We start from the raw sequence: 53752 nt of genomic DNA on the forward strand, positions 1-53752 counted from the left end.
GGCCGTGAAGGTCGTGACATGTTCGGTGCCTGCTCCGGCCGGAGCCCGGACACTCAGGACGGGTGGGGGACGGACCTGCGCCGCGCCGGCCGCGGCCGCAGTCGCCGTCTGGGCCAGGGAACTGCCGGCAGAAGGCGAGACCAGCAGGAGGGCGCACAGCAGCAGGCGGCCGGGTCGGTGGCGGGTCATGCCGCAGGTACGCGGGCTGGGGGCCGGGCGTTGCGGAGCCGGTAAGGGCTGGGGGGGCTCGGCCTGGGCGGGGGGCGAAGGTGGGGGCAGCTTCTGCGCCCGTGGGGGGCGGTGTGGCAGAGTAGACGGATGACCGATTCCCTGTCCTTGCCGCAAGAACAACGGCGGCCCGACGCGCGGCTCGTGGGACTGCACGCCGAACGCGGCGATCCGCAGGCCCGCCTGAGCGCCGCCCTGGCCGATCTGGAAGAAGCCGACTGGGGCCTGCTGCTGGCCGGCGAGGCCGCGCTGGCCCGGCAACTCGCCGCGCTGCTCGGCCCCGGGACCCTGCGGGTGGACGGCCGCCTGGACGTAGGGCGCGCTGCGATGGCGGCGGCCGGACTGGCCGTGGCCGACCTGCACGGCGACCTCGCGGGTGCGCGCGCCGTGTGGCTGCTCGAACCCGACGAGCGCATTCTGGAGCGGGCGCGCCGGGCGTGCGTGCGCGTCATCGTGGACGGCACGCTGGCTCCCGGCGGCGGCTGGCCCCGGCGCGGCGCCGACTACGTGGTGTACCGCGACGGCGTGACCCTGTGCGGTCATCTGGACGCGCCCTTTGCGGCTCTGTTCGGCACCGGCGAGACGCCCCACAGCGCGGCCCCCGCGCCGAGCGATCTGGGTGTGGCGCTGGCGCTGCGTGACGTGGCGACCCTGCCGCTGCGGCTGGCCCGCGCGGCGCGCACGGTGGTCAGTCTCACCGAACGCCTGGGCGGCGCGGCGCGCCCCGCCGGTCCCACGGCCCTGCTGCTTGCCCCCGACGCCGCGCCCGATTCGCTGAGCGTCCCCGGCGGCGTGCTGGCGGCCACCCGCCATGTGCCCGACGGCCTGCTGCTGACTCCTGGCCTGGAAGATACCAGCGCTGTGCTCGCCAAGCTGCGTCCGGGCACGTCCGGGGCCGGCCGGGCGGGCGGCAGTGAGCGGGCTTCGGCTTCTCAGGCCGCGCGCTCTCCCGAGCAGACCCCGCCGTCCCCCCAGACCGAGCCAGCAGCCGAGACAGCCCCCGAGGAGCCGCGCTTCGGGCGTGAGGTCCGGCGTGACCGCGACGACCGCCGCCGTTTCGAGGGGCGCCGCGACGAGCGCCGCCGCTTCGACAACCGCCGCGACTTCAGCCGTTTCCCGGAGGGCCGGGGCGAGCGTCCCCGCTCCGACCAGCCGCGCGCCGATCAGCCTGGGGCCGAGCAGGCGCAGCCCGACACCGCCCGCGCCGACTCGGACCGTACGGGGTCCGGCCGCATGGACTCCGGCCGGGCCGAACGCGGCGCGGCCGGGCGCCCGCCGGCCGACGATCTTGAGCGCTTCACCTTTGAGGCGGCGCCCGGACAGGAGGCCGTGCCGGCTCCGGTCGCGCAGGCCGCCGAGGCGGCGCCCCAGGACGAGGGGGAGACCTGGGAACCTGAGATCGTCTACAGCTCGCTGGAGCAGCCGCCCGTGCCGCTGACCCACACGGTGAGCAGTGGTCCCGACGCCCCCGACGTGACCCCTGCCGAGGCCCATGGCAGCGAGCATTACGAAGAAGTGAACGCAGCTGCCCCGGCACAGTTCCGGCAGGCAGACGAGTCCAGCGCGCCGGCGGCCCAGCCAGCGCCGGCCGAGGCGCCGCTGGTGCTGGCGCCCGACCTCCCGGCTGCGGGCAAGGTGGACCCGGCCGCCGACCTGACCGACGAGCAGGCGGCCATCTACGCCCGGCTGCGCGAGTGGCGCAATGCCGAGGCCAAGCGCCAGGAGATCAGCCGGTTCATCATCGCCAGCAACGCCACGCTGGCCGAAATCGCCCGGCGCGTTCCCTACACGCCCGAGGACCTGCGCGCCGTGAAGGGCATGGGCCCCGAGCGCAGCCGCAAGTACGGCGACAAGATTCTGGACGTCGTGCGCGGCTGAGCCGCAAGCGGCGTGCGTCCAGAGGGCCGGCCTCCGTCACAGGGGGCCGGCCCTTCGCTGCTTTATGACGGTTCCCTACTGGTCCGGGCCGTAGCGCCCTTCGCCGGGCAGGTCGGTCTCGTCCTGCACGGCCTGGGCCACCCGGCGCGCGAGCGTGAAGTCCACGGCGCCGTACCAGCCCTGCTCGAGCGCGCCGCCGCGCTCGCGGTACACGCACAGGGTGGGGCCGGCGGCGCAGGCCCCCAGACAGCCGCTTTCGGTGAGGCGCACCGTGCCGCCCGTTTTGTAGTAGGCCAGGGCGCCTTTTTCCAGCGCATTCCACAGCGCCGTGTGCAGTAGCCGAGCGCCCCGGGCTTGGCAGTTCGGGCCCTGGCAGAGCAGCAGGTGGCCGCGCGTGGGGAAGTAACGGGGGGGCATGACGCCGAGTAGAGCACCTGACCCCCGAATACGGCGAGTGGGAGGGAACGGGCAGGCCGGGCCTTGTCCTAGTCCTCCGGCACCACCAGCAGGCGGCCGGCACCCGGCAGGACTTGGACGCGCACGCCGTAGGCCGCCTCGACGTGTTCGGGGGTCAGGACGTCCCTGGGCACCCCGGTGACGAGCACCTGCCCGGCGTGCAGCAGGGCCAGGCGGTCGGCGCGGGCGGCGAGGTTCAGGTCGTGCAGCACGGCGACCACGCCCAGGCCACGCGCCGCCTCGCGCTGCACGGCCCGCACGACCTCGAGGGCATAGGCGAGGTCGAGGTGGTTGGTGGGTTCGTCGAGCAGCAGAAACTGGGGTTCGGCGGCCAGCGCGCGGGCCAGCGCCACCCGCTGCGCCTCGCCGCCTGAGAGCTCGGAAACCCGGCGTGCCGCGAACCTCCGCGTATCGGTGCGTTCCAGTGCAGCTTCCACCGCCGCCTCGTCGGCCCCGGTCCAGGGCGAGGTGGGAATCAGACCCCACTTCCAGTCGCCCGCGCCGCGCCCTAGGGCCACCACATCCCGCACCCGCGCGCCGCCGGGCAGCGCCTCGCCCTGGGCCAGATACGCCAGCCGGCGCGACCGCTCGGCGCGGCTCCAGGCCCCCAGAGGCCTCCCGGCGAGGCGCACCTCGCCCGCCTCGGGACGGCTCAGGCCCAGCAGCGCGCGCAGCAGGGTGCTCTTGCCCGCGCCGTTGGGGCCGATGACGGCCGCGAACTCGCCCGCCCGGAAGGTCAGGTCGGCGCCGCGCACCGCCGGGAACTGCCCGGCCCGGACGTGCAGGCCGCGCGCCTCCAGGGTAGGGGCCCCTGGGGCAGGCGCCTCAGTCATGCCGCCCCCGGCGCAGCAGCCACAGGAAAAACGGCCCGCCCAGCAGGGTGGTCACGATACCCACCTGCGAGAGCGGCGTGGTGCGTGCCAGCAGGTCGGCCAGCACGAGCAGCGCCCCGCCCAGCAGCGCCGAGAAGGGCAGCAGCGCGCGGTGCCCCGGCCCGAAGACCAGGCGCGCGACATGCGGCACGATGAGACCCACGAAGCCGATGATCCCCACGTACGCGACCGCGCCCGCCGTGGCGAGGCTGGCCGCCACCACGACGAGCAGCCGCAGCCGCTCGACCGGCACGCCCAGGCTGCGGGCCGTAAGGTCGCCCAGTTGCAGCGTGTCCAGGGCGCGGGCCAGCAGCATCAGCGCGCCTGCCCCCAGGCCCACGTAGGGCAGCACGGTCAGCACGTCGCGCCAGCTGCTGAAACCCAGATCGCCCAGGGTGTAGGCCAGCACCTGCCGGGCGCGGTCCTCGCCGCGCAGGATCAGGGCGGTCGTGCCCGCGCTCGCCACGCTGCCCACCACCACGCCCGAGAGGATCAGGCGGGTGGGCGCGAACCGGCGGCCCTCACGCGCCAGCGCCAGCGTCAGGCTGACCGCGCCCAGCGCCGTGACGAGCGCCGCGACCGGGATGAGGCCGCGCGCCCAGCCCCCGACGATGGCGACCGTGGCCCCCAGCGCCGAGCCGCTCGCCGCGCCGAGCAGGTACGGATCGGCCAGCGGGTTGCGGAACACGCCCTGAAAGGCGGCGCCGCACACGCTCAGGCCCGCGCCCACGAGCACGGCCATGACGACCCGCGGCAGCCGCAACTGCCACACGATCACGTCGTCGCCGATCAGGGGTTGTCCACTCAGGCCGCGCCACAGGGCCGCGAGCACCTCGCCCGGCGAGATGACCACGCTGCCAATGCCGGTGCCCAGCACGACGGCGACCAGCAACAGCGCCAGCAGCCCCGCGACCTGCGCGGCGCGGGTCCAGGGACGGCGGGCGGGGGCGGGCGGTTCGGGGAGGGCGGCGCTCATGCCCCCAGGTCCGGCACGGAGAAAGTCAAGGCCGGATCAGTGCCGCGGGAGCGAGAGCCGGTCGAGTTCTTCGCCCAGCGCCGCCGTGACGGCCTTGATCCCCCCGCGTGCCGGCAGAGGCTCGCCGAACCGCACCACCCAGCGCCGACCCTCGCGGCACAGACCCACCGGCAGGATCGGCGCGCGCGCCTTGGCGGCGATGAGGGCCACGCCGCCGTGCAGTTCCTGGCCGCCGCGCGTGCCCTCCGGGAAGATGCCCACGGTGCCGCCCTGCGCCAGGATGCGCAGGCTGTTGCGGATGGCGCCCACGTCGTTCGTCTCGCGGTCCACGGGAAAGCTGCCGCCCGCCGAGATGATCGGGCCGATGACCGGGCCGAACAGTTCCTTTTTCGCCATGAACTGCAGAAATCGCCCCGGCGGCAGCGCGCGCGCCACCAGGAAGGGGTCCAAGCCGCTGACATGTTTGGCCGCCACCACCAGGGGAGTGCCCGGCGCGGGGACGTGTTCGCGGCCGTGGACCTCGACCCGCATGCCGCGCAGGTACACCGGCAGGTGCGTGACGGCCAGGACCAGGTGGTACACCACCGGCACCACACCCGGCACGTCGCCGGGGTCGGCGGGGGGTGGGCGGGTGGGGGGCGCTGCGGAGCGGGACTCGGCCGGGGCAGGCGTGGTGCCGGCGCCGGCGTCCGCCGGAGAAGGGGCCGCGTCGTTCATACCCCGGAGCATACGCCCGCCCCGCCGGGGCCGTCGCCGCAAAAGGTCGAGACCGGCGCTCAGTCCTCCCCGCTGTCCTCGTCCGGGTCACTGGAGTCGCCGGCAGCACTGGGGTCGTCTGCGGCGCGTGCCGGGTCCCACCCGCCGCTGAGAGCGGCGCGCACCGCCCCGATCCGTGACTGACAGGCGGCGTAGGCCTCACGCGCTTCTTCCAGCAGCGGCAGCACGCGGTCGAGGTCGGCCTCGCCACCCTCGAGCTCGGCGGCGATGCGCGAGAGCCGGGCGTAGGCCTCGCGGTAGCTCAGGGACGGGTCGTTCGGAGACACGCACGCATGGTAGCCCCGCCGGGCAAAGGCAAAGGGGGCGCGGTTCACGGCGGGGCCGGCGACCCCTTTGACGGCGCGGCGTTTACCCTGGAGTATGTCTGCCGACCTTCCCGAACCTGCTCCGTCAGAGGCCCAGGCCTCCGAGTTCCAGCCTGCCGAGTACCAGCATTTCGACCTGACCGCCCTGCCCAACGCTGCGCGGTACAAACTGCTCGCCGCGTCGGTGGTCCCGCGTCCGATCGCCTGGGTCTCGACGGTCGGGGCAGGGGGAGCCGTGAACCTCGCGCCCTATTCCTTTTTCGGTCTGATGGGCTCGGACCCGCCCGTGGTGGCCTTCGCGCCGGGCAACCGCGTAGGCGGCTCGCCCAAGGACACGGCCCTGAACATCGGCTCCGGCGGCGAATTCACGGTCAATCTGGTGAGTTACGCGCTGGCCGGCGCCATGAACGCGACCGCCACCGACTTCCCGGCCGGCGAGGGCGAGCCGGCGGCGCTGGGCATCGCCCTGACGCCCGGCACGCAGGTCGGTGCGCCGCGCGTGACCCTGGCTCCCGCCGCCCTGGAATGCCGCGAGGTCCAGACCGTGACGATCGGCAACACCCGCATCGTGCTCGGCGAGGTGATCGGCCTCACCCTGCGCGCCGACGCGCTGCAGGACCCGGCGAAGTTCTACGTGGATACCGCCGCCCTGGACCTCGTGGGCCGCATGGGTGGCCCGAGCGCCTACACGCGCACCCGTGACCTGTTTCACCTCGCCCGCCAGAGCTACGCCGAGTGGCAGGCGGCCGGTGAGCCTCTGGCCCCCGCGCTGCTGGAAGAGCCGGACGCCCCTGAAATGGCCTAGGGCGTGGACGGGCCTCGGCGCAGGCCTGAGGGTGTGAGGCCCGGCCTACGGCGCCGGGACACTCAGGGCAGAGGCACGCCGCCAGCACGGTGCAGCGCATTGTCGGCCCATAGGTAACGGGCCCCCAGCGTGCGGTAGGGCGCCCAGGCCGGCGGCACGGCCGCCTGGGCCGAGGCCGGGTACAGCCGTGCGAGCCCCTGACGCAGCGCGAGGTCGCCGAAACTGAAGACGTTGGGCCGCGCGAGCCCGAACATCAGGAACATCTCGGCGGTCCAGCGGCCAATGCCCGGCAGCGCCGAGAGCTCCGCAATGATCTCCTCGTCACTCTGGCGGGACAGGTGCGCGAACTCGATCTGGCCGCCCAGCGCCGCGTCGGCCAGGGCGTGCACGGTCCGTACCTTGGCCCACGACAGGCCCAGCGCCCGCAGGTCCTCGCCCGCGGCGCGGCGTATGTCCACGGCCGTCACCTCGCCCAGAGCCGCGACCAGTCGGCCGTGGATGCTTGCCGCCGCCTTCACGCTCAGCTGCTGGCCGGTCACGCTGCGTACCAGCGTGCCGAAGGGGTCAGGCGTCACGCCCAGTACCGGCAGCTCACCTACACGCGCGGTCACCTCGGCCATCACGGGGTCAAGCGACAGGTGGGCCAGGGCCCCGGCATGGTCGGTCAGGGGAGCCGGAACAGTCTGAGGAGGCACCTGCGCATCATCGCGCTCCGGGGCAATGGCCGCGCGTCCCTCTCGACTGGATGAAGCCGCTTCTTACCTGCCGCTCACCCCGGCCGCCCAGCATGACAGTATGAGAGTTCTCACCCCCGTACTCGCCGTTGCCCTGCTGCTGCCTGTGGCCTCGGCCCAGAGCCGCATCGGGGACGTCATCCTGACCCCCATTCCGGCACCCGCCCCGGCCCGCACCCTGCCGCAGAGCGAGCGCAGCGACGTGCCAGCCGGCTGGCAGGAGATCCTGGGCCGCGTGAGCGCGCCGCGCACCGTGAACCTGCCCGCCGGCAGCCGCGTGAATGTGATCGTGGACGACCCCACGCGCACCGGCGCGGCGCGGCAGGTCCTGCGCATCAGCTTTTCGGCGCCCCGCCTCAGCGCGCCCTACCAGATCGTGTTCAACCCCTCCCGCCTCGTACCGGGCCGCACCTACGGCGTGCGCTCCACGGTCACCGACCGCCAGGGCCGCGTGCTGTACGCCAGCACGGCTTACGCCCGGCTGCCGCAGGGAACCCGCACGGCGCTGAACCTCAGCGTCAGCCCGGTGCGCTGAGCCCCAGGTCTACGGCGGGCGGCCTACAGGTTCCACCCGCCCGCTACCTCGATCTCCTGTCCGGTCACGTAGTCGCTGGCCCGCACGAAATACAGCGCGGCGTCCACAAGTTCGGCCACCGTCCCGACCCGGCCGGCCGGAATGGCGCGCAGGGGCTGCGTCACGCTCGTCTCGACGATGCCCGGCGACACCACGTTCACACTGACGCCCTGCCCCGCGAGGGTGACCGCCAGGGCGCGTGAAAAGTTCAGCACGCCGGCCTTGGCGATCAGGTAGGGGGTGATGCCCGGCCGGGCCTGGAGGCCATGCGCCCCGGCGTACCCCAGGTTTACGATGCGGCCATAGCCCGCCGCCGCCATGAGGGGCGCGGCCTCCTGACAGGTGGCGACGGTCGCCAGCAGGTTGCTGCCCAGCATGTCGGCCCAGTCGGCGTCGGTGGTCTCCAGGAGGGGCTTGTGGACATAGTTGCCCACGTTGTTGACCAGCGCCGCCAGCCCCAGCCCCCCGAAAGCCGCGTGGGCCCCGCGAACCAGCCCGCGCGCCTGCTCCGGCACCCTCAGGTCGGCCTGAAAGACGTCGGCGGGCACGCCGGTCGCGCGGCACTGCCGGGCCGTCTCCTGCGCGTCGTCGGCACTGTCCCGGTAGTGCACGGTGACGGCCAAGCCCTCGGCCGCCAACGCGGTCGCCAGCCCCCGCCCGATGCCGCGCGCCGCGCCCGTGACGAGGGCGGTGCCCCGGGGCACGCTCACGGCGTCTCCCCGAGCTGCCGGGCGAGGTCGACCAGCGTGCGGGTATAGCTGTTGAGCGGGTACTCGGCCGCCGCTTCCAGCGGGACCCAGACCCACTCGGCGATCTCCTCGTTGGGCGTCACGTCGCTGCTGGCCGTCTGGGCAAAGAAGTCGGTCAGGAGCATGTGCGCGTCGGTGTGGAACTCGGTCGAGCGCACGGCTTCCTGCGTCTGGGCGTAGCGCAGCCCAGAAATCTCCAGGCCGGTCTCCTCGCGCAGTTCGCGGATGGCCGCCGCCTCCAGCGTCTCGCCCCACTCGACCTTGCCGCCCGGCACGCCCCAGGCCCCGCGCCACTTGGTCGTGCGGACGAGGAGGACCCGGCCATCCGGTCCCCAGACGAGCGCGCCTACACACACCACCGGCCTCTGCATAGGGCAGAGGGTAGCGCGGCCGGAGGTCCGGCAACGGGCTTCCATTCGTCTGGTCCCCGTGCGTTACACTCGCCGGATGACGGTCGGCAGCGGCGAGGAAGACAACATCGGGACGGAACCACACGCACAGGTCTGGACCCTGCCGGGAGGCCTGAGCGTCGCCTTCGAGCGCCGCGCCGGACCCGGCTTCGCCTTCGACCTGCGCGTGCCGGTGGGCAGCGCGCATGACCCGGTAGGCCAGGAGGGCGCGGCGGGCGTCCTGGAGGAATGGCTGTACAAGGGGGCGGGCGGGCGTGACGCGCGCGGCCTGCAGGACGCGTTCGACGACCTGGGGGTGCGCCGCAGCGGCGGGGTGGGACCCGAGGCGACCCGGTTCGGGGCCAGTGGCCTATCGGCCGACCTGCCGGCGGCCCTGGCCCTAGTGGCCGATGTAGTGGCCCGCCCTGAATTGCCCACCCACGAGCTGCCGGTGCTGCTCGACCTCGCGCGGCAGGACCTCGAAGGGCTGGAGGACAGCCCGCCTGACCTGCTGGCCACCGAGGCGCGCGCCCTGGCCTTCGCGCGCGCGCCGGGCGAGACCCGCGCCGGGTACGCGCACCCGGCCAGCGGCACGCCGGAGGGCCTGGAGGCTATGAACGCGGCGGGCCTGCGCGCCCACCTGGAGCGCTACGGGCAGGCCGGCAGCGTGCTGGGGCTGGTGGCCGATCTGGAGCCGCAGGCGGCGCAGGCCCTCGTGACGCGCACGTTTGAGGGCTGGCGCGTGGGTGAGGACTGCCCGGTTCCGGCGACCTTTCAGGGGGGCGGCCGCCTGCACCTGCCGCACCCCGGCGGCGAGCAGACGCACCTGAGCCTGAGCGCGCCGGGCGTGTCGCCCCGTAGTGCCGAGTGGCTGCCCTGGCAACTGGCCCTGAGCGCGCTGTCGGGCGGGGGCAGCAGCCGGCTGTTCGTGGCTGTGCGCGAGGAACGCGGCCTGGCCTACGCGGTCAGTGCCTCGCCGCTCGTGCTGGGCGGGGGCGGGTTCCTGAGCGCCTACGCCGGCAGCACGCCCGGCCGCGCGCCCGAGACCCTGGCGGTCATGCTGGGCGAGCTGGAGCGGCTGACCCAGGGCCTGAGCGCCGAGGAATTCCGGCGCGCGCACACCGGCCTGAGCACGGGCGTGGTGTTCGGAGCCCAGAGCCTGCGCGGCCGTGCCCACGCCCTGACCCGCGACCTCGCGCTGTTCGGGCGCGTGCGCAGCGTGCGCGGCCTGCGGGCCCAGATCGACGCCCTGACCCTCGGTGACGTGAACGACTTCCTGGCCGGCTACCACCCCGTGCGCGGGGCGACGGTGGTGACGCTGGGGCCGGGCGACACCTTCACGCTGCCGCCGTCCATGCAGGCCCAGCCCCCGCAGCCCCAGGCCGCGCAGGAGGTGGGCGCATGACCCGCCACGTCCTCCCCGGCGGCCTGACCCTGCTGCTGGAGCCCGACGCGCATGCCCAGAGCGTGGCGGCCGGCTACTTCGTGAACACCGGCGCGCGCGACGAACGCCCGGCCGAGATGGGCGCGAGCCACTTTCTGGAACACCTGATGTTCAAGGGCTCCGAGGTGCTTGACGCCGGCGCCCTGAACGAACGGCTCGACGATCTCGGCGGCCACTCCAACGCCTTCACGAGCGAGGAGGCGACCGTGTACCACGCCGCCGCGCTGCCCGAACGGGTGGGCGACCTGCTGACCACCCTGACCGAACTGATGCGCCCGGCCCTGCGCGAGGCGGACATCGAGCCCGAGCGCGGCGTGATCCTCGAAGAGATCGCCATGTACGCCGACCAGCCCCCCGTACGTGCCCAGGACGAGCTGCGTGCGGTGTACTGGGGCGCGCACCCACTGGGCCACCAGATTCTCGGAACACCGGAAACGGTGGGCGGGCTGTCGCGCGCCGCCCTGCTGGCGAACTGGCGGCAGCGGTACGGCGCCCCCCGCGTGACCCTGGCTGTGACCGGGGCCTTCGACGAGGCCGAAGTCCTGGCCTGGGCCACGCGCGAACTGGCCGGGTGGGCCCAGGAAGGCGGCGCCCTTCCGGAAGCCACGCCGCTGCCCACCCCGGCGGGCGGCGTGCGGGTCATCTCCGACCCCACGCTGGCGCGGGTACAAGTCGTCCTGGCTGCGCCGGGCCTGCCCACCACCCACCCGCTGCGCGAGGCCGCCGCCGTGCTGGCCGACCTCATCGGCGGCGAGAACGGCGCGCTGTACTGGGCGCTGCTGGACACCGGCCTGTGCGACGGAGCCGATCTCGGCCACCTGGACTACCGCGACGTGGGCGTGTTCGAGGGCGGCTTTTCCTGCGACCCCGAGCGCACCCAGGCGGTGCTGGACGCCTTCCGGGCAGTGCTGGCCTCGGCCGACAGCCTCATCACCGAGACGGGCGTGCGCCGCTCGGCGCGCAAGGCGGCGGTGTCCACCCTGCTGCGCGCCGAGACGCCGCAGGGCCGCCTGTTCGCCCTGGGCATGGAGTACCTGGCGACCGGCGAGATCCGCACGACCGCCGACCTCGCCGACCGCTTCACCGCCGTGACTCCCGGAGACGTGCGCGAGGTGCTGCGCCTGTGCCCCCTGGGCCGGCTGACGGTGGTGGCCCTGGGGCCGGTGGAAGAGCTGCGGTAGGAGGGGAGTGGGGGTGGAAAAACCTCAGCCGCTTGCTCCCCTGACCTGCCGAAGCCTCCCGACTCACGGCCCCCCTCGCGGCGTCCCCGCCCCGGTCCAGACGAGCCGTCGTGCGCGCAGCGCGCGGGCCACGTAGGCGGGCAGGGGATTGAGGCGTCACGAGGCAGGGCCGTGCGAGCCTGCCGACATCCGGAACGACTCTTGCCCAGTGCAACGCAAAGCTCCCAGCGAAAGGCGGGCGCTCAGCCCCGGAACCTACCGCCCCCGCCGCCGCATCACCCGCTGCTCCAGCAGGGTCACGAGGCTGTAGAGCGCCACCCCGAACAGCACGAGCAGCGCGATGGCCGCGAATTGCGTGGCCTTGTCGTAGTAGGTGCCCGCCTGCTGCACCTGAAAGCCCAGCCCGCGCTGGTTCGAGTCGGTGAATTCCCACACGACCGCGCCGATCAGCGCCAGGCTGGCCGCCAGCCGCAGGCCGCCGAGCATGACCGGCAGCGCGCCGGGCAGTTCCAGGTGCGTGAGCCGCTGCCAGAAGGTCGCCCGCAGGGTGCTGAACAGCTCGTGGTACGTGCGGTCCACCTCGCGCACACCGACGATCACGGCGATGAGAACCGGGTACAGCGCGCTCAGGGCCGAGACGATGACCGAGGGCAGCAGGCCGTAGCCCAGCCACGACACGAGCAGCGGCGCGAGGATGACGATGGGCGTGCTCTGCGACGCGACGATGAACGGGCTTAGAAAGCGCTCCAGCGCCCGCCAGCGGGCCAGCGGATACCCGATGAGCACGCCTGCCAGTGCGCCCAGCAGCGTGCCCAGCAGCGCCGTGCGCGCCGTGATCCACAGTGCCCCGAACAGCACGGCCTCGCCCGCGACCAGCTTGGCCCACACGGCGGCCGGGGTAGGCAGCAGCAGCGGCTGGTTCAGGCGGACGGCGGCGAGCTGCCACAGTCCGAAGCCCAGCACGATGGCGAGCAGCGGCAGTGCCCATGACACCCGTTCGGGCCGGCTGACCTCGGCGCGCAGCCGCGTGCTGTCGCCCACCCCCAGCACGCCGCGCAGGTGGGCTTCGAGGCCCTCGGTGTAGGCGCTCGCACGGCCCTCGCCCCGCGTGTCGAGAATCTCGACGATCCTGCCGCCGCGCAGCACCGCCACCCGGTCGGCCAGCCACACCGCCTCGCGGATCGAGTGCGTGACCAGGACGGTCGTGCGCCCGGTCTTCTCGTGCAGGTGGCGCAGTTCGGTGTTGAAGCGTTCGCGGACCAGGGCGTCGAGAGCGGCGAAAGGTTCGTCGAGCAGCAGCACGTCGCCGCTCTGGGCAATCGCGCGGGCCAGGGCGACGCGCGCCCGCATCCCCCCCGAGAGCTCGGCCGGAAAGTAGCCCGCGTAGGTGTCCATGCCCACCAGGTGCAGCGCCGCCGCCGCCGAGGTGCCGCCCCCACTGCCCAGGTCGGCGGGCAATTGGACGTTGCGCAGCGCCGTGCGCCAGGGCAGCAGGCGGTAGTCCTGAAAGACCAGCGCCGGATTCGACTCGATCGCCACCACGCCGCGCTCGGGGCGCAGCAGGCCCGCGATCACGCGCAGCAGCGTGCTCTTGCCGCCACCCGATGGCCCGATGAGGGCCAGGAACTCGCCCCGGCGCACGTCGAGCGTCACGTCGTCGAGGATCTGCTCGCCCCCCAGCCGCACGCAGACGTGCTCCAGCCGGATGGGCGAGTCGGCGGTGCCGGGCCCGGCCGTGCCCGTGGTCGGCGCGCTCATCCGGCCACCCCGGCGCGTGGCCGCCCCAGCGTATTCACCAGTACCACGCCCACGATGGCGATCAGGCCGCCGGCCACACTGACGAGGTGCGGCACCTCGCCCAGCCACAGCCACCCGATCAGGATGGCGAAGACCGGGCTGATGTACAGGAACGAGGTGGTCGTACTGGCGGGCACCCGCGAGAGCGCGAAGGTCCAGGTGAGGTACGCCAGCGCCGCCGGAAACAGCCCGATGTAGATGGCCGCGAGGTGCGCGCCCAGCGGCGCCGCGCGCAGCTCGGTCCCGAAGCCCGGCAGGAAGGCCAGCAGCGGCACGGTGCCCAGCAGCAGGCTCCAGACCGTGAAGTGCAGCGGGTTCATGCGCCGCAGCAGGGGTTTCTGAAACACGAAGTACACGCTGGTGAACAGCGCCGCCGCCAGGATCAGCAGGGCGCCGCGCGTGAAGTTCACGTTCTGGCCGCTGCCCAGCACGATGAGGGCCACGCCGCCCAGGCTGATCAGTGTGCCCAGCCACCCGACCCGGTTCAGGCGCTCGCCCCCGAACCGGGTCGCCAGCAGCGCCGTGATGACCGGCCCCGCCGCGATAATGAGGCTGGCGGTGCCGGCTGGCACACTCAGTTCGCCGTAGTTCAGGCACAGGTGGTACAGCGTGATTCCGAACAGGCTCAGGCCCGCGATGCGTGCTAGGTCGGCCGGGACCGGCAGCGGAATGCGTGTCACGAGCGCGAAGATTCCCAGGGCCACGCTCGCCACCAGAAAGCGGTACAGCGTGAGGTGGCCCGGCGAGAAGGCCTCCAACCCCGCGCGGATGCCCGCGAACGCCGACGCCCAGAACACGATGGTGACCAGAATGGCGCCCAGCGAGAGCGGATCGATGGCCTGAGGGCGGCGGGTCGGGGCGGCGTTCACCCCGGCAGGGTAGAGCATGGAGAAAGCGGAAAGTGGAGTGTGGGGCGCAGCAGGCCAGCGCCCCACCCGTCTGTTCTGGGGCCTATCCCGCCAGGAGCTTGAGCCGGGTGGGGCAACCCGCTGCTTCGCCGGCTGTCGTGGTCGCGCCGGCCGGCCCGGCAAGCTGCGCCCAGTCGCGGGTCACGGCTGCCTCGTCTCCCCGGCGCTCCAGCAGGTATTCCTGCACGCGGGCCATGCTCAGTTGGCCTCCGGGCACCCGCGCGGCCAGGGCTTCGGCTTCCTCTTCACTCCAGCCGGGCCAGAAGCGGCGCAGCATTCCGGTGATCTGGTCGCGGTCCGCGTTGCCGATAAGGAGATGCCGGTCGGCGCGGCCGGGGCGAATCAGGGCCGGGTCCAGCCCCACGAGGTCGTTGGTGGTCATGAAGGTCACGCGGCCCTCGCCCGCGGCCACGCCGTCCAGAGCATTGAGCAGGCCGTTGAAACTGAGCTTGACGGTCGGCGCGCGTGGCTCGCGGCCCAGGAACACCGCGTCTATGTCTTCGAGGAGCAGCAGCGAGCGGCGCGGCAGGCTGTTCAGCAGGCTGCCCAGGCGGTCGTCGCTCAGGTCAGGCGCGGCGAGGTTGAGCACGCACACGTTCAGCCCGGAGGCCCCCGCGAGCGCCGCGACCAGACTGCTCTTGCCGTTGCCGGGCGGGCCGTGCAGCAGGTAGCCCCGGCGGTACGGAATGCCCATACCCGCGTACCACTCGCGGTCGGCGAAGAAGCTGCGCAGGTCGCCGCACAGGTCCTCCAGCAGCGCCCCACCGTAGATCAGGGTTTCCAGCGGGCGAGCGGCGCGGCGCTCGGCCAGGGTCCAGCCGTCGTACTGAGGGATGTGAATCTCGACCCGGCCGTCGGCGCGCCCGGCCGTGAAGTCGTAGGCCTCGCGCAGCAGTTCCGGCACTGCGCCGCGCGCGCCGGCCAGCATCCGGAAGGTCAGGCTGTGCGCGTAGCCCAGGGTGTGCCCGCTCTGGCCCTCGCGCTTCTGGCGGCTGGGGCGCGCGAGCATCCAGTGGCCGCGGTAACGCAGCAGCACCTGCCCGCTCAGGGGCACGAGGCGCACGGTCACGTCGTCGCCGTCGCGGTCGGTGCCCAGGGTCAGGTTCTGGCCGCCCATCTGCTCGTTGAAGCGGGTCACGACGCCCAGGTGCCGCAGGTGCCGCCCCGTGGGCTGCGCCGCGAGCCACGCCGCCAGCCAGGGAAAGGCCGCGTCGTCGCCCTGCACCTCCAGGGTCAGGGTGTAGCGGCCCTTCAGGCGGCTCCAGAGCTCGGCGGGCAGGCTGCGGGCGTAGACCGCCAGCGCGCTCAGGGCCGCGATCATCAGGCCGCCCTGGGCCAGTTCGTTGTGGGCAAGGGTCTGGGTAACGGCGCCGCGCAGGTCGTGCCACAGGCTGCCCAGGGTGGTGGTCAGGTCGGGGAAGATGGTCATGGCAGGGTCCGGCCAGGGAAAGAGGCGCCCCAGCCGGACGCGGGGGCACCCCGTCAGGCGCCTCCGGAACTGGGGGCGCGGCACAAGGGAGGAGCGGACTTATGGCCTGTCGCGGCCGTATCCAGCGGTGCCCTCAGCCTAGAGGCTGCCCCTGTCCGCGCGCCTGAGCCGGCTGGCGGGGGCCACCGTGCGCCGGGTGGCCTAGTCCTGTGCGTGCCTAGCGACGCGCTGGCCGGGGCCGCTTCAGACCTGAACGCCGTGCAGCGGCAGCGTGGGTGCCAGCCAGAGGTGGCCGCTGCCCCGGTACACCTGCACGAAGCCCTCGCCGGTCTTGGCGCTGCCCAGCAGGCCACGCGAGCTGCGCTCCACGCTCATCTGGAGGCCGCCCGTGTAGGCCACGACGAGGTTGCCGTCCACCTTCAGCGTGTCGCCGCGCAGTTCCAGCACCTGAAATTCCTCGGGCGGTACCGGGCTCTGCAGGGCAAAGAGGCCCGAGCCGCTCAGCTTGGGCTGCACGCGGCCCTCGCCGCTACCGACCGCATTGGCAAAGCCGTGGTTCACGTGCCGCCCCACTGTCAGGTTGCCCACGCACGCGACGAAGGCCCCGTCGTCCACGATCAGGGTGTCGTCCTCCAGTTGCCCCAGCAGGAGGTGCTGGCGTGTCGGCTCGGTGTAGATGACGCCCTGGCCCCGGTAGGCCGTCTTGTACATGCCCTCGCCGGTCGCGGCGGCCGTCACGGCTCCGCGCAGGAATCCGCCTATGCCGCTGCCCCCGCCTGCATTCGCGGCCTGCATCTCCAGGTCGCCGCGCAGGTATTGCAGCGCCCCCGGTTCCAGCGTGGCCTCGCCCCCGGCGACATGCACTGCCAGTTGCCGCGAGCGCGGCGGGCGGCTCAGCGATTGGTGAAACCCGCTCAGGGGCTTTTCCAGCGGGGAAGCGGTGTATTCCAGCACTTCCATGCGGGTGTTGCCGAAACTCAGTTCGCGTTCTACCGAGGGTGTCCAGGTCCATTCCATGCCAGAGGGTACGCGCCGCGTCTGCACGGGGTTCCCGGACAGTGACCCCGGAGAGCGAGTGGGCAGCAATAAAAAATCCGCCCTTTCGGACGGTGATAAGAAAAATATAGCGCTGTATGCAGGGTCTGTCAAGCCCGATCAGACGACTGGGAAAAGTTCGGCCCAGACGGTACTTTCTGGAGGTCGGACGCCGGACTATACACACTGGGTAGAGGGTTGGGGGAGGGCGGACGAGGTACAGGAAAACTACCTCCCCTTTTGAGAACACAATAAAAATCCGCCCTCTTAGGCGGTGATGAGAAAAAGATATCGCAGTATGCAGGCCGTGTCAACTCTCCCCGGTGGGCCGGAAAAACCTGCGTCCAGTCGGCTTTTATCCCAGCAGAAACTTTGCCGGGAGATGCAGACCCTATGGACCGGGTAGGATATCGGACAGACCAAAACGAAAAATCCGCCCTCTCGGACGGTGATAAAAAAACTATAGCGCGGTATGCAGGCGGGGTCAAGTCCATCCTCCGAGCCGGAGAAGGGCGGTTCTGGACGCGAAATTCGGGTGTACGGCCCTGCTGGAACATGCACAAAAAAAAGCCCCCGTCGCCGGGAGCTTCTTTCGGGGTGCGGGAATCAGACCGCGAGGACCTGACGGCCGTCGTAGTAGCCGCAGCTCGGGCAGATGTGGTGCGAGAGCTTCTTGGCGTGGCAGTGGGGGCACTCGCTCAGGTTGGGGGCAACGAGGGCGTGGTGGCTGCGGCGCATGTCGCGCTTGCTCTTGCTGGTCTTCTTCTTGGGAACGGGGTGCTTAGCCATGTTCTTTCTCCTGGGGCCGCCGGGCGCTGTGTGATTTGGTGCAGCTCTGCGCCGGGGCAGATTCTCAACCCTGTTCCTGCATGGCAGGCTGGGGCGAGACAACAGTCGAGAGTCTAGCACAGGCGCGGCCGCTTTGACAAAGGCCCGGAGGGCGAATTCAGCGGGGGGCGGTCAGGTCGTCGGGATAGCAGTAGGCCCAGGTCTCGCCCGGTTCCAGGCTACGGACGATGGGGTGGGCGCTGGCCTGCGCGTGGGCGGTCGCGTGCCGATTGGGTGACGAGTCGCAGCAGCCGGTGTGCCCGCAGGTCATGCACACGCGCAGGTGAACCCAGGAGTCGCCCAGCGCCACGCACTCGGGACAGGTGTCGGTGCTCTGGGGGTGGACCTGCGGGTGGGCGAGCGTGACGCTGTGGGCGTGGCTGCACATGCCGCGCTGCTCGGCGCTGAGGACCACCGGCGGGGTGGTGGGCAGGGTCAGCAGACCCAGGCGGTGCAGGGCGCCGCGCGCCACGGCGTCCGTACTCGTCAGGACGTGGGTGGCCCCGGCGCCGCGCAGGGCGTCAATCTCGCCGGGTTCGTCGGTGTGGGCCACGATGGGTACGTCGGGGCTCAGGGTCCGGGCCACGCCGACCACCCGCGCCGTCATCTCTGGGGCGTCGTCGAGGACCACCAGCGCGCGCGCCGAGGCCAGCCCGGCGTCGCCCAGCAGTCCGGCGCGAGCATAGTCGCCGATCAGGACCGGGTAGCCGTGCGCCGTGACCTGTGCGGCCCCGTCGGGACTGAGGGTCAGCACGCCGAAGGGAACGTTCTGCGCCGCCAGTCCCTTGACCAGCCGCCGCGCGTGGTCCCCGAACCCCGCGACGAGTACGTGCCCGCTCAGGTGCGAGAGGGGAGCCTCGGGGTTGGGTTCGGCCAGGGCTGCCGGCGCGGCGGTCGGCTCGGGGCGGGCGCGGCCCAGGGCGCCCAGGCGCTCGCCCAGGGTCGCCATGACCGGGGTCAGGGCCATGAGCAGCACCGTCGCGGCGATGAAGGTCTGGGTGCCCGTCTCGCCCAGTCCGGCCGGGCTGAGGCCCAGGGCCCGCCCACTGCTCTCCAGCACGAAGGAGAACTCGCCGACCTGGGCCAGCAGCCAGCCGGTCGCGGCGGCGGTCGCCAGCGGGTAGCCCAGCAGCCGCACGCTGAGGGTGGCCGCCAACGCCTTGAGCACGGCGAAGGCCGCCACCGCGCCGAGGACCAGCGGCAGGTGGGTCCAGAGAAAGCCCAGGTCGAGCTGCAACCCCACCGACAGGAAAAACGCCGCGCTGAACAGGATCTGTAGGGGCAGAATCTCCCCGAAGGCCTGGCGCCCGAAGCGGCTCTCGCTTACGAGCAGCCCCGCCAGGAAGGCCCCCAGCGCGAGGCTGACCCCCGCGAGACTGGTGAGGTACGCCGTGGCGAAACACAGCGCGAGCGTGCTGAGCAGGAAAATCTCCTGCGAGCAGGTGCGCGCGACCACCTCCAGCAGCCTGGGCACCACCCGGCGCGCGAGCAGCAGCACCGCCGCCACGATGCCGCCCGCCTTGAGCAGCGCGACGAGCAGCCCCGCCGCGCCGCCGCCCTGCCCGGCGAGCATGGGCACGAGCAGCACCATGACCACCACTGCGAGGTCCTGAAAAATCAGGATGCCCAGGCTGGTCTGCCCCGTGGGCGAGCCCACGCCGCCGCGGGATTCCAGAATCTTGGTGACGATGGCGGTGCTCGACAGGCTGAGCAGAAAGCCCGTGAAGACGGCGTTGGGCAGGCTGACCCCGAAGGCCACCAACGCGCCTGTGGCCGCCGCGACCGTCAGGGCCACCTGAAGGCCGCCGCCCACGAAGATGAGCCGGAAGATGCGGGCGAGCTTGCCCAGGCTGAACTCGATGCCGATGGTGAACAGCAGCAGCATCACCCCGATCTCGGACGCCGCGCTGATGAGGGCCGGGTCGTCGATGATGCCCAGCGCCGACGGCCCGGCCAGCACGCCGGCAAACAAAAACCCGATGATTGGCACCAGCCCCAGCCGGAACGACGCGAACGCCGTGGCCCCTGCCACCAGCAGCAGCAGCGTGAGCTGGGACATGAACGCGGGGGGGCCGCTGTGGCCTTCGGTGGCCGACGCCAGGGCCGACCCGAGCAGTGCCGCCACCAGCAGGGCCCAGACCCGCAGGCCCAGGCCCGGCACCCGCGCGAACTGCGGCCGGGGAAGCTGGAGGGGAGGGAAGGGGAGATCCGGCAGCCTCGTCATCCCCCCAGTGTGCGCTTGGGCGTGGCCGGTACAGTGGAGGTGATGCACGAACTGGAGCTGCCCCGCGTGGACCTGCAAGCCGGCCTGCACTGGCTCGACCTCATCGGCATCGTGGCCTTCGCGCTGTCGGGGGCGCTGCTGGCGGTGCGCAAACGCTTCGACCTGTTCGGAGTACTCGTGCTCGGCTGCGTCACGGCGGTGGGGGGCGGGGCCATCCGCGACACGCTGACCGGCCAGACCCCGCCCCTGTTCCTGCGCGACGAGTCCTACCTGTGGGCGGCGCTGCTGGGCTCGGTGGTGGCCTTCTCCTTCGGCGAGCGCCTCGCACGCTTCGAGCGCACCATCAGCGTGTTCGATACGGTGGGCCTGGGTCTGTTCGCCGCCTCGGGGGCGCTGGGGGCCATCAATTTCGGGCTGGGGCCCCTCGGGGTCATCTTTACGGGAGCACTGTCGGGGGTCGGCGGCGGCATCATCCGCGATCTCATCGCCAACGAGGTCCCCGAAGTGATGTACCGCCGTGATCAGCTCTACGCCACCGCCGCCGCGGCCGGGGCCTTCACCGTGCTCATGGTGCACCCGTACCTCACGCCCTTTCAGGCTCAGGCGAGCGGCGCGGCAGTGGTTATCCTCGCACGCTGGCTCTCACGCCGGGGCTGGGTCAAGTTGCCCGTGCGCCGGCTGCCGGGCACCTGAGACACAAAAAAAGCCCCGCCTGGGCGGAGCGGTGGTGCTGCCCGACTTCACCCGGCCGGGTTGAACTGTGTAAGTCCCCTTCAGGATACGCAGGTCATGTCATCCCGGTGTGAGGTTGCGGCCAAGCGGCGTTCAGGAAACCGGCGGGGGAGCGGGGCCAGGTCCGATGGATCAGACCGACTTGAATCCCTCGAACGGCTCCCGGCAGGCGTTGCACACGTACAGCCGTTTGCACAGCGTCGGCCCGAAACTGGCGGTCAGGCGAACGTCGAAGCTCGCGCAGCGTGGGCAGCGGGTGGCTTCCGGCGTGAGCTGAATCAGTCCTTCTTCGCCCGCCGGGGCCGGGGGCGCGATGCCGTACTCGCGCAGTCTCTCGCGGGCGTCCTCGGCGATCCAGTCGGTCGTCCAGGGGGGAGTAAGGGTGCTGCGGACCTCGACCTCGGCGGCGCCCAGGCCCCGCACCGCCTCCTCGATCCCCGCGCGGATGGTGTGCAGTGCCGGGCACCCGCTGAAGGTCGGGGTAAAGGTCACCTCGACCGCCTCGCCCCGGACCTGCACGGCGCGCACCATGCCCATATCGGTGATGGACACGACCGGAATCTCCGGGTCGGGTACCCTGGCCAGCGCGGCCCAGACGGCCTCGGGGGTCAGCGGCGCGGCGGCCGTCTGGGACTGCGGCACGCTCACCACGTCCCGGCGCCGGGATGGGCGCGGGCAACCGCCTGCATCTCGGCCAGCAGCGGCGCGAGATGCGCGGTGTGGACCTCGCGGCCCTCACTGGCGGCGGGTAGTGGCGGCACGTCGAGGTCGCAGCGGCCCGTCAGGTGACCGCCGACCAGCGTCACCCAGCGCTCCCGGACCGCCTCCGGGTCGGGCAGTAGGCCGGCGGTGATGAGCTCGGCTTCGCCCGGCAGCGGCGCGAACAGCTGCGCGGCGTGGGGCCACAGCGTCTCCAGGGCGGCCTGCGCGCGCCGGGCGCTTTCGGGGGTGCCCCGGCCCAGGCGCTCGGCCCACAGCGCGCTGTGCTGCAGGTGAAACTTCTCCTCGCGCAGCGCCTTGGCCGCCACACCGGCCAGGGGGGCGTAGCGGCTGGCCTGCGCGGAGCTCAACCACAGCGCCTCGGCGGCGTCGTACAGGAACTGCCGAAGCATCGTCAGCGCCCAGTCGCCGCGCGGCAGCTCGACGAGCCGCGCGCAGCGGTACTCATCTGCGTCCCGGAAGAAAGCGAGCTGGTCGGCGTCGCTGCCGTCGAGTTCACGGCGCAGTTCCAGGTACAGCGAGGCGTGCCCGAGCTCGTCCTGCGCGATGTTCGCCAGCGCGATGTCCTCTTCCAGAATGGGGGCGTGACCCGTCCACTCGCCGTCCCGCTGCGCGAGTACGATCTCGTCGTCGGCCAGCGCCTGAAGGCGGGCGATCATGCTCCGCTTCTGCTCGGCCGAGAGGTCGGCGGCGTTCAGGGGTGCAGGCAGGATGGTGGCCGTCACGGGGTCTCCTCGGCTCTGGGAGCTTTGCCCGCCCCCTTGAACGCGGAGACGTGCCGGCCGATCACACCGTAGAACTGCTGCTGCTTGTAGGTCTTGTCCCGCGCCGGGGCGAACCAGCTCTCGACCGTCTCGGGGCTGGTGTCGCTCTTGACGGCTGCCGCCTCGGCGAAGACCTGCCACGCCAACGCGTCCGGGTGCAGTGCCCGCGCCTGCCCGAGCGCGTCGCCGGGACCGCTCGCCTCGACCACGCCAACGAGGTCCACGAAGGTCATGCTGCGCTTGGCCGTCGCCTTGACGCCCACCTGGTAGCGGCCGGCCTCGCCGGGGGTCTCCAGCAGTTCCGGGTGCGTGGCCAGGGCTTCGGGGGTCGCGGTGAGCAGGTCATCCTCGCGCACGGCCCACAGGCTCACCGCTGCCGGACGGCGCACGAAGACGTTGCGCGCCGTGAGCAGGGCGTGCTCGGGGTCGCCGGCGTGGACACTGCCTACTGCCTGCAGGGGGCGCGCCGCCGTGTCCTGCTTGAAGATTTCCCAGCGGGGCCACTGGGTTTCCTGAACCGTGGCCCCGGCGTGATCACCCGTGGTCATCAGTCGGCGGCCTGCGCGGGGCGGCGGTCGCGGTCGGCGTAGGCCTGCATTGCCTCGCGCACCCAGGCGCCGTCGTCGTGGGCAGCCTGCCGGGCCCCCAGGCGCGTTTCGCCCAGACCCTGCTCGCCCTTGATGACGGCCCAGAACTCCGTCCAGTCGATGGGGCCGTGATGCCAGTGGCCGTCCTCGCCCTGGTGCAGGTCGGGGTCGGGAATCGTCAGGCCCGCTTCGAGCAGTTCGGGCACGTGCTCGTCGAGGTATTCCTGGCGCACCGTGTCGTTGCTCTTGAGCTTCACGCCCCACCTGGCCAGCACGCCGCTGTTGGGGCTGTCGGCGTCGTGCGGCCCCAGCATCATCAGCGAGGGCCACCACCAGCGGTTCAGCGCCTCCTGGGCCATCGCGCGCTGTTCGGGGGTGCCCTGCGCGTACAGCACGATCATTTCTTTGCCCTGCTTGTGGTGGAAGGTCTCCTCCGAGCAGATGCGCACCATCGCGCGCGAGTACGGCCCGTACGAGCAGCCTGCCAGCATGGTCTGGTTCTTGATGGCCGCGCCGTCCACCAGCCAGCCGATCATGCCCACGTCGGCCCAGCTGTGGGTCGGGTAGTTGAAGATCGAGCTGTACTTGGCCCGGCGCGAGAGCAGGGCCTCGAGCATGTCCTCGCGGGTCGCGCCCAGCGTCTCGGCGGCGTGGTAGAGGTACTGGCCGTGCCCGGCCTCGTCCTGCACCTTCGCCATCAGGATCGTCTTGCGCTTGAGGCTCGGCGCGCGCGAGATCCACTCGCCTTCCGGCAACATGCCCACCACCTCGCTGTGCGCGTGCTGCGAGATCATGCGGATGAGCTGGCGGCGGTACTCGGCCGGCATCCAGTCGCCGGGCTCGATCTTCTCGCCGCGCGCGATGCGGGCCTCGAAGGCCGCGTGCTGCTCGGCCGTTTCGCCGTCGCTGATCTGGGCGGGTCGGTTGGTCTGGGTCACGGAAGGACACCTCCTGGGGGGACGAGCAACGCGGCTCGCCGGTGTGGGGCGGGGCGGCGACGGAACTGCGGCGGTGGGTGGGCAGGCGGCGCCGGTGCCGTGTGCCCAGGAACCGGGAAGATTCCGGCGTGACTGTGCTGAAGGCCAGTATACCTAACGACCGTTAGGCGAGGTGTGAGCCAGCTTTCGGGAGCTTGAGACGGGGGCCTGAACCGCATCCCGACCCGCCCGGCCCGGACGCGGCCGAAGGGTAGCCTGGGGTCGATGTCCGCCGTCTGGCCCGGTTCCTCTCCCACCCTCCTGTCACGCTTCGGTGCCTGGGCGCTGCGCCGCCGGGGCTGGACGCCGCTGCTGGCCGCGCCCACACCGCCGCGCTTCGTGGCTGCCGTGGCCCCGCACACCGACAACGCCGACTTCTGGATCGGGCTGCTGTGGAAATGGGCGACCCGCTCGCCGGCCCATTTTGTCGCCAAGAAGGAAATCTTCGTGTTTCCGGTGGGGCTGTTCATGCGGGCGGCGGGCGGGGTGCCCATAGACCGCCGGCAGGTCGGGGGCAATTTCGTGGACGTGGTGGTCGCCCTCATCGGGCGCGAACCCGAGATCATGCTCACGGTGGCCCCCGAGGGCACGCGCAGATACACCGACTATTGGAAGACCGGCTTCTACTACATGGCCCTTGAGGCGCAGGTGCCCATCGGGGTCACGGTGTTCGACTGGGCGCGCAAAGAGGTGGGCGTGGTCGGGTACGTCACCCCGACCGGCGATATCGAGGCCGACTTCGCCGAGATCCGCCGGTTTCTGGAGGGCATTCAGGGCCACACCCCCGCCAACGCGGGGCCGGTGCGGCCGCGGCCGGCGGCACAGGGGGGACCGGGCCGGAGCTGACCCGGCCAGCCGGCCGCGCAGGAGACGGGGCCCGGCGGGCCGTGTGGGCGGGATAGGCCCGGTCCCGTCCAGGCCTCAGCGGCTCAGTTTGACCCGGCCCGAACTGGGATCGGCGGGAGCCGAGGTGTGCTCGTGCACGATGAGCCAGCCCTCGCCCTCCCGGCGCAGCACCCAGGTCAGGCGGTTGAGCATGCTCCGGCCGGGCTCGCCGGTCGCCGCGAAGTTGCGGTAGGTGACCAGGGCGCTGAGACTCAGCCATTCGCCCGCGAGAGGGCCGGGCGCGGGTCCTGCCGCTCCCCCGGACCGCTGGGCCTCGACCTCTGTGAAACTCACCTCGACCTGCTCGCCGTCGAGGGACCCGAACCACTCCTCTACCGCCGCCCGCCAGGCCGGGGCGCCGTGGTAGGCCCACTCGCCCCACAGGTCGAACACCACCACTTCGGGAGCGTACAGGGCCAGCAACGCGTCGGTGTCCTGCGCCGCGACGGCGGCGGCGTAGGCGGCCAGCACCGGCTGTTCGGGTCGGGTCATGCTCCAGCCTATCCCGCGCTGGCGGGACCGGTTTAGTAAGCGCGGCCGGGTCTGCCCGGCTCAGTCGCCGTCGGGTTCGGCCGCTCCGGTGCCCTTGAGTCCCCGGATCTCCTCGATGAAACGCTCCAGGCTGTCGAACTCGCGGTACACGCTGGCAAAACGGATGTAGGCCACGTCGTCCAGCGGACGCAGGAAGGTCATCGCGTGGCGGCCGATCTCGGTGCTGGGAATCTCGGCGGACTGCACGTCGTCCTCGAAGCCGTAGGCGAAGGCGCGCAGCAGCGCCGGGTCCACCGGGCGTTTCTCGGTCGCCAGGGTCAGGCCGCGCAGCAGCTTGTCGGGGTTGAAGGCCTCGCGCGGGCCGCTGCGCTTGACGACCATGAGCGGTTCGAGCTGCGCGCGTTCGTAGGTCGTGAAGCGCCGCGCGCAGGTCAGGCACTCGCGCCGGCGCCGGATGCTGGCGCCCTCGTCGCTGGGGCGCGAGTTGACCACTTTCGAGTCGGGCGCCGAGCAGTAGGGGCACCTCATCCGGGCGCGCTCACAGCAGGTACGCCTCGGGAACGCGCACCCGGGGGGCAGGGGCCAGCGGAATATCCATGCTGTTGCCGCGCAGGTGCCGCAGCCGGGGCGAGGCCAGCGTGACCACCGCGTCGGCCAGCGGCCGGTCGAGCGCCTCGTCGCCGCTGCTGGCGCGTCCCGGCGACACCAGATTGATCCGCAGTTCGGCGCCTGCGCCGTTCTCGACCAGCCCCCGGATCGCGCCGCGCTGCGGGTAGACCTGAAGCCCTACCTCGTCAAGATGCGGCCCGATGACGGTCAGCCAGGTGTCGGGCAGGCGGCGGGCCAGGATCTGGGCGATGGCGACCGTGCTCTTCACGTTGCAGTTGAACAGGTTCATCCACTCGCTCTCGCTGAGCATGTTGAAGACCGTGTTCGTGCGCTTGTCGGCCAGATGCACGATGCCGTGCAGCGCCCCGAAGATCTCGAGCACGCGGTTTTGCGCGCTGAGCCAGTCGAGCGGTACCGACACGTCGGCCTTGATGGGAATGGCCGCGCCGCCCGCGAGTTCGATGCTGCTCGCGGCCGCCGCCAGCGTCTCCGAGTTGTCGCCGATAAGCACCACGCCCGCGCCCTCGCGGGCCAGCGCGGCGCTGACCAGCCGGCCATAGCCCTGGTCTGCGCCCGTCACCGCGATGATCTGGCCGTCCAGCACCCCGGGTCGGGCAGGGTCGGCGGCGGGGGCAGGGACGCGGCGGGTCATGCCCCCAGCATAGCCCAGGCGCCGGAGTCCGGGTGGGCGCGGGGGCGTCACAGACGCACTCCCCCCGCTAGAAATCCGGTTCGCCGTCGGGTTCGGGCAGGGTCGCCACGACCGCGCCGTTCTCGCCCACCCGCCGCCGCTTGCGCAGCATGGCCGGTTCCTTGTCGAGGTTGAATACGAAATGCCGGGGCCTGCGCTCGCGCAGCCACGTCTCCAGCGCCACCAGACGCGGCCGGAAGCGGATAAACTCGCGCAATTGCCGCACCGGCACGAACCGGGCCTCCTGCACGTCGCGGTCCGGGTCGCGCGGCTGGAGCTGCCCGCCGACCTCGCGGCCCGTATAGAAGAACTGGAGGTGGTGCCCCCAGGTCTGGGCCTGGAACTCGACGATGAAGGCGAGGTCCCGCAGCTCCACGACCAGGCCCGTCTCCTCGAACGTCTCGCGCCGCGCGCCGTCCTGCACGAGTTCGCCGGCCTCCAACCCGCCCTTGGGCAGCGACCAGCGCCCCCGCTCGCGCACGAGCAGGATCTCGTCGCCGCGCAGCACGATGCACCCCACGCCGATCCGCGGGTCCGCTAGCGGGCGCTTCTGGCCGCGTTTCTGGGGAGCAGCCGGCACTGGGACGGCGGTCGTGTTCGTCACCTGTCCGGGGCGCGGGGTGACAGGCTTGGCCGCCGTGCCGCTGCCGCCGGGTCCCGTGTTGGGCGCCCCCCGCCGGCGCCGGCGCCGGCGCTGACCGGCGCCCTGTGTTCCGTTCGTCTGGTCTTCCGCCATCACACGCCCTCCGGCGCAAGATCGTTGAACCGCACATGCGCGCTGTGAAACTGCAACTTGACCGTACCGACGGGGCCGTTGCGCTGCTTGCCGATGATGATCTCCGCGATGCCCTGCTGGTCGGTTTCCTTGTTGTAGTACTCGTCGCGGTAGATGAACATCACGATGTCGGCGTCCTGCTCGATGGCCCCCGACTCCCGCAGGTCCGAGAGCATCGGCCGGTGGTTGGGCCGCTGCTCGACCGCGCGCGAGAGCTGCGACAAGACGATGATCGGCACTTCCAGTTCGCGCGCCAGCCCCTTGAGCCCGCGCGAGATCGTGCTGATCTCCTGCTGGCGGTTGTCCGAGCCGCCGTTGCTCTTGCCACCCGACATGAGCTGCAGGTAGTCGATGACCACCAGCCCGAGCTGCCCGTGCTGCGCGGAGATGCGCCGCAACTTGCTTCTCAGGCTGTTCAGCGTGAGGTCCGCATCGTCGTCGATGATCATGGGCGCCTCGGCCAGTCGCCCGGCCGCGTGGGCCAGCCGCTCGAAGTCGCGCTCGCCGAGCTGACCGCTGCGGATGCGGTTCATGTCGACCCTCGCCTCGCTGCACAGCATCCGCAGGGCGAGCTGCACGCTGGGCATTTCCAGACTGAACACCGCGACCGTCTTCTCGCCGCGCAGCGCGACGTTCTGGGCGATAGAGAGCGCGAAGGCCGTCTTGCCCATCGAGGGCCGGGCCGCCAGCACGTTCAGGCTGCCCTTCTGGAGGCCCGAAATCTGCTCGTCGAGGTCCCGGAAGCCGCTGCTCACGCCGTCGGGAATGCCCTTGTTGGCGTGCAGCAGGGTGATGTACTCGAAGGTGTTGTGAACGACCTCGCTCATCTCCAGGAAGGCTTCGCCCTTCTTCTTCTGCTCGGCGACCTCGAAGATCATCTTCTCGGCCTTGTCGAGGAGGTCTTCGAGGGGTAACGCCGCGTCGTAGGCGAGCTGCATGGCCCGCCCCGACGCCCCGATGAGCTGGCGCAGCGTGTGTTTTTCCTGCACGATGCGCGCGTAGTGCTCGGCGTAGGCGGCGGTGGGGACCTGTTCGGACAGTCCGATCAGGTAGGTCAGGCCGCCGACCTCGTCGAGCAGGCCCTTGACCCGCAGGTCCTCGCTGAGGGTCACGAGGTCCACGGGTTCGCCGCGTTCCTGCAGGGTCCGCATCGCGGCGAAGATCTTGCGGTGGCCCTCGCGGTAGAACATCTCGGGGCTGACGGTATCGCCCAGGCCAGTCAGGGTGTCGTTGTCGAGCAGCACGCTGCCCAGCACGCTGACCTCGGCCTCGGTGCTGTGCGGGGGGACGCGGGGGGTGAGTTCCAAGGTGGGCCTCGTTTTCCGGCCACAGGGCTGGCCCGGCGAGGCGGCGGCGCGGGGCCGAGACCTGCGCGGGGCGCGGGGGCCGGAGGGGTGAAAGTGGGGTGGAGGCGAGACCTTCCGCCTTCCATCCGGCCCGGATTCCGGCCTGCTGGCCTGATCCGGACTGAACTGCCTAGCAGAATAGCATCCGGCGTGCCCGGTCGCCCGGCGAACTCTGACAGGCTTCTGGCATTGGGGAGAAGGTTGGGGAGAGTGCCGTACAGGCCGAGATCTGCGGCTATCTCTACCCATGCCTGACCCCCCCTCTTGAAGGTCCGCGTATGGCCCGTAACGTAAGAGACCTGTGAGGACAGGCCCCGTAACCTGTTCACAAGCAGGGACGGGAGACACCCGGAACTGTCAATGCCCTAACAGGCGAGGCGATCCATCATCCTTTATCCGCCGCGCCGACCCCAGGAGAACCACATGAAGAACAACACCCAAGGCTTCACCCTGATCGAGCTGCTGATCGTCATCGCCATCATCGGGATTCTGGCGGCCGTGCTGATCCCTAACCTGCTGGGTGCACGCACCAAGGCCAATGATGTTGCTGCAGCAAGCGTGGCCCGTCAGGTGCTGAATGCCATGGCAGCGACGGAAGTGGGCAACACCACCGGCACTACTCCTACCTGTGCCTATGCTTCTAACAATGTTGCTGTGACTGCTGGCACTGAATCGGCCAATGTCAATGCTCCGGCCCCTATCACAGGCGTGACCTGCAGCAACGTGGCTGCTGCTGCTGGCGCAGCTGGTGCGCCTGGCACGCCCGCTCAGTACTCGGTTGTTGTGACCTATTCGGGCGGCACCGCTGCCACCAAGACCTTGACGGCCAACAAGTAATCTAACTCTCAATGATAAGGCCATCCGGTGACGGGTGGCTTTTTCTATTGGTATACCCTCTCCCCATGCCCCTCTCCGCCCTCAAAGAATGGGACACCCAGTCCCGGCTCCTCACAGGAGGCCGCCTCTCGCTCCTGATCCGCAAGGGCGGCATCATGGAAACGCACGACGGCTTCGAGGTCGAGCACCGCCGCTTCCTGCTGTACCCGACCTTCCTGCACCAGAACCCGCAGGAACTCAAAAGCGAATACCAGCCCCTGCTGCGCGACGACCCCACCCCCGGCCAGATCCACTTTCCGGCCCTGGCGGAGGTCGTCGCGGTGCATAAGGTCGAGTCGCTAGAGGGAGCGCTGGCCCTCGAGCCGTTGCAGGCGCTGACCGCTGGGGCTATCGAGCGCCGGTTCAATTACCGTGCCCGACCCTGGGTCCACGCCCTGCTGCTGCGGGTGCGGCCTCTGACCGCGCCGCTGGTCATAGGTGAAACTCCTGGGATGCTCGGCTGCGTGAGCTGGGTGCCGCTGGGCGAGGTGGACGTGGAGGCGGGCGAAGCGGCCGTGAGCGAGACCGAACTCGCCGCGCGGCAGGCCGAGCTGGAGCGTCTGCTCGCCTGACCATGGGTCGTCCCGAATCGCTGGGCGATGCGCCACTCGGCGGATGCGGGAGTGTACGGCGCGCTCTAGCCTGGGAGGATGGCGCCTTCTCCTTCTTCCTCCTCGGCCGCGCCGCCGCGTTCTGGGCCACAGGCCGGGTCGCTGGCCGTGCTGCGGCAATACCTGGGGCCGCTGAAGTGGGCGGTCGCCGGCTTGGCCGCGCTGCTGCTGGGGGCCACGGGCCTGAACCTCGTGTTGCCGCAGATCATGAAACGCTTCATCGACAGCGCGCGGCTGGGGGCGGGGGCCGACATGGGCCTGCTGCTGCAGCTCGCGGGGCTGTACATCCTGCTGGCGGTGGGGGTGCAGCTCCTGAACGCCGGGGCGACCTATGTGGGCGCGCGGGTGGGCTGGACCGCGACCAACCGCCTGCGTGGCGACCTCATGGCGCACCTGCTGTCACTGGACATGCGGGAGCACAAGGAGCGCACGCCCGGCGAGATGATCGAGCGCATCGACGGCGACGTGACGGCCCTGAGCAACTTCTTCTCGCAGTTCGCGGTGCGGGTGTTCGGGGCGGCGCTGCTGCTCACCGGCGCGGTCGTCATGTTCTACGTGACCGACCTGCGGGTGGGACTGGCGATCACCGTCTTCGTGGGCGTGACCCTGCTCCTGATGAACCGGGTGCGCAAGCGCGGCATCGAGCCGACCCGGCTGGAGCGCGAGTCGAGTGCCCGGCTGTTCGGCTTCGTCGAGGAGCGCCTCGCGGGCCTGGAGGACGTGCGCGCCCTGGGCGCAGGCGAGCACCACCTGCGCGGGTTCCTGCGGGTGCAGCGCGACTTCTTCTCGCGCAGCGTGCTGTCGTGGGGACGGCGCAATGTGGTCTGGCAGCTCAGCATGGTGCTGTTCGCGGTGGGCTACGTGGGCATCCTGGGCGCGGCGGTCGGGCTGTACGCGGCGGGGGCCATCACGCTGGGCACGGCCTTCCTGCTCTACCAGTACATGAGCATGGTCGAAGAACCCATCGACCAGCTCACGCAGCAGCTTCAGGACCTCCAGAAGGCGGGAGCCAGCCTGGGCCGCATCGGCGAGCTGCTGGCGCTGAGGACCGGCATCCCGGAGGGGGAAAGGACACTGCCCCCCGGCCCGCTGGAACTGCGGTTCGAGGCGGTGGACTTCAGTTACGCGCCCGAGGACCAGCAGGCGCGCGGCGTGCTGCACGGCGTGGATTTCACGCTGGAGGCCGGGCAGACCTTGGGCCTGCTGGGCCGCACCGGCAGCGGCAAGACCACCCTGACCCGGCTGGTCTCGCGCCTCTACGACCCCACGGGCGGCCACGTGCGTCTGGGCGGCGTGGACACGCGCGACCTGCGGCTTCAGGACCTGCGCTCGCGCGTGGCGGTCGTGACCCAGGACGTGCAGCTGTTCCAGGCCAGCGTGCGCGACAACCTCAGCTTCTTCGACGCGGCTATTCCCGACGCCCGGGTCGAGGAGGCGCTGCGCGAGGTAGGCCTGGGCGACTGGCTCGGCACCCTGGCGCAGGGCGTGCGGACCCCGCTGCCCACCGGCAGTCTCAGTGCGGGACAGGCGCAGCTGCTGGCCTTCGCGCGGGTGCTGCTGCGCGACCCGGCAGTCGTGATTCTCGACGAGCCGAGCAGCCGTCTGGACCCCGCCACCGAGGCGCAGCTCACGCGCGCCATGACCCGGCTGCTCTCGGGGCGCACGGCCATTGTCATCGCGCACCGGCTGGACACGGTGGCGCGCGCCGACCGGATTCTGGTGCTGGGCGGCGGCGAGGTCATCGAGAACGGCGAGCGCGCCGCCCTGGAACGCGACCCGCGTAGCCACTACGCCGCGCTGCTGCGGGCCGGTCAGGGCACCGAACACGGCGCCGAGCTGGACGCGGCAGCGGTGCTGGCATGAAGCGTCCGTATGAAGGCGGCTGGCCTGAAGATGCCGCCAAGGCCCCGGCCGCCGCACAGGAGACCCGATGACCACCCACCCCACCCCCCCCGCCCAGACGGCGGATACGGGCCGCACCTTCGCGCTCTCGCGGCGGCTGTTCGTGTACCAGCCGGGCCTGTTCGTCTTCAACCTCGTCATGTGGAGCGCGGTGCACGCCTCGCCAGCGCTGCTCACGCTGGCGATCAGCGGCGTGTTCCGTCACCTGGAAGAAGCCGACCAGCTGCGGCTGGCCGGCAGTACGGGCCAGGGTCTCGACCCCGTGATCATGGCGGCGTGGGTCTCGGTGGGCTGGTTCGCCGTCGTGCGTGTCAGCCGGTTCGGGATCTTCTACGGGGCGTTCCGCGCCTGGATCGAGCTGTGGTACACCCTCGACGCGCTCGTGCGGCGCAACCTGATGTCGTATCTGCTGCGCGCACGCGGTTCGCGGCGGCTGCCCGACACGCCCGCCGAGGCGGTCAGCCGTTTCCGCGACGACGTGGACGACGTGGCCGGCTACACCGAGGTCTGGGTGGACGGCGCGGGGATGCTGCTGTACACCGCCATCGCCGTCGGGCTGATGGCGTCGGTGGACCCCCTCATCACCCTGCTCGTATGCGCGCCGTTGCTGCTGATGGTGCTGTTCGTGCAGCGCCTCTCGCCGGTCATCCGCAGCTACCGCCGCCGGATGCGCGAGGCGACCGCCCGCGTGACCGACTTCATCGGCGAGACCTTCGGGGCCGTGAGCGCCGTCAAGCTCGCCGCCCGCGAGGAAGGCATGGTGGCGCACCTGCGCGCGCTGGGCGAGGTGCGGCAGAAGGCCGCGCTGCGCGACGTGCTCCTCACCGAACTGATCCGTGGCGTGAACAGCAACATGGTGAACATCGCCGTGGGGGTCGTGCTCCTCATGGGCGCCTCGCGCATCCGGGGCGGCGCGATGGACGTGGCCGACTTCGTGCTGTTCATCGGCCTGCTGCCGCGCCTGACCGGCACGATGGGCTTTTTCGGCGACGCCATCGCCCGCCACCGCCGCACCGGGGTCAGTTACGAGCGGATGCACCGCCTGCTTCAGGACGCCCCCGACACCCAGCCGGTCGAGCATCATCCCCTCTACCTGCACACGGAGCTGCCGCCCGCCCCTGCGCGCCCGGTGGCCGAGCCGCTGCGCGAGTTGCGCGTCGAGGGCCTGAGCGCCTACCACCCCGGTGGCGCAGGGGTCTCGGACGTGAGTTTCTCCCTGCGGCGCGGCGAGTTCGTGGTGGTCACCGGTCGCATCGGCAGCGGCAAGACCACGCTGGTGCGCGCCCTGCTGGGCCTGATGCCGCAGGACACGGGCCGCGCCTTCTGGAACGGCGAGGCGGTGGGGGACCCCGCGACCTTCTTCGTGCCGCCGCGCAGCGCGTACACGGCGCAGCTGCCCAACCTCTTTTCCGATCCGCTGCGCGAGAACGTCCTGAGCGGCGCCGACGAGTCCGAGCTGGAGCGCGCCGTGCGGCTCGCGCAGCTCGGCCCCGACCTCGCGCACCTGGGCGCCGGGCTCGACACTGAGGTCGGGGCGCGCGGCGTCAAGCTCTCGGGCGGGCAGGTGCAGCGCGCGGCCGTGGCGCGGATGCTCGCGCAGGGGGCCGACCTCCTCGTGTTCGACGATGTGAGCAGCGCGCTCGACGCCCGCACCGAGGCCGCGCTGTGGGACAGCCTCTTTACCGAGCTGGACGCCACCTGCCTGGTCGTCTCGCACCGCCGCGCCGCCCTGACCCGCGCCGACCGCATTCTGGTTATGGTCGGGGGCCGCGTGACCGACGAGGGCACCCTGAGTGAACTTCTGGAACGCAGCGCCGAGATGCGCGCGCTATGGGACGGAGACGTGGGGACCGGAACCGCGGGCACGGGAACTGCGTAAGCGGGGGATCAGTCCCGGCAAATGAGGCGGCGCCGGGCTGGGCCTCCTTCTACAGTGACGACATGTCCCTGACCGCGCCCGCCTCACCCGTCACCGTCCGCCTGCCTAGTTACGGGGTCGGCATGCTGCTCAGCGTCTTCCTACCCGGTGCGGGCATGACCTACTTGGGGCGCTGGGGCTGGCACCTGGGCTGGATCGGCATTCTGCTGCTGGCAGGGGTACTCGACGTCTTCTTCTCTGCCGTGACCGGCCTGGGGTTCAGCCTGCTGGTCTTCCTGGGCTGGATCGCCCAGCTTGTGCACTATCACCGCAGCTACGCGGAGGAGGCTGAGCGGGGCTTCCCCTCGACCTTTCCGATGGGGGGCAAGGTCGCCCTGATCGCCGGTCACGTCCTGCTGCTGGTCGTGCCGGTCTTCGCGGCCGTCCTGATCCCGAACCTGCTCTCGGCGCGGCAGACGGCCACGCAGGCGGGTGAACAGTCGGCGGCGCGCAATCTCTACACCCAAGTCGTGATGAATCAGGTGGACGGCGAGCTCTCGGTCACCTGTCCGCAGGTCGCGCTGCCCGAAGGGGTCGAGGTTGCCCAGTGCACCGTGGACATCAGCGATCCCGAAGCGCCCGTGCTGGAGGTCATATTCGGTAGTGGGCACCGTGTGCAGCTGCCTTGATAAAGCGCGCTGTCTACCGCACCTGCCGTTCCAGTATCACTACAACCTGCTGACTGCGTAGGACTCCACTCTTCTCATGCTCTCAGGCAGCTGATGTCACTCACTCTCCGGCGTCTCGGCGTGCCCGTGCCCCATAGCGAGGTCCGCCTGAAAGGGCTGGGCCTGCGCTGGGTTCCAAGGAATGCTAGGCAATTTGCCCGTGAAGGCGAGTTCGGCCAGTCGGGCCAGCGCCGTCTCGTCGGTGGAAGAGCGGCAGCGCACCGTGAAGGTGAGGGATGGGCCAGCAGGGTACGACCGGCCGCGCCACACTGGCGGATTCCTGACCTTCCTGGGCGGCCCGGGCGTGCCACACTGGCGGCACATGCCGGATTTCGACGTAATCGTGATGGGCGCGGGCCACAACGCCCTGGTGACGGCCGCCTACGCCGCCAAGGCGGGCCTGAAGGTCGGCGTGTTCGAGCGGCGGCACATCGTGGGCGGCGCGGTGAGTACCGAGGAACTCGTGCCGGGCTATCAGTTCGACTACGGCGGCAGCGCCCACATCCTGATCCGGCTGACCCCGGTCGTGCGCGAACTCGAACTCACGCGCCACGGCCTGCACTACCTCGAAGTGGACCCGATGTTCCACGCCTCGGACGGCGAGACGCCGTGGTTCATCCACCGCGACGCCGACCGCACCGCCCGTGAGCTCGAAGCCCTGTTTCCCGGCCAGGGTGAAGCCTACCGCCGCTTTCTGGACGACTGGACGCCCTTCGCGCGCTCGGTGGCCGACCTGTTCAACTCGGCGCCGGGGCCGCTCGACATGGGCAAGATGGTCATGTCGAGCGGCAGGGGCCGCGACTGGATGGAGCAGCTGCCGCGCATCCTGCGGCCCTACGGCGACGTGGCCAGGGAATACTTCACCGAGGAGCGGGTGCGCGCGCCACTGGTCTGGATGGCGGCCCAGAGCGGGCCGCCGCCGAGCGATCCCCTCAGTGCGCCCTTCTTGCTGTGGCACCCGCTGTACCACGAGGGCGGCGTCGCGCGGCCCAAGGGCGGCTCGGGCGGCCTGACCAAGGCCCTGAAACGGGCCATCGAGGCTGACGGCGGCGAGGTGTTCGTGAACGCGCCGGTCAAGGACATCCTGGTCAAGGACGGCAAGGCCCAGGGCGTTCAGCTGGAGAATGGCGAGGTGTACACCGCCCGCGCGGTGGTATCCGGCGCGCACGTCCTGACGACCGCCGGTGCGCTGCCAGACGAATACGTGCCCGCCTCGGCGCGGCAGGTGCGGGTGGGCAACGGGTTCGGCATGGTGCTGCGCCTCGCCCTGGACGGCAAGGTGCAGTACCGCCAGCACACCGAACCCGACTCGCGCACGGGGCTGGGGCTGCTCATCAAGAGCGAGCAGCAGCTCATGAAGGGCTACGGCGAGTACCTGGCGGGCGAACCGACCTCCGACCCGCCCCTCATCGCCATGAGCTTCTCGGCGGTCGACGACTCGCTGGCTCCCCCCGACAGCGACGTGCTGTGGCTGTGGGCGCAGTACTACCCCTACGAACTGAGCCACGGCTCGTGGGAGACGCGCGTCGCCGAGGCCCGCGACAACATCCTGAACGCCTTCGAGCACTACGCGCCGGGCACCCGCGACCGCATCGTCGGCGAACTCGTGCAGACGCCGCAGTGGCTGGAGAGCAATCTGGGCCTGCACCGGGGCAACGTCATGCACCTGGAGATGAGCTTCGACCAGATGTTCTCCTTCCGGCCCTGGATGAAGGCGAGCGGCTACCGCTGGCCGGGCGTGCGGGGCCTGTACCTGACCGGCGCGAGCACCCACCCCGGCGGCGGGATCATGGGGGCGTCGGGGCGCAACGCCGCGAACGTGCTTGTGCGCGACCTCACGCGGCGGCGCTTCCGGTGAGACCGGGGGCGCGGACATGAGCCTGCCCCCCCTCGCCTGGCGGGCGGGCCTCGCCGCCCTGGCCCTGGGGGCGGCTTTTGCCGGCGCCCTGCTCGTGCTGGCCGCGCAGCCGGCCGGCTGGTCCCTGATTGCCCTGGGCCTGCCCCTGGCGGGCGCGGGAGCGCTGGCCGGGGACGCGCTGGGTCCGGACTTTGGGGCCACACTGCGGGCGCGGGCCCGGACCCTGACGGCCCAGACCCGTCCCTGGATGTGGCTGCTGGCGCTGTCCGTCGCCCTGAAGATTCCGGTGCCCCTGTGGCCCGAGGGGTTTCCGGTGCTGGGGCTGGCGAGTACGGCCGCGCTGTTCGCCGCGGCGCTGAGCTACGCCGCCGAGCGGGTGGGCTGGCGCCGCTCCGCCGGTCTGGCCGCGCTGGCCTTCGGCGCGGGCTGGGGGGCCGAGCTGCTGGGCAGCCACACCGGGTTTCCCTTCGGGGTCTACACCTATGCGGACGCGCCGGGGCCCTTACTGCTGGACGTTCCCCTGATCGTGCCGTTGGGCTGGTTCGCGCTGACGCTGGCGGCTACCCGGCTCGCGGGCGGGCGCGCGTGGCTGGCGGGGGGACTGCTAGCCCTGTGGGACGTGGGCCTGGAGCCGCTGATGACCGCCCAGGGCTTCTGGACCTGGAACGACCCGCACCCGCTGTGGGCCGGAGCGCCGCTGCAGAACTTCCTGGGGTGGTGGGCGGTGGGCGGCGCCATTGCCTGGGCCCTGACGCGCCTGGGGCCCGAACTGTTCGTCCGCCGCGCGCAGGACCGGGGCGCAGACCTCGCGGCCGCTTATCCCATCGAGACGTTTTTCCTGCCGGGGGGCCTGATTCTGGTGGGCCGGCCGGTCGAGGCCGCCGTGACCCTGCTGGCGATGGGGTTGGGCCTGGGGCTGGCCCGCGTGGTGCGCCGTGAGTGAGGACGGCCGCGTTCCGGCGGCTCCATTCCTGTTGAACTGGGACTGGGCCGAGGCCGCCGTGCGCCGCAGCATCCGCGCCAGCGTGCGCCGCGAGCTTGCGGGCGTGTATCTGCGCGGACCGCTGCCGCCGGGCGGAGCCGTGCTGGCCCCCACGCACGGGTCGTGGTGGGACGGCTACCTCGTGCGCGAGCTCGCCTGGACCGTGGGCCACCCCGCCCGCGTGATGATGCTGCCGGGCCAGCTCGCCCGCTTTCCCTTTCTGCGCCGGGTAGGGGTGCTGGGCGCGGATGAACTGCGCGCAGCGGTGCGCGCGGCGCAGGCGGGCGAGTGGATGGTCATCTTTCCCGAGGGCCAGGTGCGCGCCCAGCTCTCGGCGCTGCGGCCCGGCGCGGCCTGGGTGGCGGGGGCGGCCGGCGTGCCCCTGGTGCCGGTGGCCCTGCGCGTGGCGATGCGCGGGGCGCAGCACCCCGAGGCCTTCTTGCGTTTCGGGGCCCCCACGACCGGCCCCGAGCTGGCCGGGGCGCTGGCCACCCTGCTGGCCGAGCTCGACGCCGACCTGCGCGCCGCCGACCCCGAGGCTCCGCCGGACGGCTACCTGCGCGTGGTGCGGGGCCAGGGCAGCACCCACGACCGCGTGAGCCTCTCCGCCCGGATGCTGATCCTCCTCACGGAGCGGCGGTGAAGCTGCCCTGGCGGGCGCTGTACGGCGCGTTCGTCTTTCCTTTCATGGTCTACAAGGCGGCCACGCTGCTGCACAACGCCTCCGCCTTTCCGCGGTTGCGGCCCGCCCCCACGCCCCCCGGCGTGCGGGTATCGCTGCTGGTCCCCGCGCGCGACGAGGTGCACAACCTCGCCCGGTATCTGCCCGGCCTGCTGGCCCAGGGCGCAGAGGTGATCGTGCTCGACGACCACTCGTCCGACGACACGGCCGCCGTGGCCGCCCGGCTGGGGGCGCGGGTACTGCCGGGCCGGCCCCTGCCCCCCGGCTGGACCGGCAAGGCCTGGGCCTGCCAGCAGCTCGCGGGGGCGGCCTCGGGCGACGTGCTGGTCTTTACCGACGCCGACGTGATGTGGGCGCCCGGCGCGCTGGGGGGACTGCTGCGCGAACTGGAGGCCTCAGGCGCCGACCTCCTGAGCGTGTGGCCGCGCCAGGACAATGGCACCCCCGGCGAGCGGCTGCTGACCCCACTGGTCGAACAGACCCTGCTGCTGGGGTTGCCCTTCGCCTTCCTGCGGCTGCCCTCCGCGCGGGCGAGCGCGGCCAACGGGCAGGTCATGGCCTTTCGCCGGGCGGCCTACGACGCCATGGGGGGCCACGCGGCCGTGCGCGCCGAACTGCTCGAAGACGTGCGGCTGGCCTACGAACTACGCGCCTCGGGCGGGCAGCTCTCGCTGGCGCTGGGCCAGGAGAGCCTCGGCGTGCGGATGTACCGCTCGTACCCCGACTCGGTCCGCGGGCTGGGCAAGAGCCTGCTGGGCGTGCACGGCGGGATGCGGGCGCTGCTTCCCCTCACTTTTGCGCTGCAACTGGCGGCCTACACCCTGCCCTGGCTGCTGCCGGTGCCGGGGGCGCGGTGGCTGCGGCTGGCGAGTGTGCTCGAGCGCCCGCTCGTCAATCTGCTCTCGGGCCGCCGCCGCGCCGCCGATCTGGCCGAGGGGGCGCTCGGCCCGGTCACGCCGCTGCTCATGCTGCCGGTCTACGCGCGGGCGCTGCGGCGCCGGGCAGTGTGGAAGGGCCGGGAGTACCGGCAGTAGGCGCGGGGCTCACACCGGTCCCGCTTCCGCCGCACTGCTCCGCCCCGTCCGCCTAACTTTCCCAGCCCTGCTCGACCTTCATCGCCCGTTCCCCGGCTTCTCCGGGTGCGCGGTCCTCGGCGATGTCGGTGAGGTCCATCGCGCGCAGTTCGGGGGCGAGGTAGGCGGTCACGGCGACCACGGCCAGGGTCAGGATGCCGCCGGCCCACACGCTGCGGGCGGTGCCCAGGGCGCTGGCGGCCACGCCGCTCTCGAAGGCGCCGAGTTCGTTGCTCGCCCCGATGAACATGCTGCTCACCGAGCTGACGCGCCCGCGCATGTGGTCCGGGGCCTTGAGCCGCAGCGTCGCCTTGCGGATCACCATGCTGATGCCGTCGAACAGCCCGGCGAACACCAGCGCGAGCACGCTCAGGGCGAAGTTGCGCGACAGCCCGAACACCACCATGCACACGCCGAACCCCGCGACCGCCAGGAGCAGCGTGCGCCCCGCGCCCTGGCCCGGCGGGCGGCGGGTGGCGTACAGCATGACCGCCAGCGCCCCGATGCTGGGGGCCGCGACCAGGATGCCCAGCCCCTGCGGCCCCACCTTCAGGATGTCCGACGAGAACACCGGCAGCAGCGCCACCGCGCCCCCGAACAACACGCTGAAGAGGTCGAGCGCCATGCTGCCCACCAGGACCTGCCGCTGCACCACAAAGGCCAGCCCCTCCTTGACGCTCTGCCAGACCGGTTCGCCGGGCGTGAAGACGGGCCGGGGCTTGGGCTTGACGTAGGCGAGGCACCCCAGCGCCAGCGCGTACAGCACGGCCGCAAAACCGTAGGCTCCCCGCGCCCCCACCGACGCGTACAGCACGCCGCCCAGCGCCGGCCCGATGATGGCGGCGGCCTGCCAGGCGCTCGACTGCCACGCCGAGGCCCGCAGCAGCAAGGCGCGCGGCACGACCTGAGCCTCGAAGGCGGGCAGCGCCGGGTCCGAAAAGCCCCGCGCCATCCCCAGCGTGAAGATCAGGGCCAGGATGGGGACATAGCCCGACACGGAGGCGTGCGGCGCGTACAGGAAAAAGAGCGCCGCGCAGGCCACCTCCAGCGTCGTGGTGATGAGCAGAATCCGGCGGCGGTCGTTGCGGTCGGCTACCACGCCGCCCAGCAGCGCGAGGCTGAGGGCCGGGATCGCCTCGACGAGGCCCAGCAGCCCCAGCGTCAGCGGGTTTTTGGTGAGCTGGTAGAGCTGGTAGGCCACCGTCAGCGCGACCGCGCGCCCGGCCAGGGTGCTGCACACGGTCGCCAGGAGCATGGCCCGGAACTCGGGCAATCTCAGCACGGCGCGGCTGGAATCGGCGGAGGCGTCGGCAGTCACCGGCGGAGTGTAAGCCTGCGCCGCGCCCGGCGACTGTTCCGTCTCTGCTCTGTGGACAGCCCTCCGCTGTCTTCAGCCGGGATCAACGCCCGGTCAGCTCCGGCTCAGGTCCCAGAGAGAGGCTGAGCGACATGAAACGAGCCTTCTTCACGCCGTGGATGGGTCTGGCCCTGTTGGGCGCGGCCAGCGCCGCCGGATACCAGGAAAGCAGCTACGCCAACACGGGCCAGGGCGGCTGGAAGCCTGTGGCCGCGTGGTGCGACGCCTCGGCGCGCGTACTGGCCGTCACGGCCCCCAGCGGTCAGGGCCCGGTCCAGCCCACGACCCTGCTTCAATGGACGGTCGGCAACCTCAGCGCCCAGGCCTGGCAGTACGGCCCCGGCGAGGGCGCGGCGGGCAGCATCTACACGGCCCTGACCCCGGCGGGCGGGAAGGTCGGCGGCAGCCCGAACTTCTACGTCCACACCAGCAATGTCGAGAACGTGACGGACCCGGCCTACCGGCTGACCCACGTGGTCGAGTTCAAGGTGCCGGCCGGGACCTTCCGCTGCCGCTACGTGCCGCAGGCGGCTGTGCTGGCCGCGACGGCCAAGCACTCGGTCGTGGTCTGGGAGCAAGGGGGCAAGGTCACCTATGCCAGCCGCAACCGCGATGGCACGGCCGGAGTACAGCTCACGGGCGGCATACACACGCGCGGAGCCGGGGGGGACGGGTACCGCTGGCAAAAGGGCGGCTATACCTACACGCTGCGTCTGGGGGGCGAGGCCACGCCGGGCGGCAGCCTGAGCGTCTCGCGCGGTGGGCGCACCCTGAGCACCGAAGCCCTGCTGGCCTACAGCGTCAGCGTGCCGAAGTAGGGGTGACATCCGGGCAGGGGCAGGGGGGCGGCACCCGGAGCCGCCTGCCTCCACACCGGCCCTGGGCTATCCTCGGGCAGTGAATCGGGGAAGGACGCCGCAGCATGTCGCGGTCATCGGGTCGGGCTTCGCGGGGCTGGCGGCGGCGCTGCGGCTGGCGCGGGCCGGGGCCAGGGTCACGGTGCTGGACAATCTGGACGGCCCCGGCGGCAAGGCGGCCCTGAGCCGCACCGCACAGGGGGCTTTTGGGTTCTCCAGCGGGCCCACGGTTGTGACCATGCCCCAGGTGTTCCGGGGGCTGCACGCGCGCCTGGGGCTGGAGCTGCCCGCTCTGAGCCCGGCACGGCCCACCACGACCTACCACGGACGCGGCCAGCCCTTTGCGCCTGAGGCCCTGCACGTGGCGGGCAGCCTGGAGCCGACTCTGGCGCAGCTGTCCAGGGCCGACGGGCGGCGTTATACCCAACTGCTGGTCGCCTCGCGCCGCATGTATCTGGACGCCGCGCCCACCTTCCTGTTCGGGCCGCCGCCCACGCTTCCCCGGCTGGCCCGCTACGCCCTGACGCGGGGCCGGCGCGCCGCACCGCTGTCGTCGCTGGCCCGGTACGTTCGCTCGGGGCCGCGCCTCACGCCCTTCTGGCTGCGGTTCGCCACCTACCTGGGGGCTGACCCCTACCGCGCGCCCGCTGTGCTGCACAACATCGCCTGGGTCGAACTGGGCTACGGCGTGTGGCATCTGCCTGGCGGCCTGCTGGCCCTGGCCGAGCGGCTGCACGCCCAGGCCGAGGCGCTGGGCGTGCGCTTCGAGTACGGCACGCGCGTCACGCACCTCAGCACGCACGGGGGCCGGGTGCTGGGGGCGCATACGGACCGGGGGGCCTTTGCCGCCGACGCCTGGATCAGCGCCGCCGACCGCGCCCTGACCGCCGGGTGGCTGGGCCTGAACGAGAAACCCACCCCGCGCGGCGTGAGCGGCTTTGCCCTGCAACTGCGGCTGCGCGAGGACCGGGGACAGGCCCACCATATTTTCTGGCCCGCCGACTACGCCCGCGAGTGGCGCGACATCCGGCGCGGGCGGCTGCCGCAGGCCCCGACGCTGTACCTGCACCTGAACGGCCGGGAGGCCTTCTTGCTGGTCAACGCGCCCCCGAAGCCCGACGTGGCCCCGGACGCCCGCGAGTACGGCGCGTGGCTGCTGGCCCGGTTGCAGGCCGTGTTTCCGCTGGAGGTCGAGGACTGGCACGCCCTGTCGCCCGCCGACTACGCCCGCACGGCGCGCGGCGGGGCACTGTACGGGCGTGCGCCGCATGGCCTGAGCGGCAGCCTGCGCCCCGGCTGGACCCTGCCGCAGGCGCGCAATCTGGTGCAGGTGGGCGGCACGGTGCATCCGGGCGGCGGCGTGCCCCTGTCGGTGCTCTCGGGCTGGAACGGGGCGGGGACGCTGCTGGGCCTGCCCTATGACGACCTGGACGGCCGGCAGGTGCCGGGGAGGGGAGAGGTATGGCCGGACCTCAGCTGATGGGCCTTTCGCTGGACGCTTTGCCCGAGCCGCCCACCAGGCCCGGCAACGGCCACCTTCAGGACTGGGCTCTGCGGCCTCTGCCCCTGATCGAGGAGGGGGCTACGCGGGCGCGGGCCGCCGGGCGCGGGCTGTTCCGGCTGCGGCTGGGGCTGCCAGCGGTAGTGGGATTCTCGCCTGCCTGGAACCGCGCGCTGCTGAGCGACCTGCCGACCTTCCGCAGTGGGGGCAGCTTCTCGCGGGTGGTGCCGTACCTGTCGGGCGGCGTGATCCTGGCCGACGCGCCGGGCCACGCGGGGCGGCGGCGCATGGTGAACCCCGGCTTCGGGCGCGCGCACATGGCGGCGCTGCAGGAGCGCACCCGCGCCGCCCTGCCGTCCCTGCCCCCCGGTGAGTTCGATGCTCTGGCCTGGGCCGACGAGGCAGTGCTGCGGCTGCTGAACGCGGCGTACTTCAGTGGCGAATTTGACCACGGGCTGCTGCACGCCTTTCTGGCGCCGCTGCGCCGGCCCTTTCCGGTGCCGGCCCTGCCGCGCCCGCCGCTGTTCTGGGCCGTGGACCGCGAACTACGCCGCCTGTCGTATGCGCGCCTGCGGGCCGGGGGCGACGACCTGCTGGCGCTGCTGGTCCCGCTGCCTGGCGGGCTGGAGGAGGCGCGCGTGTCGCTGGCCGCCGCCCATGACACGACCACGCACGCGCTGGCCTACGCCGTGTGGCACCTCGCCCGGCACCCGCAGTGGCACGCGCCCGAGCACCACCCGGCCGTATTGAAAGAAACGCTGCGCCTGCACCCCCCCGGCTGGATGGGCAGCCGCCGCCTGGGCCGTGACCTCGTGTGGGAGGGCGTGCGGCTGCCGCGCGGGGCGCTGGCGCTGTACTCGCCGTACCTCTCGGGCCGCGACCCGGCGCTGTGGGACGCGCCCGACGAGTTTCGCCCCGAACGGTGGGTGCACAAGCCGCCCGCCTGGGCCTACCTGCCCTTCGGCGGCGGCGAGCGGCTGTGCCTGGGGATGCACCTCGCGCAGATGCTCATTCTGGACGCACTGGCGGCCCTGCCTCCCCTGCGCGCGGTGCGCGGCGACGATACGCCCGTGCCTGGCATCACCCTCGGCCCGCGCGGTCCGCTGATCGTATGCAGGACGGATAGGGACTAGGAACAGCGGCGAGGTGTGCCACACAGCCTTTTCCTGGCTCGCCGGATGGAATTGACAGGGCCTGCATACGGCGCTATATTTTCCTTATCACCGTCCGAGAGGGCGGTTTTTTTTGTACCCGTCCAGGGTCGGTGGCGCGGGTGCATGGGCCCATACCCCATTGCTGCTGGAAAAGGCGCGCAGGGCGGGGCCTGGAGGCTTCCGGCGAGGGGCCTTGACCGCGCCTGCATACCGCGCTATAGTCTTTCTACCACCGTCCGAGAGGGCGGCTTTTTTATTGGTCGCCCGCGCCGATCACCGCCTGCACCCGCCCGACCTCGCCGGTCGTGAGGCGCACCTTGATACCGTGGGGGTGAGAGGGCGACCGCGTAAGCAGCGCCGAGACGACGCTACGCGTGAGGCGGCCGGTGGACTGGTCCTGTTTCTGCACGATGTCCACCGCGAGGCCTGGCTGAATGTGGGAGCGGAGGGGAGGCATGGGGCGAGGATAGCGGTTGGCTTCAGAGAGCTGAGCGGAGCCCTTATACCTCGAGCGCCAGCTTATCCACATCATTGAGCAGCGGCGTTCCGGCGGGGTAGTCGCCGTTGAAACACGCCAGGCACAGGCCGGGGCCGCTGACGGCTTCCCGGATGCCTTGCTCGCTGATGAAGCTCAGGGTGTCGGCCCCGATCAGGTCGCGGATTTCCTCGATGCTGTGCGTGCTGGCCACCAGTTCCTTACGGGCGGCGGTGTCGATGCCGTAAAAGCACGGGTGCTTGATGGGCGGGCTGCTCACCCGGAAGTGGACCTCGGTGGCCCCCGCCTCGCGCAGCAGGTTCACGATCTGGCGGCTGGTGGTGCCGCGCACGATGGAATCGTCCACCAGCACGACCCGCTTGCCGCGCACGGCGCTGGTGGGCGAGAGCTTCATCTTGACCTTCAGCTCGCGCGCCTCCTGCGTGGGGGCGATGAAGGTACGGCCCGCATAGGGGTTCTTGTAGAGGCCGTAGTCGAAGGGAATGCCACTCTCGCGGGCGTACCCGATGGCCGCCCCGATACCGGAGTCGGGCACGGGCACCACGATGTCGGCCTCGACCGGCTGCTCGCGCGCCAGCTGCTCGCCCATACGGATGCGGCTGGCGTGGGCGTCCACACCGTCCAGCGTGCTGTCGCTGCGGGCAAAGTAGATCCACTCGAACGAGCAGGGGGTGGGGGTGCGGGCGTCCACCATGAGCGAGTGCAGGCCGTCGCGGTCCACCCAGACGAGTTCGCCGGGCAGCACGTCGCGCAGCAGGCGTGCCCCGACCGCGTACAGGGCGCAGGGCTCCGAGGCGATCACGTAGGCGCCCGGCTGCCCGTTCGCGCTGTCCTGTTGCCCGATCACCAGCGGGCGCACGCCGTTGGGGTCGCGGAAGCCCAGCAGTTGCGTGCGGCTCATCAGCACGCAGGCGAAGCCGCCCTTGAGACGCTTCATCGCCGCCGCCGTCGCCTCGATCAGGTCGAGGTCGGCCTCGCGGGCGATGAGGTTGAGCATGACCTCGCTGTCGTTGGTCGTCTGGAACAGCGCGCCCTGCATGAGCATGTCGTTGCGCACCTCGCGGGCGTTCACGAAGTTGCCGTTGTGCGCCAGTCCCAGAATGCCCTTGTTCGTGCGAGTGGTCAGCGGCTGGGCATTGAAGCGCAGGTTGCTGCCGGTCGTGCTGTAGCGCACGTGCCCGATGCTCACGCGGGCGTTGGCGAGGCGCACGCTGTCGAGCCGCCGCTCGTCGAACACCTGCGTGACCAACCCCAGGTCCTTCTCGACATGGAACTTCTCGCCATCACTGACGCACATGCCCGCCGCTTCCTGTCCCCGGTGCTGCAGCGCGAACATGCCCAGGTAGGTCATCCACGCCAGGTCGCACGGCGAGGGCGAGTACATGCCGAAAACTCCGCACTCGTCCTGCGGCTTGTCGGTCACCTCGTCGAAGATCATCCCAGGATCTCCGTCAGGGGCGACTCGAAAGCGGTTTTGAGCGTCTCAAGGTTCACGCTCAAGTGTACGTTGTGCGCCGGCAGGGCAATGGTCACGGTCTGCAATTCGTCGGCGCCCGCCTGCCCTGGGGCGTCGCCCAGCAGCGCGAAGGGCACGTTCAGCTCGCCCAGCCTGGCCTCGGCCTCGGCCTCGCGGCCCACCGGCACGGCCACGACCACGCGGCTGTGTGCCTCGCCGAACAGCAGGGCGTCGGCGCGCACCCCTTGCGGGGCGTCCAGCGACACCTTCAGGCCGCGCCCGCCCGCGATCGCCATCTCGGCCAGCGCCACGGCTAGGCCGCCCTCGGCGCAGTCGTGGGCCGTGGTCGTCAGACCCGAGCGGATCAGGGCCAGCGTGCCGTCGATCACACGCTGCTCCAGTCCCAGGTCCAGCGGCGGTACCTGCCCAGCTTCCAGGCCATGCACCGTTTCGAGGTACTGCGAGGCCCCCACCGAGTCGGCGTGTTGGCCCAACAGGTACAGCGTGTGCGCGCCGGCCTTGAGGTCCATCGTGGCCCGTACGGTCACGTCGGGCAGCACACCCACCATGCCGATGGTCGGGGTGGGGTGGATGGCGACCGTGCGCCCTTCTTCCACGTACTGGTTGTAGAGGCTGACGTTGCCGCCCGTGACCGGCGTGTTCAGGGCGCGGCAGGCGTCGGCGATGCCCTGCACGGCCTGCTGAAGCTGAAAGTACACCTCGGGGCGGTGCGGGTTGCCGAAGTTGAGGTTGTCGGTGATCGCCAGCGGGGTCGCGCCCACGCAGGCGAGGTTGCGCGCGGCCTCGGCCACGGCGGCGGCGGCCCCCGTATACGGATCGAGCTGCACGAAACGCGGGTTGCAGTCGCTCGTCGCGGCCACGCCCATGCCGCTGCCTTTCACGCGCAGCACGGCGGCGTCGGCGGCTCCCGGCACCACGACCGTGTTCGTCATAACCTGGTGGTCGAAGCGCTGGAAGATGGCCCGCTTGCTGGCAATCGTGGGGTGAGACAGGAGGTCGGTCAGGACCGCGCCCAGGTCGCCGGGCAGGGCCACGCCGCTCAGGTCCCGCTCCCGCGCCGCGATGATGTCCGGCGACTCGACGCCCTCGCGGGTGTACTTGGGGGCCTCGTTCAGCAGGGCCACCGGCAGGTCGCACACCACCTCGCCGTTCCAGGTCAGGCGGTAGTTGTTATGGGCCTCGACCTCACCGATCGTCACCACGTCGAGTTCCCACTTGGCGAGCAGATCGTGCAGCTCCTGTTCGCGGCCCGGCACCGGCACCAGGATCATGCGCTCCTGCGATTCGCTCAGGCACAGTTCCATGGGCACCATCCCCGACTCGCGGGTGGGCACCTTGTCCAGGTCCATGGTGATGCCCAGTTCGGCGCGGTAGGCCATCTCGCAGGTGCTGCTCACCAGTCCGGCCGCGCCCATGTCCTGCACGCCCGCCACCACGCCGGCCTGGATGGCCTCCAGCGTGGCCTCCAGCAGCAGCTTTTCCATGAAGGGGTCGCCTACCTGCACGGCGGGGCGGTCGGCCTGCGAGGCGTCGCTGAGGTCGGCCGAGGCGAACACGGCCCCGCCCAGGCCGTCGCGCCCGGTCTTGGAGCCGACGTACACGATCTGGTTGCCCACCTCGCCCATCGTTCCCTTGGCGAGGTCCTCGTGGCGCAGCAGGCCCAGGGCCATCACGTTGACCAGCGGGTTTTCCTGGTAGCTGGGGTGAAAGGTCACCTCGCCGCCCACCGTGGGCACGCCGATGGCGTTGCCGTAGTGCGCGATGCCCTCCACGACCCCGTTCAGCAGAAAGCGGGTGCGCGGGCTGTCGGGGTTGCCGAAGCGCAGGCTGTCAAGCACCGCGAAGGGCCGCGCCCCCATGGCGAAGATGTCGCGCAGGATGCCGCCCACGCCGGTTGCCGCGCCCTGCACGGGTTCCACGGCGCTGGGGTGGTTGTGCGACTCCATCTTGAAGGCCACGCCCCAGCCGTCCCCGATGTCCACCACGCCCGCGTTCTCGCCGGGGCCCTGGAGCACCTGCGGCCCAGTGGTCGGAAAGGCCGAGAACAGGGGGCGGCTGTTCTTGTACCCGCAGTGCTCGGACCACATCGCGCCGACGATGGCGGCTTCCAGGGCATTGGGCTCGCGCCCGATCTGGTGCACCAGCAGGTCGTATTCCTCGGCACTCAGGCCGAAAGTGGCGGCGCGGTCACGCAGGGAGGGAAGGGACTGGGTCATGGACAAACTCCTTGAGAATGTGGGTCACCTGGCCTCTGTGATACGCCGTGTGCCGCAGGTGGGAGCTCAGGCTGCCGCGCACCGGCCGGAGCCTGTGGAGCACCTGGAAGGTGGCGTCGGGGTCAAAACGTTCGGGTGGGGCGTCGCGGACCGCCCGGACGGCCCCACGGAACACGGCAGCGACAGCAGTTGGCACGGTGTCCCTGGGGTCGGTTTCGTGTGCGACGATCGGCCCAGTCACGGCCTGCGCCCAGGCTTCGGCTTCGGAGCCGAGATAGCCGTAGGTCAGTGCGGGGGCCGCGTCACTGAGTCCGGGGCGAATGGTCGCCCGCGTCCAGTCGGCGATATGGAGGGCGTGCCACGCGGCGCTGTGGGCCGTATACGCAGGCTGGGAAAACTGCGCGGCGGGCACCCGGTCCAGCGCGGCCAGGAACACCGTGAACTCGGCGTCCAGCGCGTCGGCCAGGAAGTCGCGCAGCACGTCCATGTCGCCTTAGCCGCTCTTCTTGCCGAGCTGCACTTGCCCTCTGTGGTAGGCGACGTGGCGCAGTTGAAGCCCCAGGGCGCTCAGGCGGGGGCGGGTGCCGCTGGGAGTCGCGGCACTGAAAACCTCGCCGCCCAGCTCCGCCTCGGTCTTGTGGGCCAGGAACGCGCTCACCCGCGCGCCGACGGCGTCCAGACGGGCCAGCACCTCACCCTTGGGGGCGGTGTCCTCCAGCGGTGCGGGCTGGGTGCCCAGCGCCTGCACACGCTCCGAGTCCTCCCAGCCGAGGTAGTGGTAATCGGAGGCGGCGCGGTCGTCCAGCACCATCAGGCGCAGCCAGTCGGCAATGTGCAGGGCGTGCCACGCCGGGCTGTGGCTCAGGGTCGCGGCCCGGAACTGCTCGTCTGGCACGCTGTCCAGCGCAGCCCGGAACAGTTCGAGTTCCGAGCGGTACTCCCCGGCCAGGTAATCGCCGAGGGTCATGCGCCCCGGCGTCCTGCCGGCGCGGCCTTGAGCGAATCGAACAGGCCCCGGCCGTCCTCGCTGCCCAGCAGCAGCTCGACCGCGCGTTCGGGATGGGGCATCATGCCCAGCACGTTGCCGCCTTCGTTCACGATCCCGGCGATATCGTTGAGGCTGCCGTTGGGGTTGTCCACGTACCGGAACACCACGCGGCCCTCGTTTTCCAGGCGGGCGACCGTCTCGGCGTCGGCGTAGTAGTTGCCCTCGCCGTGCGCGACCGGAATCTCCAGCACCTGATCCTTGCCGTAGGCGGCCGTGTAGGCGGTCTGGTGGTTCTCGACGCGCAGCTTCACCGGCCGGCACAGGAAGTGCAGTTCGCGGTTGCGGCTCAGGGCGCCGGGCAGCAGCCCCGCCTCGGTCAGCACCTGAAAGCCGTTGCACACGCCCAGCACGTAGCCTCCGGCCTCGGCGTGGGCCTTGACTGCCTGCATGACCGGGCTGCGGGCGGCAATCGCCCCCGAACGCAGGTGGTCGCCGTAGGAAAAGCCGCCGGGCAGGAACACCAGTTCGGTGCCCTCCGGCAGCTTCTCTTCGGTGTGCCACACGAACTGCGCCTCCTCGTCAAGCATCAGCCGCGCGGCGTGCAGGGCGTCGGCGTCGCAGTTGGAGCCGGGGAACTGGATGACGGCCGTTTTCACGCCTCGGTCAGCTCCCAGCGGGCGTCTTCCATGATGGGGTTGCTCAGCACGTTGCCCACGATGTCCTTGAGTTGCGCCTCGACCTCGGCGTGCTCTCCCTGAAGACTCAGTTCGATGTACTTGCCGATGCGCACGCCCGACACGTTGTCGTGTTCCAGGTGCGAGAGGGCGCGCTCGACGGTGCGGCCCTGCGGGTCGAGGATGCTGGGCTTGAGGGTCACGTAAACCTTGGCGGTGTATTGGGGCATGGCGAAACTCCGGGGGGTAGGGAAGGGCGGCGGGCCTCAGCCCTGGGCGGGGCCGGTCACGCGGCGCAGCATCTCGGTGTAGGCGTCTTCCACGCCGCCGAGGTCGCGGCGGAAGCGGTCCTTGTCCATCTTTTCGTTCGTCTCGGCGTCCCAGAAGCGGCAGGTGTCGGGGCTGATCTCGTCGGCCAGCACGACCGTGCCGTCGGCCAGCGTGCCGAACTCCAGCTTGAAGTCGATCAGGCGCACGCCGCGCTCGGCGAAGTACGGCGTCAGGAAGGCGCGGACCTTCAGGGCCAGCTCGCGCAGTCGGCGCAACTGCGGCTCGGTGGCCCAGCCCAGCGCGATCGCCGTGTCGTCGTTGATGAGCGGATCGCCCAGCGCGTCGGACTTGTAGCAGTACTCGACGACCGGGTGTGAGAGCGGCGTGCCCTCCTCGACGCCCAGGCGCTTGGAAAAGCTCCCGGCGGCGACGTTGCGCACGATCACCTCGACCGGAATGATGTTCACGGCCCGCACGAGCTGCTCGGTCTCCGAGAGGTGCGCCAGAAAGTGGGTCGGAATGCCGCTCTGCTCCAATTGTGGAAACAGGTGCGCCGTGATGGCATTGTTGATCCGGCCCTTGCCCCCGATCTGCGCCTTTTTCACGCCGTTGAAGGCGGTCGCGTCGTCCTTGTACTCGACGATGTACTCGGCCGGGTTCGCGGTCGCGTACACGCGCTTGGCCTTGCCCTCGTACAGCTGTTTGCCTCTGGTCATACCGCCGCCTCCCAAAGTAGGAAAAGCGCCCCCCGCACGTTCTCGGGGCGACGCTGCGCTGTCGCTGTGTTCTGCATTCGGGGTCTCCAATGTCGTCTCTCGGACGAACTTACCGGCTGCGCGCGCGCAGGGGCCGGGGCGTCTCTCGGGACGCGACTGGAAAAGAAAAAGTGCAGCTCCAGCTCGGGGCCTGGCTGCCTGCCGGTAACTTAACATTTCCCGAATCCGGCCGTATAGGGACGTTCACCTCACTCGGACGGCGCGGCGTAGACAAAGCCCGCGCAGACGAAACGTGGCCGCCCGGCGAGGTCGTCCCGCACCTCGGCCTGCCAGCCCCCGGCGCGCAGCTCGGCTGCCAGCGTGGGGGCGTTGCGCGGGTCGAGCTCCAGCAGCAGCGCGCCGCCGGGGGCCAGGGCCGGCCCGGCGTCCCGTACCAGCGGCCGGGCCACGTCCAGGCCGTCGGGGCCCGCGTACAGCGCCAGATCGGGGTCGTGCCGGACCTCGGGGTCCGCCCCTGGGCGGTCGCCCTCTGGCAAATAGGGCGGGTTGCTCACGATCAGGTCGAACGGGCCGCGCAGCCCCGCCAGCAGGCTCCCGGCCACGAAGGTCACGTGCAGGCCGTTCAGGGCCGCGTTCTCGCGCGCCAGGGCCAGGGCGTCCAGGCTGAGGTCGGTGGCCCACACCGCTGCGTCGGGCCGGGCGGCCTTCAGGCCCAGCGCGAGGGCGCCCGTGCCGGTGCCGATATCCAGCAGGCGGGGGGCAGGCACGCCGCGCACTTCCTCCAGCGCGAGGTGCAGCAGCCACTCTGTCTCGGGGCGGGGCACGAGCGCACGGGCGTCGCTACCCAGCCGCACGCCGCCCCATTCGATTTCGCCCAGCAGATGTTGCAGCGGCACGCGCCGCGCCCGCCGTTCGGTCAATGCCCCCACCCGTGCAGCGTCTTCCGGGCGCATCTCCTCGTGGGCGCGCAGCAGCAGGGCCGTACTGTTCAGGCCCAGGGCGTGCAGCAGCAGCGCGCGGGCGTCCACCTCGGGAGAGGGAACACCCGCCGCGCGCAGGGTCTCGGTGCTCGTCAGGAGCAGCTGTCGCAGGGTCGGCATAGCTGGAAGGGGCGGGGCTCCTCGCCCCACCGGGAATCCCTGTTAGCCGTGACGGGGGCGGATGACCAGCCGCCGCGCCGCGCCCTCGCCCACCGACTCGCTGACCACATCGGGGTGCTCCTTGAGGGTGATGTGGATGATCCGGCGCTCGGCGGCGGGCATGGGCTGAAGCTCATGGGGCTCGCCGCTCTTGGCGACCTGTACGGCCAGGCGCTCGGCCAGCTTGCTCAGAGTATCGGACTGGCGTTTGCGGTAGCCGCCCACGTCCACCCGCACGCGCAGGTCGCCCCGGCCCGCCTGCTTGGTGAGCACCGTGTAGGCGATGACCTCGATGGCCCCCAGCACCCGGCCGTCGCGTCCGGCGAGCTTGGCGGCGTTCTCGCCGGTGATCTCGGCTTCCAGGGCGTCCCCGGTCTCGGTGATGCTCACCTGCAACGTGGGGTCCAGGCGGGCGATCAGGCCGCGCAGAAAGCGCTCCAGCACCGCGCGGGGGTCCTCGTGCGCGGCTTCCAGCGCGGGCGCACCGGTCAGGACCGGCTCGGGCGTGTGGGGCAGCGGCGCGCTCTCGTCGGCGTCACTGATCCCCAGCCCCGCGAGATAGTCGTCGAGGTTCGTGCGGTTGTCCATACCCCTCACTGTAGCGCGGCGGCACTCACAAAAAACTGGCGGTTGCCGCGCAGGCCGGACCTCGGCGCTAGGTCCCGGCCGTGCCCGCGCGCGCCGCCTGGGCGAAGGCCCGCGCGCTGCGCTCCAACATCTCGTACATGTCCTCGAAGCCGCGCGCGCCGCCGTAGTAGGGGTCGGGCACGTCCTCGCCCCGGCCCTGGGGGTCGAAGTCGCGCATGAGCAGGATGCGGGCCTGGGCGCCGGGGGGGGCCAGGCGCCGGGCGTCCTCGGCGTTGTTCGCGTCCATCGCCAGGATCACGTCCTGCCCGGAAAAGTCGGCGGGCCCGAGCTGCCGTGCCCGGCCGCCCAGCTCCAGGCCGTGCGCCGCCGCGACCGTCTGCGAGCGCGGATCGGCGGGCCGCCCCACGTGCCAGTCGCCGGTGCCCGCGCTGACCACCGTGGCCTCCACCCCCGCCGCCGCGAGTTCCCGGCGCAGCAGCGCCTCGGCGACCGGCGAGCGGCAGATGTTGCCCAGACACAGCGCCATGACCCGCAGGGGCCGCGCCGACAGACCGGAAGAAACGTCGTTCATGCCCGGAATTGTGCCGCACCTGGGCCAGATGTGGATGGGCCAGAAAAAAGAAGCCGCCCCGCAGGGCGACTCCTGGGGTACGGCCTGGCGTTATTTCTCGACGAGGTACGCCGACTCAATCACGTCGGGCGCGCCGCCCATGCCGGGCTGGATGCGGGTGAGCCGGTCGAGGACGTCCAGACCCTCGACGACCTTGCCGAACACCGTGTGCTTGCCGTCGAGGTGCGGGGTCGCCAGGAAGGTGATGAAGAACTGCGAGCCGTTGGTGTTGGGGCCACGGTTCGCCATGCTCAGCACGCCCTTGCCGGTGTGGCGTTTGTCGTTGGGCTCGTCCTCGAAGTCGTAGCCGGGGCCGCCCGCACCGGTGCCGGTGGGGTCGCCCGTCTGGGCCATGAAGCCGTCGATGACGCGGTGGAACTTGATGCCGTCGTAGTAGTGGTGCCGCAACAGGTAGGCGAACGAGTTCACCGTGACGGGCGCGTCGTCGGGGTACAGCTCGACCACGATGCGGCCCTTGCTTGTTTCCAGCACGGCGCGGTACTGCTTGCCGGGCTCGATACCTGCGCCCAGTTCGGGAGCCTGGGTGAACTTGGTCTGGCGCTCGGCCTTCAGCTCGGGCGTGGCCTGAAAGCCCTCGCCGGTATAGGTGTCCGCATTCGTCATGGGGGGCATTGTACCCGCTGCGCTCTCATGTGCGCCGGGCGGCAGGCGCGCACGCTCAAGGTTGCCTCAAGACCCGGCCCGGCCAGCGGGGCGCGGCCGGGCGGATGCTGAGCCGCATGGACTACCGTCAACTGGGGCGTTCGGGCTTGCAGGTCTCGCTCGTGGGACTGGGCTGCAACAACTTCGGCGGCCGGCTGGACGAGGCCGGGACGAAGGCGGTCGTGGCGCGCGCGCTGGACGCCGGCATCACGCTGTTCGACACCGCCGACATCTACGGCGGCGAGCCGGGCCGCTCCGAGACGCTGCTGGGCCGCGCGCTGGGGGCCGAGCGCGACCGTATCGTGCTGG

58 protein-coding genes (2 of these 58 running past the window's edge) are annotated in these 53752 nt (G+C 71.4%); 20 read left to right on the top strand and 38 right to left on the bottom strand.

Annotated elements, in window-relative coordinates; genetic code table 11:
* Positions 1-189 carry the beginning of a hypothetical protein gene (locus ASF71_RS14355; RefSeq protein WP_056301463.1) on the bottom strand. Its footprint begins 783 nt before the window's first position, so only the first 189 of its 972 coding nucleotides appear in the window; the start codon lies at positions 187-189; the stop codon falls past the left edge of the window.
* Between the two features lie 129 nt (positions 190-318).
* Between ASF71_RS14355 and ASF71_RS14360 the strand changes: the two genes are divergently transcribed.
* On the top strand, positions 319-2106 hold the full coding sequence (locus tag ASF71_RS14360) for an HRDC domain-containing protein (protein WP_056301465.1): 1788 nt from the start codon (positions 319-321) through the stop codon (positions 2104-2106).
* Between the two features lie 75 nt (positions 2107-2181).
* On the opposite strand, the gene ASF71_RS14365 is transcribed toward ASF71_RS14360, so the two are convergent.
* From ASF71_RS14365 to xseB, 5 genes are all read right to left on the bottom strand, one after another.
* Positions 2182-2523, bottom strand: coding sequence for a ferredoxin (locus tag ASF71_RS14365; protein ID WP_056301467.1), 342 nt, complete (start codon positions 2521-2523; stop codon positions 2182-2184).
* 68 nt (positions 2524-2591) lie between these two features.
* Positions 2592-3395 carry an ABC transporter ATP-binding protein gene (locus ASF71_RS14370; RefSeq protein ID WP_056301469.1) on the bottom strand — a complete coding sequence of 268 codons (804 nt, stop codon included), beginning with the start codon at positions 3393-3395 and terminating at the stop codon, positions 2592-2594.
* The gene (locus ASF71_RS14375; protein WP_056301474.1) at positions 3388-4410 is read right to left on the bottom strand and encodes an iron ABC transporter permease; all 1023 of its coding nucleotides are present in this window, start codon (positions 4408-4410) and stop codon (positions 3388-3390) included. Before ASF71_RS14375 ends, ASF71_RS14370 begins: the two co-directional genes overlap by 8 nt.
* Before the next feature lie 36 nt (positions 4411-4446).
* Positions 4447-5127, bottom strand: a complete 681-nt coding sequence (locus ASF71_RS14380) for a 1-acyl-sn-glycerol-3-phosphate acyltransferase (protein ID WP_235514479.1) — start codon at positions 5125-5127, stop codon at positions 4447-4449.
* A 59-nt stretch (positions 5128-5186) separates the two neighbouring features.
* Positions 5187-5453, bottom strand: coding sequence for an exodeoxyribonuclease VII small subunit (gene xseB, locus ASF71_RS14385; protein WP_056301710.1), 267 nt, complete (start codon positions 5451-5453; stop codon positions 5187-5189).
* 94 nt (positions 5454-5547) lie between these two features.
* Here xseB and ASF71_RS14390 point away from each other — a divergent pair, with 94 nt between their 5' ends.
* On the top strand, positions 5548-6297 hold the full coding sequence (locus ASF71_RS14390; RefSeq protein ID WP_056301476.1) for a flavin reductase family protein: 750 nt from the start codon (positions 5548-5550) through the stop codon (positions 6295-6297).
* A gap of 62 nt (positions 6298-6359) precedes the next feature.
* Here ASF71_RS14390 and ASF71_RS14395 read toward each other — a convergent pair whose 3' ends face one another.
* Positions 6360-6917 carry a DNA-3-methyladenine glycosylase gene (locus ASF71_RS14395; RefSeq protein ID WP_082506060.1) on the bottom strand — a complete coding sequence of 186 codons (558 nt, stop codon included), beginning with the start codon at positions 6915-6917 and terminating at the stop codon, positions 6360-6362.
* Between the two features lie 175 nt (positions 6918-7092).
* Between ASF71_RS14395 and ASF71_RS14400 the strand changes: the two genes are divergently transcribed.
* The gene (locus ASF71_RS14400; protein ID WP_056301482.1) at positions 7093-7566 is read left to right on the top strand and encodes a YbaY family lipoprotein; all 474 of its coding nucleotides are present in this window, start codon (positions 7093-7095) and stop codon (positions 7564-7566) included.
* Positions 7567-7589: 23 nt separating this feature from the next.
* Here the strand turns inward: ASF71_RS14400 and tmpR are convergent, their stop codons facing one another.
* Both tmpR and ASF71_RS14410 read right to left on the bottom strand, forming a co-directional pair.
* Entirely contained in the window at positions 7590-8315 is a 726-nt protein-coding gene (tmpR, locus tag ASF71_RS14405; protein WP_082506041.1) for a bifunctional dihydropteridine reductase/dihydrofolate reductase TmpR, read from the bottom strand.
* Complete coding sequence (locus ASF71_RS14410) at positions 8312-8725, bottom strand: NUDIX domain-containing protein (RefSeq protein WP_056301484.1); 414 nt, start codon at positions 8723-8725, stop codon at positions 8312-8314. Before ASF71_RS14410 ends, tmpR begins: the two co-directional genes overlap by 4 nt.
* 76 nt (positions 8726-8801) lie before the next feature.
* Between ASF71_RS14410 and ASF71_RS14415 the strand changes: the two genes are divergently transcribed.
* Both ASF71_RS14415 and ASF71_RS14420 read left to right on the top strand, forming a co-directional pair.
* The gene (locus tag ASF71_RS14415) at positions 8802-10148 is read left to right on the top strand and encodes a pitrilysin family protein (protein WP_056301486.1); all 1347 of its coding nucleotides are present in this window, start codon (positions 8802-8804) and stop codon (positions 10146-10148) included.
* Positions 10145-11368 carry a pitrilysin family protein gene (locus ASF71_RS14420; protein ID WP_056301490.1) on the top strand — a complete coding sequence of 408 codons (1224 nt, stop codon included), beginning with the start codon at positions 10145-10147 and terminating at the stop codon, positions 11366-11368. Before ASF71_RS14415 ends, ASF71_RS14420 begins: the two co-directional genes overlap by 4 nt.
* 255 nt (positions 11369-11623) lie before the next feature.
* Here ASF71_RS14420 and ASF71_RS14425 read toward each other — a convergent pair whose 3' ends face one another.
* From ASF71_RS14425 to ASF71_RS14450, 6 genes are all read right to left on the bottom strand, one after another.
* Positions 11624-13126, bottom strand: a complete 1503-nt coding sequence (locus ASF71_RS14425) for an ABC transporter permease subunit (RefSeq protein ID WP_056301492.1) — start codon at positions 13124-13126, stop codon at positions 11624-11626.
* Positions 13123-14052 (bottom strand): DMT family transporter, encoded by a 930-nt coding sequence (locus ASF71_RS14430; RefSeq protein ID WP_056301494.1) that lies wholly within the window; start codon positions 14050-14052, stop codon positions 13123-13125. The genes ASF71_RS14425 and ASF71_RS14430 overlap by 4 nt, the downstream gene beginning before the upstream one ends.
* A 64-nt stretch (positions 14053-14116) precedes the next feature.
* On the bottom strand, positions 14117-15502 hold the full coding sequence (locus ASF71_RS14435) for an AAA family ATPase (RefSeq protein WP_056301496.1): 1386 nt from the start codon (positions 15500-15502) through the stop codon (positions 14117-14119).
* A gap of 243 nt (positions 15503-15745) precedes the next feature.
* Entirely contained in the window at positions 15746-16519 is a 774-nt protein-coding gene (locus tag ASF71_RS14440; protein ID WP_056301501.1) for an AIM24 family protein, read from the bottom strand.
* 624 nt (positions 16520-17143) lie between these two features.
* Positions 17144-17326, bottom strand: a complete 183-nt coding sequence (rpmF, locus tag ASF71_RS14445; RefSeq protein WP_056301503.1) for a 50S ribosomal protein L32 — start codon at positions 17324-17326, stop codon at positions 17144-17146.
* A gap of 157 nt (positions 17327-17483) precedes the next feature.
* Complete coding sequence (locus ASF71_RS14450) at positions 17484-19589, bottom strand: cation:proton antiporter (protein ID WP_235514485.1); 2106 nt, start codon at positions 19587-19589, stop codon at positions 17484-17486.
* Positions 19590-19631: 42 nt separating this feature from the next.
* Between ASF71_RS14450 and ASF71_RS14455 the strand changes: the two genes are divergently transcribed.
* Positions 19632-20282 carry a trimeric intracellular cation channel family protein gene (locus ASF71_RS14455; RefSeq protein WP_056301505.1) on the top strand — a complete coding sequence of 217 codons (651 nt, stop codon included), beginning with the start codon at positions 19632-19634 and terminating at the stop codon, positions 20280-20282.
* Positions 20283-20453: 171 nt separating this feature from the next.
* Here the strand turns inward: ASF71_RS14455 and paaD are convergent, their stop codons facing one another.
* Genes paaD through paaA form a run of 4 tightly spaced genes read right to left on the bottom strand, consistent with a single transcriptional unit; the run spans position 20454 to position 23330 of the window.
* Positions 20454-20963 (bottom strand): 1,2-phenylacetyl-CoA epoxidase subunit PaaD, encoded by a 510-nt coding sequence (paaD, locus tag ASF71_RS14460; RefSeq protein ID WP_369815001.1) that lies wholly within the window; start codon positions 20961-20963, stop codon positions 20454-20456.
* Positions 20964-20965: 2 nt separating this feature from the next.
* The gene (paaC, locus tag ASF71_RS14465; RefSeq protein WP_056301507.1) at positions 20966-21766 is read right to left on the bottom strand and encodes a 1,2-phenylacetyl-CoA epoxidase subunit PaaC; all 801 of its coding nucleotides are present in this window, start codon (positions 21764-21766) and stop codon (positions 20966-20968) included.
* Positions 21763-22353 carry a phenylacetic acid degradation protein gene (locus ASF71_RS14470; RefSeq protein ID WP_056301509.1) on the bottom strand — a complete coding sequence of 197 codons (591 nt, stop codon included), beginning with the start codon at positions 22351-22353 and terminating at the stop codon, positions 21763-21765. Before ASF71_RS14470 ends, paaC begins: the two co-directional genes overlap by 4 nt.
* Positions 22353-23330: a 1,2-phenylacetyl-CoA epoxidase subunit PaaA gene (gene paaA / locus ASF71_RS14475; RefSeq protein ID WP_056301511.1), complete on the bottom strand. Its 978-nt coding sequence runs from the start codon at positions 23328-23330 to the stop codon at positions 22353-22355. Before paaA ends, ASF71_RS14470 begins: the two co-directional genes overlap by 1 nt.
* Positions 23331-23594: 264 nt before the next feature.
* Here paaA and ASF71_RS14480 point away from each other — a divergent pair, with 264 nt between their 5' ends.
* A complete protein-coding gene (locus ASF71_RS14480; RefSeq protein WP_056301512.1) occupies positions 23595-24215 on the top strand; it encodes a 1-acyl-sn-glycerol-3-phosphate acyltransferase in 621 nt (206 codons plus the stop codon).
* A 75-nt stretch (positions 24216-24290) separates the two neighbouring features.
* Here the strand turns inward: ASF71_RS14480 and ASF71_RS14485 are convergent, their stop codons facing one another.
* The 5 genes from ASF71_RS14485 to dnaB form a co-directional block, all read right to left on the bottom strand.
* Positions 24291-24746 carry a nuclear transport factor 2 family protein gene (locus tag ASF71_RS14485; protein WP_056301514.1) on the bottom strand — a complete coding sequence of 152 codons (456 nt, stop codon included), beginning with the start codon at positions 24744-24746 and terminating at the stop codon, positions 24291-24293.
* A gap of 60 nt (positions 24747-24806) precedes the next feature.
* Entirely contained in the window at positions 24807-25274 is a 468-nt protein-coding gene (gene nrdR / locus ASF71_RS14490) for a transcriptional regulator NrdR (protein WP_056301517.1), read from the bottom strand.
* A 10-nt stretch (positions 25275-25284) separates the two neighbouring features.
* On the bottom strand, positions 25285-26007 hold the full coding sequence (locus ASF71_RS14495) for an SDR family NAD(P)-dependent oxidoreductase (protein WP_056301519.1): 723 nt from the start codon (positions 26005-26007) through the stop codon (positions 25285-25287).
* A 67-nt stretch (positions 26008-26074) separates the two neighbouring features.
* Positions 26075-26782, bottom strand: a complete 708-nt coding sequence (locus tag ASF71_RS14500; protein WP_056301521.1) for an NUDIX hydrolase — start codon at positions 26780-26782, stop codon at positions 26075-26077.
* A complete protein-coding gene (gene dnaB / locus ASF71_RS14505; RefSeq protein WP_056301523.1) occupies positions 26782-28128 on the bottom strand; it encodes a replicative DNA helicase in 1347 nt (448 codons plus the stop codon). Before dnaB ends, ASF71_RS14500 begins: the two co-directional genes overlap by 1 nt.
* Positions 28129-28590: 462 nt before the next feature.
* Between dnaB and ASF71_RS25235 the strand changes: the two genes are divergently transcribed.
* From ASF71_RS25235 to ASF71_RS14530, 5 genes are all read left to right on the top strand, one after another.
* The gene (locus ASF71_RS25235) at positions 28591-29004 is read left to right on the top strand and encodes a type II secretion system protein (RefSeq protein ID WP_056301525.1); all 414 of its coding nucleotides are present in this window, start codon (positions 28591-28593) and stop codon (positions 29002-29004) included.
* Positions 29005-29069: 65 nt separating this feature from the next.
* Positions 29070-29615 (top strand): DUF1802 family protein, encoded by a 546-nt coding sequence (locus ASF71_RS14515; protein ID WP_056301527.1) that lies wholly within the window; start codon positions 29070-29072, stop codon positions 29613-29615.
* A gap of 78 nt (positions 29616-29693) precedes the next feature.
* Entirely contained in the window at positions 29694-31517 is a 1824-nt protein-coding gene (locus ASF71_RS14520) for an ABC transporter ATP-binding protein (protein ID WP_056301529.1), read from the top strand.
* 67 nt (positions 31518-31584) lie between these two features.
* The gene (locus tag ASF71_RS14525; RefSeq protein ID WP_056301531.1) at positions 31585-33435 is read left to right on the top strand and encodes an ABC transporter ATP-binding protein; all 1851 of its coding nucleotides are present in this window, start codon (positions 31585-31587) and stop codon (positions 33433-33435) included.
* 62 nt (positions 33436-33497) lie between these two features.
* Positions 33498-34103, top strand: coding sequence for a hypothetical protein (locus tag ASF71_RS14530; protein ID WP_156372838.1), 606 nt, complete (start codon positions 33498-33500; stop codon positions 34101-34103).
* Positions 34104-34199: 96 nt separating this feature from the next.
* Here ASF71_RS14530 and ASF71_RS14535 read toward each other — a convergent pair whose 3' ends face one another.
* Entirely contained in the window at positions 34200-34412 is a 213-nt protein-coding gene (locus ASF71_RS14535; RefSeq protein WP_056301537.1) for a hypothetical protein, read from the bottom strand.
* Positions 34413-34464: 52 nt separating this feature from the next.
* Here ASF71_RS14535 and ASF71_RS14540 point away from each other — a divergent pair, with 52 nt between their 5' ends.
* From ASF71_RS14540 to ASF71_RS14555, 4 genes are read left to right on the top strand one after another with little or no spacing between them, the layout of a single operon-like run.
* Positions 34465-36000, top strand: coding sequence for an NAD(P)/FAD-dependent oxidoreductase (locus ASF71_RS14540; RefSeq protein WP_056301539.1), 1536 nt, complete (start codon positions 34465-34467; stop codon positions 35998-36000).
* Positions 36001-36016: 16 nt separating this feature from the next.
* Positions 36017-36943, top strand: coding sequence for a carotenoid biosynthesis protein (locus tag ASF71_RS14545; protein WP_056301541.1), 927 nt, complete (start codon positions 36017-36019; stop codon positions 36941-36943).
* A complete protein-coding gene (locus tag ASF71_RS14550; protein WP_369815002.1) occupies positions 36936-37625 on the top strand; it encodes a 1-acyl-sn-glycerol-3-phosphate acyltransferase in 690 nt (229 codons plus the stop codon). The genes ASF71_RS14545 and ASF71_RS14550 overlap by 8 nt, the downstream gene beginning before the upstream one ends.
* Before the next feature lie 44 nt (positions 37626-37669).
* Positions 37670-38698 carry a glycosyltransferase family 2 protein gene (locus ASF71_RS14555; RefSeq protein WP_056301720.1) on the top strand — a complete coding sequence of 343 codons (1029 nt, stop codon included), beginning with the start codon at positions 37670-37672 and terminating at the stop codon, positions 38696-38698.
* A gap of 52 nt (positions 38699-38750) precedes the next feature.
* Here the strand turns inward: ASF71_RS14555 and ASF71_RS14560 are convergent, their stop codons facing one another.
* On the bottom strand, positions 38751-40055 hold the full coding sequence (locus tag ASF71_RS14560; RefSeq protein WP_056301542.1) for an MFS transporter: 1305 nt from the start codon (positions 40053-40055) through the stop codon (positions 38751-38753).
* A gap of 131 nt (positions 40056-40186) precedes the next feature.
* Between ASF71_RS14560 and ASF71_RS14565 the strand changes: the two genes are divergently transcribed.
* From ASF71_RS14565 to ASF71_RS14575, 3 genes are all read left to right on the top strand, one after another.
* On the top strand, positions 40187-40912 hold the full coding sequence (locus tag ASF71_RS14565; RefSeq protein ID WP_056301546.1) for a hypothetical protein: 726 nt from the start codon (positions 40187-40189) through the stop codon (positions 40910-40912).
* Positions 40913-40991: 79 nt separating this feature from the next.
* Complete coding sequence (locus ASF71_RS14570) at positions 40992-42431, top strand: NAD(P)/FAD-dependent oxidoreductase (protein WP_056301548.1); 1440 nt, start codon at positions 40992-40994, stop codon at positions 42429-42431.
* Positions 42413-43585 (top strand): cytochrome P450, encoded by a 1173-nt coding sequence (locus tag ASF71_RS14575; RefSeq protein ID WP_082506042.1) that lies wholly within the window; start codon positions 42413-42415, stop codon positions 43583-43585. The genes ASF71_RS14570 and ASF71_RS14575 overlap by 19 nt, the downstream gene beginning before the upstream one ends.
* Before the next feature lie 274 nt (positions 43586-43859).
* Here ASF71_RS14575 and ASF71_RS14580 read toward each other — a convergent pair whose 3' ends face one another.
* The 12 genes from ASF71_RS14580 to ASF71_RS14635 all read right to left on the bottom strand — a co-directional run bounded on the left by ASF71_RS14580 (position 43860) and on the right by ASF71_RS14635 (position 53404).
* Positions 43860-44063, bottom strand: coding sequence for a YwbE family protein (locus ASF71_RS14580; protein ID WP_056301552.1), 204 nt, complete (start codon positions 44061-44063; stop codon positions 43860-43862).
* Positions 44064-44106: 43 nt separating this feature from the next.
* Positions 44107-45540, bottom strand: coding sequence for an amidophosphoribosyltransferase (purF, locus tag ASF71_RS14585; protein ID WP_056301554.1), 1434 nt, complete (start codon positions 45538-45540; stop codon positions 44107-44109).
* Complete coding sequence (gene purL, locus ASF71_RS14590; protein ID WP_056301556.1) at positions 45537-47795, bottom strand: phosphoribosylformylglycinamidine synthase subunit PurL; 2259 nt, start codon at positions 47793-47795, stop codon at positions 45537-45539. Before purL ends, purF begins: the two co-directional genes overlap by 4 nt.
* Positions 47767-48282 carry a DinB family protein gene (locus tag ASF71_RS14595; RefSeq protein ID WP_056301558.1) on the bottom strand — a complete coding sequence of 172 codons (516 nt, stop codon included), beginning with the start codon at positions 48280-48282 and terminating at the stop codon, positions 47767-47769. Before ASF71_RS14595 ends, purL begins: the two co-directional genes overlap by 29 nt.
* A gap of 6 nt (positions 48283-48288) precedes the next feature.
* On the bottom strand, positions 48289-48762 hold the full coding sequence (locus ASF71_RS14600) for a DinB family protein (RefSeq protein ID WP_056301560.1): 474 nt from the start codon (positions 48760-48762) through the stop codon (positions 48289-48291).
* Positions 48759-49439: a phosphoribosylformylglycinamidine synthase subunit PurQ gene (gene purQ, locus ASF71_RS14605; protein WP_056301562.1), complete on the bottom strand. Its 681-nt coding sequence runs from the start codon at positions 49437-49439 to the stop codon at positions 48759-48761. The genes ASF71_RS14600 and purQ overlap by 4 nt, the downstream gene beginning before the upstream one ends.
* Entirely contained in the window at positions 49436-49687 is a 252-nt protein-coding gene (purS, locus tag ASF71_RS14610) for a phosphoribosylformylglycinamidine synthase subunit PurS (RefSeq protein WP_056301564.1), read from the bottom strand. Before purS ends, purQ begins: the two co-directional genes overlap by 4 nt.
* Before the next feature lie 36 nt (positions 49688-49723).
* The gene (purC, locus tag ASF71_RS14615) at positions 49724-50443 is read right to left on the bottom strand and encodes a phosphoribosylaminoimidazolesuccinocarboxamide synthase (protein WP_056301566.1); all 720 of its coding nucleotides are present in this window, start codon (positions 50441-50443) and stop codon (positions 49724-49726) included.
* 248 nt (positions 50444-50691) lie between these two features.
* Positions 50692-51543 carry a peptide chain release factor N(5)-glutamine methyltransferase gene (gene prmC, locus ASF71_RS14620; protein ID WP_056301568.1) on the bottom strand — a complete coding sequence of 284 codons (852 nt, stop codon included), beginning with the start codon at positions 51541-51543 and terminating at the stop codon, positions 50692-50694.
* Positions 51544-51585: 42 nt separating this feature from the next.
* Entirely contained in the window at positions 51586-52170 is a 585-nt protein-coding gene (locus tag ASF71_RS14625) for a protein jag (RefSeq protein ID WP_056301570.1), read from the bottom strand.
* A 67-nt stretch (positions 52171-52237) separates the two neighbouring features.
* Positions 52238-52741: a low molecular weight protein-tyrosine-phosphatase gene (locus tag ASF71_RS14630; RefSeq protein WP_235514486.1), complete on the bottom strand. Its 504-nt coding sequence runs from the start codon at positions 52739-52741 to the stop codon at positions 52238-52240.
* A 90-nt stretch (positions 52742-52831) separates the two neighbouring features.
* Positions 52832-53404 carry a peptidylprolyl isomerase gene (locus ASF71_RS14635; RefSeq protein WP_056301572.1) on the bottom strand — a complete coding sequence of 191 codons (573 nt, stop codon included), beginning with the start codon at positions 53402-53404 and terminating at the stop codon, positions 52832-52834.
* Between the two features lie 116 nt (positions 53405-53520).
* Here ASF71_RS14635 and ASF71_RS14640 point away from each other — a divergent pair, with 116 nt between their 5' ends.
* A protein-coding gene (locus ASF71_RS14640) for an aldo/keto reductase (RefSeq protein ID WP_056301725.1) crosses the window boundary here: on the top strand, positions 53521-53752 show its 5' end (the start). It continues 716 nt past the right edge of the window; 232 of the gene's 948 nt are visible here — the first part of the coding sequence; it begins with the start codon at positions 53521-53523; its stop codon lies beyond the right edge, outside the window.

Origin of the sequence: Deinococcus sp. Leaf326 (assembly GCF_001424185.1) — a bacterium.
Lineage (GTDB): Bacteria > Deinococcota > Deinococci > Deinococcales > Deinococcaceae > Deinococcus.

What these genes read in the sequence shown, in the direction of transcription:
- nrdR (WP_056301517.1), bottom strand. Translation starts at nt 25,274, where the DNA reads ATGAGGTGCCCCTACTGCTCGGCGCCCGACTCGAAAGTGGTCAACTCG.
- rpmF (WP_056301503.1), bottom strand. Translation starts at nt 17,326, where the DNA reads ATGGCTAAGCACCCCGTTCCCAAGAAGAAGACCAGCAAGAGCAAGCGC.
- ASF71_RS14375 (WP_056301474.1), bottom strand. Translation starts at nt 4,410, where the DNA reads ATGAGCGCCGCCCTCCCCGAACCGCCCGCCCCCGCCCGCCGTCCCTGG.
- ASF71_RS14410 (WP_056301484.1), bottom strand. Translation starts at nt 8,725, where the DNA reads ATGCAGAGGCCGGTGGTGTGTGTAGGCGCGCTCGTCTGGGGACCGGAT.
- purL (WP_056301556.1), bottom strand. Translation starts at nt 47,795, where the DNA reads ATGACCCAGTCCCTTCCCTCCCTGCGTGACCGCGCCGCCACTTTCGGC.
- ASF71_RS14425 (WP_056301492.1), bottom strand. Translation starts at nt 13,126, where the DNA reads ATGAGCGCGCCGACCACGGGCACGGCCGGGCCCGGCACCGCCGACTCG.
- ASF71_RS14555 (WP_056301720.1), top strand. Translation starts at nt 37,670, where the DNA reads ATGGTCTACAAGGCGGCCACGCTGCTGCACAACGCCTCCGCCTTTCCG.
- ASF71_RS14455 (WP_056301505.1), top strand. Translation starts at nt 19,632, where the DNA reads ATGCACGAACTGGAGCTGCCCCGCGTGGACCTGCAAGCCGGCCTGCAC.
- ASF71_RS14500 (WP_056301521.1), bottom strand. Translation starts at nt 26,782, where the DNA reads ATGGCGGAAGACCAGACGAACGGAACACAGGGCGCCGGTCAGCGCCGG.
- ASF71_RS14390 (WP_056301476.1), top strand. Translation starts at nt 5,548, where the DNA reads ATGTCTGCCGACCTTCCCGAACCTGCTCCGTCAGAGGCCCAGGCCTCC.
- ASF71_RS14485 (WP_056301514.1), bottom strand. Translation starts at nt 24,746, where the DNA reads ATGACCCGACCCGAACAGCCGGTGCTGGCCGCCTACGCCGCCGCCGTC.
- ASF71_RS14545 (WP_056301541.1), top strand. Translation starts at nt 36,017, where the DNA reads ATGAGCCTGCCCCCCCTCGCCTGGCGGGCGGGCCTCGCCGCCCTGGCC.
- ASF71_RS14495 (WP_056301519.1), bottom strand. Translation starts at nt 26,007, where the DNA reads ATGACCCGCCGCGTCCCTGCCCCCGCCGCCGACCCTGCCCGACCCGGG.
- ASF71_RS14400 (WP_056301482.1), top strand. Translation starts at nt 7,093, where the DNA reads ATGAGAGTTCTCACCCCCGTACTCGCCGTTGCCCTGCTGCTGCCTGTG.
- ASF71_RS14440 (WP_056301501.1), bottom strand. Translation starts at nt 16,519, where the DNA reads ATGGAATGGACCTGGACACCCTCGGTAGAACGCGAACTGAGTTTCGGC.
- ASF71_RS14635 (WP_056301572.1), bottom strand. Translation starts at nt 53,404, where the DNA reads ATGACGAATGCGGACACCTATACCGGCGAGGGCTTTCAGGCCACGCCC.
- ASF71_RS14435 (WP_056301496.1), bottom strand. Translation starts at nt 15,502, where the DNA reads ATGACCATCTTCCCCGACCTGACCACCACCCTGGGCAGCCTGTGGCAC.
- ASF71_RS14380 (WP_235514479.1), bottom strand. Translation starts at nt 5,127, where the DNA reads ATGAACGACGCGGCCCCTTCTCCGGCGGACGCCGGCGCCGGCACCACG.
- ASF71_RS14515 (WP_056301527.1), top strand. Translation starts at nt 29,070, where the DNA reads ATGCCCCTCTCCGCCCTCAAAGAATGGGACACCCAGTCCCGGCTCCTC.
- ASF71_RS14470 (WP_056301509.1), bottom strand. Translation starts at nt 22,353, where the DNA reads ATGACCACGGGTGATCACGCCGGGGCCACGGTTCAGGAAACCCAGTGG.
- ASF71_RS14600 (WP_056301560.1), bottom strand. Translation starts at nt 48,762, where the DNA reads ATGACCCTCGGCGATTACCTGGCCGGGGAGTACCGCTCGGAACTCGAA.
- ASF71_RS14530 (WP_156372838.1), top strand. Translation starts at nt 33,498, where the DNA reads ATGTCCCTGACCGCGCCCGCCTCACCCGTCACCGTCCGCCTGCCTAGT.
- ASF71_RS14625 (WP_056301570.1), bottom strand. Translation starts at nt 52,170, where the DNA reads ATGGACAACCGCACGAACCTCGACGACTATCTCGCGGGGCTGGGGATC.
- ASF71_RS14360 (WP_056301465.1), top strand. Translation starts at nt 319, where the DNA reads ATGACCGATTCCCTGTCCTTGCCGCAAGAACAACGGCGGCCCGACGCG.
- ASF71_RS14450 (WP_235514485.1), bottom strand. Translation starts at nt 19,589, where the DNA reads ATGACGAGGCTGCCGGATCTCCCCTTCCCTCCCCTCCAGCTTCCCCGG.
- purF (WP_056301554.1), bottom strand. Translation starts at nt 45,540, where the DNA reads ATGATCTTCGACGAGGTGACCGACAAGCCGCAGGACGAGTGCGGAGTT.
- ASF71_RS14365 (WP_056301467.1), bottom strand. Translation starts at nt 2,523, where the DNA reads ATGCCCCCCCGTTACTTCCCCACGCGCGGCCACCTGCTGCTCTGCCAG.
- ASF71_RS14580 (WP_056301552.1), bottom strand. Translation starts at nt 44,063, where the DNA reads ATGCCTCCCCTCCGCTCCCACATTCAGCCAGGCCTCGCGGTGGACATC.
- purC (WP_056301566.1), bottom strand. Translation starts at nt 50,443, where the DNA reads ATGACCAGAGGCAAACAGCTGTACGAGGGCAAGGCCAAGCGCGTGTAC.
- ASF71_RS14630 (WP_235514486.1), bottom strand. Translation starts at nt 52,741, where the DNA reads ATGAACGACGTTTCTTCCGGTCTGTCGGCGCGGCCCCTGCGGGTCATG.
- ASF71_RS25235 (WP_056301525.1), top strand. Translation starts at nt 28,591, where the DNA reads ATGAAGAACAACACCCAAGGCTTCACCCTGATCGAGCTGCTGATCGTC.
- ASF71_RS14370 (WP_056301469.1), bottom strand. Translation starts at nt 3,395, where the DNA reads ATGACTGAGGCGCCTGCCCCAGGGGCCCCTACCCTGGAGGCGCGCGGC.
- ASF71_RS14595 (WP_056301558.1), bottom strand. Translation starts at nt 48,282, where the DNA reads ATGGACGTGCTGCGCGACTTCCTGGCCGACGCGCTGGACGCCGAGTTC.
- ASF71_RS14395 (WP_082506060.1), bottom strand. Translation starts at nt 6,917, where the DNA reads ATGGCCGAGGTGACCGCGCGTGTAGGTGAGCTGCCGGTACTGGGCGTG.
- ASF71_RS14575 (WP_082506042.1), top strand. Translation starts at nt 42,413, where the DNA reads ATGGCCGGACCTCAGCTGATGGGCCTTTCGCTGGACGCTTTGCCCGAG.
- ASF71_RS14540 (WP_056301539.1), top strand. Translation starts at nt 34,465, where the DNA reads ATGCCGGATTTCGACGTAATCGTGATGGGCGCGGGCCACAACGCCCTG.
- ASF71_RS14415 (WP_056301486.1), top strand. Translation starts at nt 8,802, where the DNA reads ATGACGGTCGGCAGCGGCGAGGAAGACAACATCGGGACGGAACCACAC.
- ASF71_RS14430 (WP_056301494.1), bottom strand. Translation starts at nt 14,052, where the DNA reads ATGCTCTACCCTGCCGGGGTGAACGCCGCCCCGACCCGCCGCCCTCAG.
- ASF71_RS14480 (WP_056301512.1), top strand. Translation starts at nt 23,595, where the DNA reads ATGTCCGCCGTCTGGCCCGGTTCCTCTCCCACCCTCCTGTCACGCTTC.
- ASF71_RS14420 (WP_056301490.1), top strand. Translation starts at nt 10,145, where the DNA reads ATGACCCGCCACGTCCTCCCCGGCGGCCTGACCCTGCTGCTGGAGCCC.
- ASF71_RS14520 (WP_056301529.1), top strand. Translation starts at nt 29,694, where the DNA reads ATGGCGCCTTCTCCTTCTTCCTCCTCGGCCGCGCCGCCGCGTTCTGGG.
- purS (WP_056301564.1), bottom strand. Translation starts at nt 49,687, where the DNA reads ATGCCCCAATACACCGCCAAGGTTTACGTGACCCTCAAGCCCAGCATC.
- prmC (WP_056301568.1), bottom strand. Translation starts at nt 51,543, where the DNA reads ATGCCGACCCTGCGACAGCTGCTCCTGACGAGCACCGAGACCCTGCGC.
- ASF71_RS14565 (WP_056301546.1), top strand. Translation starts at nt 40,187, where the DNA reads ATGAAACGAGCCTTCTTCACGCCGTGGATGGGTCTGGCCCTGTTGGGC.
- ASF71_RS14525 (WP_056301531.1), top strand. Translation starts at nt 31,585, where the DNA reads ATGACCACCCACCCCACCCCCCCCGCCCAGACGGCGGATACGGGCCGC.